At 70.5% G+C, this 56,185-nt stretch carries 57 protein-coding genes and 1 tRNA gene (2 of these 58 only partly in view); 37 read left to right on the top strand and 21 right to left on the bottom strand.

Annotation, left to right across the window (positions count from 1 at the left end):
- Window positions 1-77: the beginning of a VOC family protein gene (locus E1161_RS01060; protein ID WP_132618533.1), read on the bottom strand. The gene continues 301 nt to the left of window position 1, outside the view; 77 of the gene's 378 nt are visible here — the first part of the coding sequence; the start codon lies at window positions 75-77; its stop codon lies off the left edge, out of view.
- A 64-nt stretch (window positions 78-141) separates the two neighbouring features.
- Between E1161_RS01060 and E1161_RS01055 the strand changes: the two genes are divergently transcribed.
- The gene (locus E1161_RS01055; protein WP_132618531.1) at window positions 142-906 is read left to right on the top strand and encodes a TetR/AcrR family transcriptional regulator; all 765 of its coding nucleotides are present in this window, start codon (window positions 142-144) and stop codon (window positions 904-906) included.
- A 510-nt stretch (window positions 907-1,416) separates the two neighbouring features.
- Here the strand turns inward: E1161_RS01055 and E1161_RS01045 are convergent.
- A complete protein-coding gene (locus E1161_RS01045) occupies window positions 1,417-2,238 on the bottom strand; it encodes a PhzF family phenazine biosynthesis protein (RefSeq protein WP_132618529.1) in 822 nt (273 codons plus the stop codon).
- Window positions 2,239-2,310: 72 nt separating this feature from the next.
- On the opposite strand from E1161_RS01045, the gene E1161_RS01040 reads away from it, so the two are divergent.
- A complete protein-coding gene (locus E1161_RS01040) occupies window positions 2,311-3,249 on the top strand; it encodes an NADP-dependent oxidoreductase (protein ID WP_132618527.1) in 939 nt (312 codons plus the stop codon).
- Window positions 3,250-3,270: 21 nt separating this feature from the next.
- Here the strand turns inward: E1161_RS01040 and E1161_RS01035 are convergent, their stop codons facing one another.
- A complete protein-coding gene (locus tag E1161_RS01035) occupies window positions 3,271-4,227 on the bottom strand; it encodes an aldo/keto reductase (RefSeq protein WP_132618525.1) in 957 nt (318 codons plus the stop codon).
- Entirely contained in the window at window positions 4,224-4,976 is a 753-nt protein-coding gene (locus E1161_RS01030) for an SDR family NAD(P)-dependent oxidoreductase (RefSeq protein ID WP_132618523.1), read from the bottom strand. Before E1161_RS01030 ends, E1161_RS01035 begins: the two co-directional genes overlap by 4 nt.
- 430 nt (window positions 4,977-5,406) lie before the next feature.
- On the opposite strand from E1161_RS01030, the gene E1161_RS01025 reads away from it, so the two are divergent.
- The 9 genes from E1161_RS01025 to E1161_RS28265 all read left to right on the top strand — a co-directional run bounded on the left by E1161_RS01025 (window position 5,407) and on the right by E1161_RS28265 (window position 13,804).
- Window positions 5,407-6,243 carry a metallophosphoesterase family protein gene (locus E1161_RS01025; RefSeq protein WP_132618521.1) on the top strand — a complete coding sequence of 279 codons (837 nt, stop codon included), beginning with the start codon at window positions 5,407-5,409 and terminating at the stop codon, window positions 6,241-6,243.
- Window positions 6,243-6,884 carry a 4'-phosphopantetheinyl transferase family protein gene (locus E1161_RS01020; protein WP_132618519.1) on the top strand — a complete coding sequence of 214 codons (642 nt, stop codon included), beginning with the start codon at window positions 6,243-6,245 and terminating at the stop codon, window positions 6,882-6,884. The genes E1161_RS01025 and E1161_RS01020 overlap by 1 nt, the downstream gene beginning before the upstream one ends.
- A 163-nt stretch (window positions 6,885-7,047) precedes the next feature.
- Window positions 7,048-7,221, top strand: a complete 174-nt coding sequence (locus tag E1161_RS01015; protein ID WP_132618517.1) for an ROK family protein — start codon at window positions 7,048-7,050, stop codon at window positions 7,219-7,221.
- The gene (locus E1161_RS01010; protein WP_132618515.1) at window positions 7,218-8,240 is read left to right on the top strand and encodes a LacI family DNA-binding transcriptional regulator; all 1,023 of its coding nucleotides are present in this window, start codon (window positions 7,218-7,220) and stop codon (window positions 8,238-8,240) included. The genes E1161_RS01015 and E1161_RS01010 overlap by 4 nt, the downstream gene beginning before the upstream one ends.
- A 133-nt stretch (window positions 8,241-8,373) precedes the next feature.
- On the top strand, window positions 8,374-9,681 hold the full coding sequence (locus E1161_RS01005; RefSeq protein ID WP_132618513.1) for an ABC transporter substrate-binding protein: 1,308 nt from the start codon (window positions 8,374-8,376) through the stop codon (window positions 9,679-9,681).
- On the top strand, window positions 9,678-10,649 hold the full coding sequence (locus tag E1161_RS01000; protein WP_235874691.1) for a carbohydrate ABC transporter permease: 972 nt from the start codon (window positions 9,678-9,680) through the stop codon (window positions 10,647-10,649). Before E1161_RS01005 ends, E1161_RS01000 begins: the two co-directional genes overlap by 4 nt.
- Window positions 10,642-11,481, top strand: coding sequence for a carbohydrate ABC transporter permease (locus E1161_RS00995; protein WP_132618511.1), 840 nt, complete (start codon window positions 10,642-10,644; stop codon window positions 11,479-11,481). Before E1161_RS01000 ends, E1161_RS00995 begins: the two co-directional genes overlap by 8 nt.
- A gap of 234 nt (window positions 11,482-11,715) precedes the next feature.
- Window positions 11,716-13,623: a cellulase family glycosylhydrolase gene (locus tag E1161_RS00990; RefSeq protein WP_235874690.1), complete on the top strand. Its 1,908-nt coding sequence runs from the start codon at window positions 11,716-11,718 to the stop codon at window positions 13,621-13,623.
- A 58-nt stretch (window positions 13,624-13,681) separates the two neighbouring features.
- Window positions 13,682-13,804 carry a hypothetical protein gene (locus E1161_RS28265; RefSeq protein WP_268951357.1) on the top strand — a complete coding sequence of 41 codons (123 nt, stop codon included), beginning with the start codon at window positions 13,682-13,684 and terminating at the stop codon, window positions 13,802-13,804.
- Window positions 13,805-14,258: 454 nt separating this feature from the next.
- On the opposite strand, the gene E1161_RS00985 is transcribed toward E1161_RS28265, so the two are convergent.
- The 3 genes from E1161_RS00985 to E1161_RS00975 are packed head-to-tail and all read right to left on the bottom strand — an operon-like array spanning window position 14,259 to window position 17,304.
- Window positions 14,259-15,077, bottom strand: a complete 819-nt coding sequence (locus tag E1161_RS00985; protein ID WP_132618507.1) for a carbohydrate ABC transporter permease — start codon at window positions 15,075-15,077, stop codon at window positions 14,259-14,261.
- The gene (locus tag E1161_RS00980; protein WP_132618505.1) at window positions 15,077-16,009 is read right to left on the bottom strand and encodes a carbohydrate ABC transporter permease; all 933 of its coding nucleotides are present in this window, start codon (window positions 16,007-16,009) and stop codon (window positions 15,077-15,079) included. Before E1161_RS00980 ends, E1161_RS00985 begins: the two co-directional genes overlap by 1 nt.
- The gene (locus E1161_RS00975; RefSeq protein WP_132618503.1) at window positions 16,006-17,304 is read right to left on the bottom strand and encodes an ABC transporter substrate-binding protein; all 1,299 of its coding nucleotides are present in this window, start codon (window positions 17,302-17,304) and stop codon (window positions 16,006-16,008) included. The genes E1161_RS00980 and E1161_RS00975 overlap by 4 nt, the downstream gene beginning before the upstream one ends.
- 298 nt (window positions 17,305-17,602) lie before the next feature.
- Between E1161_RS00975 and E1161_RS00970 the strand changes: the two genes are divergently transcribed.
- The 3 genes from E1161_RS00970 (at window position 17,603) to E1161_RS00960 (ending at window position 22,142) form a co-directional block, all read left to right on the top strand.
- Window positions 17,603-19,915: a beta-xylosidase/alpha-l-arabinosidase gene (locus tag E1161_RS00970; protein ID WP_132618501.1), complete on the top strand. Its 2,313-nt coding sequence runs from the start codon at window positions 17,603-17,605 to the stop codon at window positions 19,913-19,915.
- Between the two features lie 69 nt (window positions 19,916-19,984).
- Entirely contained in the window at window positions 19,985-21,007 is a 1,023-nt protein-coding gene (locus E1161_RS00965; RefSeq protein ID WP_132618499.1) for a LacI family DNA-binding transcriptional regulator, read from the top strand.
- A gap of 148 nt (window positions 21,008-21,155) precedes the next feature.
- A complete protein-coding gene (locus E1161_RS00960) occupies window positions 21,156-22,142 on the top strand; it encodes an LLM class flavin-dependent oxidoreductase (RefSeq protein WP_132618497.1) in 987 nt (328 codons plus the stop codon).
- Between the two features lie 129 nt (window positions 22,143-22,271).
- Here E1161_RS00960 and E1161_RS27825 read toward each other — a convergent pair whose 3' ends face one another.
- Window positions 22,272-22,592 carry an ABC transporter substrate-binding protein gene (locus E1161_RS27825; RefSeq protein WP_235874689.1) on the bottom strand — a complete coding sequence of 107 codons (321 nt, stop codon included), beginning with the start codon at window positions 22,590-22,592 and terminating at the stop codon, window positions 22,272-22,274.
- A gap of 456 nt (window positions 22,593-23,048) precedes the next feature.
- On the opposite strand from E1161_RS27825, the gene E1161_RS00950 reads away from it, so the two are divergent.
- From E1161_RS00950 to selD, 4 genes are all read left to right on the top strand, one after another.
- The gene (locus E1161_RS00950; protein WP_132618495.1) at window positions 23,049-23,984 is read left to right on the top strand and encodes a siderophore-interacting protein; all 936 of its coding nucleotides are present in this window, start codon (window positions 23,049-23,051) and stop codon (window positions 23,982-23,984) included.
- A gap of 71 nt (window positions 23,985-24,055) precedes the next feature.
- Window positions 24,056-25,039: a sigma-70 family RNA polymerase sigma factor gene (locus E1161_RS00945; RefSeq protein ID WP_132618493.1), complete on the top strand. Its 984-nt coding sequence runs from the start codon at window positions 24,056-24,058 to the stop codon at window positions 25,037-25,039.
- Between the two features lie 37 nt (window positions 25,040-25,076).
- Window positions 25,077-25,171 (top strand) — tRNA-Sec (locus E1161_RS00940).
- Window positions 25,172-25,199: 28 nt separating this feature from the next.
- A complete protein-coding gene (gene selD / locus E1161_RS00935; protein WP_207920030.1) occupies window positions 25,200-26,198 on the top strand; it encodes a selenide, water dikinase SelD in 999 nt (332 codons plus the stop codon).
- Between the two features lie 172 nt (window positions 26,199-26,370).
- Here selD and E1161_RS00930 read toward each other — a convergent pair whose 3' ends face one another.
- Both E1161_RS00930 and E1161_RS28260 read right to left on the bottom strand, forming a co-directional pair.
- Window positions 26,371-27,114, bottom strand: coding sequence for an SDR family oxidoreductase (locus E1161_RS00930; RefSeq protein ID WP_132618489.1), 744 nt, complete (start codon window positions 27,112-27,114; stop codon window positions 26,371-26,373).
- A 145-nt stretch (window positions 27,115-27,259) separates the two neighbouring features.
- Window positions 27,260-27,388 carry a hypothetical protein gene (locus tag E1161_RS28260; protein ID WP_268951356.1) on the bottom strand — a complete coding sequence of 43 codons (129 nt, stop codon included), beginning with the start codon at window positions 27,386-27,388 and terminating at the stop codon, window positions 27,260-27,262.
- A gap of 88 nt (window positions 27,389-27,476) precedes the next feature.
- On the opposite strand from E1161_RS28260, the gene E1161_RS00925 reads away from it, so the two are divergent.
- Window positions 27,477-28,436: a DUF3048 domain-containing protein gene (locus E1161_RS00925; protein ID WP_132618487.1), complete on the top strand. Its 960-nt coding sequence runs from the start codon at window positions 27,477-27,479 to the stop codon at window positions 28,434-28,436.
- On the opposite strand, the gene E1161_RS00920 is transcribed toward E1161_RS00925, so the two are convergent.
- Window positions 28,433-29,878, bottom strand: a complete 1,446-nt coding sequence (locus E1161_RS00920) for an Nramp family divalent metal transporter (protein WP_235874688.1) — start codon at window positions 29,876-29,878, stop codon at window positions 28,433-28,435. The genes E1161_RS00925 and E1161_RS00920 overlap by 4 nt on opposite strands.
- Before the next feature lie 206 nt (window positions 29,879-30,084).
- On the opposite strand from E1161_RS00920, the gene E1161_RS00915 reads away from it, so the two are divergent.
- From E1161_RS00915 to E1161_RS00875, 9 genes are all read left to right on the top strand, one after another.
- On the top strand, window positions 30,085-30,570 hold the full coding sequence (locus E1161_RS00915; RefSeq protein WP_132618485.1) for an NUDIX domain-containing protein: 486 nt from the start codon (window positions 30,085-30,087) through the stop codon (window positions 30,568-30,570).
- 116 nt (window positions 30,571-30,686) lie between these two features.
- Window positions 30,687-31,508, top strand: coding sequence for a CoA transferase subunit A (locus E1161_RS00910; RefSeq protein WP_132618483.1), 822 nt, complete (start codon window positions 30,687-30,689; stop codon window positions 31,506-31,508).
- Window positions 31,505-32,260 (top strand): CoA-transferase subunit beta, encoded by a 756-nt coding sequence (locus E1161_RS00905; protein WP_132618481.1) that lies wholly within the window; start codon window positions 31,505-31,507, stop codon window positions 32,258-32,260. Before E1161_RS00910 ends, E1161_RS00905 begins: the two co-directional genes overlap by 4 nt.
- A gap of 214 nt (window positions 32,261-32,474) precedes the next feature.
- A complete protein-coding gene (gene pcaH / locus E1161_RS00900) occupies window positions 32,475-33,227 on the top strand; it encodes a protocatechuate 3,4-dioxygenase subunit beta (RefSeq protein ID WP_132618479.1) in 753 nt (250 codons plus the stop codon).
- A complete protein-coding gene (gene pcaG / locus E1161_RS00895) occupies window positions 33,227-33,787 on the top strand; it encodes a protocatechuate 3,4-dioxygenase subunit alpha (RefSeq protein WP_132618477.1) in 561 nt (186 codons plus the stop codon). The genes pcaH and pcaG overlap by 1 nt, the downstream gene beginning before the upstream one ends.
- A gap of 38 nt (window positions 33,788-33,825) precedes the next feature.
- Window positions 33,826-35,142, top strand: a complete 1,317-nt coding sequence (gene pcaB / locus E1161_RS00890; RefSeq protein WP_132618475.1) for a 3-carboxy-cis,cis-muconate cycloisomerase — start codon at window positions 33,826-33,828, stop codon at window positions 35,140-35,142.
- A complete protein-coding gene (gene pcaD, locus E1161_RS00885) occupies window positions 35,139-35,897 on the top strand; it encodes a 3-oxoadipate enol-lactonase (protein ID WP_132618473.1) in 759 nt (252 codons plus the stop codon). The genes pcaB and pcaD overlap by 4 nt, the downstream gene beginning before the upstream one ends.
- Entirely contained in the window at window positions 35,894-36,277 is a 384-nt protein-coding gene (gene pcaC, locus E1161_RS00880; RefSeq protein WP_132618471.1) for a 4-carboxymuconolactone decarboxylase, read from the top strand. Before pcaD ends, pcaC begins: the two co-directional genes overlap by 4 nt.
- 35 nt (window positions 36,278-36,312) lie before the next feature.
- Window positions 36,313-37,113 (top strand): IclR family transcriptional regulator, encoded by an 801-nt coding sequence (locus E1161_RS00875; RefSeq protein WP_132618469.1) that lies wholly within the window; start codon window positions 36,313-36,315, stop codon window positions 37,111-37,113.
- A gap of 204 nt (window positions 37,114-37,317) precedes the next feature.
- Here the strand turns inward: E1161_RS00875 and E1161_RS26965 are convergent, their stop codons facing one another.
- Entirely contained in the window at window positions 37,318-37,491 is a 174-nt protein-coding gene (locus E1161_RS26965; protein ID WP_165939644.1) for a hypothetical protein, read from the bottom strand.
- A gap of 71 nt (window positions 37,492-37,562) precedes the next feature.
- On the opposite strand from E1161_RS26965, the gene E1161_RS00870 reads away from it, so the two are divergent.
- From E1161_RS00870 to E1161_RS00860, 3 genes are read left to right on the top strand one after another with little or no spacing between them, the layout of a single operon-like run.
- Window positions 37,563-38,297: a (Fe-S)-binding protein gene (locus E1161_RS00870; RefSeq protein ID WP_132618467.1), complete on the top strand. Its 735-nt coding sequence runs from the start codon at window positions 37,563-37,565 to the stop codon at window positions 38,295-38,297.
- A 17-nt stretch (window positions 38,298-38,314) separates the two neighbouring features.
- Window positions 38,315-39,742 (top strand): LutB/LldF family L-lactate oxidation iron-sulfur protein, encoded by a 1,428-nt coding sequence (locus E1161_RS00865; protein WP_132618708.1) that lies wholly within the window; start codon window positions 38,315-38,317, stop codon window positions 39,740-39,742.
- Window positions 39,739-40,374, top strand: coding sequence for a LutC/YkgG family protein (locus E1161_RS00860; RefSeq protein ID WP_132618465.1), 636 nt, complete (start codon window positions 39,739-39,741; stop codon window positions 40,372-40,374). The genes E1161_RS00865 and E1161_RS00860 overlap by 4 nt, the downstream gene beginning before the upstream one ends.
- Before the next feature lie 4 nt (window positions 40,375-40,378).
- Here E1161_RS00860 and E1161_RS00855 read toward each other — a convergent pair whose 3' ends face one another.
- Window positions 40,379-41,410 (bottom strand): DUF3616 domain-containing protein, encoded by a 1,032-nt coding sequence (locus tag E1161_RS00855; protein WP_132618463.1) that lies wholly within the window; start codon window positions 41,408-41,410, stop codon window positions 40,379-40,381.
- Window positions 41,411-41,565: 155 nt separating this feature from the next.
- Between E1161_RS00855 and E1161_RS00850 the strand changes: the two genes are divergently transcribed.
- Complete coding sequence (locus tag E1161_RS00850) at window positions 41,566-41,778, top strand: hypothetical protein (RefSeq protein WP_132618461.1); 213 nt, start codon at window positions 41,566-41,568, stop codon at window positions 41,776-41,778.
- A gap of 399 nt (window positions 41,779-42,177) precedes the next feature.
- Window positions 42,178-42,333, top strand: coding sequence for a hypothetical protein (locus E1161_RS26960; RefSeq protein WP_165939643.1), 156 nt, complete (start codon window positions 42,178-42,180; stop codon window positions 42,331-42,333).
- A gap of 206 nt (window positions 42,334-42,539) precedes the next feature.
- On the opposite strand, the gene E1161_RS00845 is transcribed toward E1161_RS26960, so the two are convergent.
- Complete coding sequence (locus E1161_RS00845) at window positions 42,540-43,283, bottom strand: GPP34 family phosphoprotein (protein ID WP_235874687.1); 744 nt, start codon at window positions 43,281-43,283, stop codon at window positions 42,540-42,542.
- A 286-nt stretch (window positions 43,284-43,569) separates the two neighbouring features.
- Between E1161_RS00845 and E1161_RS00840 the strand changes: the two genes are divergently transcribed.
- Window positions 43,570-45,426: an ABC transporter ATP-binding protein gene (locus tag E1161_RS00840; RefSeq protein WP_132618706.1), complete on the top strand. Its 1,857-nt coding sequence runs from the start codon at window positions 43,570-43,572 to the stop codon at window positions 45,424-45,426.
- Between the two features lie 7 nt (window positions 45,427-45,433).
- Here E1161_RS00840 and E1161_RS00835 read toward each other — a convergent pair whose 3' ends face one another.
- The 3 genes from E1161_RS00835 to E1161_RS00825 all read right to left on the bottom strand — a co-directional run bounded on the left by E1161_RS00835 (window position 45,434) and on the right by E1161_RS00825 (window position 48,090).
- A complete protein-coding gene (locus tag E1161_RS00835) occupies window positions 45,434-45,919 on the bottom strand; it encodes a MarR family winged helix-turn-helix transcriptional regulator (RefSeq protein ID WP_207920029.1) in 486 nt (161 codons plus the stop codon).
- A gap of 28 nt (window positions 45,920-45,947) precedes the next feature.
- The gene (locus tag E1161_RS00830) at window positions 45,948-46,943 is read right to left on the bottom strand and encodes a hypothetical protein (RefSeq protein ID WP_132618457.1); all 996 of its coding nucleotides are present in this window, start codon (window positions 46,941-46,943) and stop codon (window positions 45,948-45,950) included.
- A gap of 118 nt (window positions 46,944-47,061) precedes the next feature.
- A complete protein-coding gene (locus E1161_RS00825; protein WP_408011920.1) occupies window positions 47,062-48,090 on the bottom strand; it encodes a PHP domain-containing protein in 1,029 nt (342 codons plus the stop codon).
- A gap of 88 nt (window positions 48,091-48,178) precedes the next feature.
- On the opposite strand from E1161_RS00825, the gene E1161_RS00820 reads away from it, so the two are divergent.
- Entirely contained in the window at window positions 48,179-49,246 is a 1,068-nt protein-coding gene (locus E1161_RS00820) for a tartrate dehydrogenase (RefSeq protein ID WP_132618453.1), read from the top strand.
- Here the strand turns inward: E1161_RS00820 and E1161_RS00815 are convergent.
- A complete protein-coding gene (locus E1161_RS00815; RefSeq protein WP_235874686.1) occupies window positions 49,236-50,579 on the bottom strand; it encodes an amidase in 1,344 nt (447 codons plus the stop codon). The two genes, E1161_RS00820 and E1161_RS00815, sit on opposite strands and share 11 nt — an antisense overlap.
- 60 nt (window positions 50,580-50,639) lie before the next feature.
- Window positions 50,640-51,422, bottom strand: a complete 783-nt coding sequence (locus E1161_RS00810; protein ID WP_132618449.1) for a hypothetical protein — start codon at window positions 51,420-51,422, stop codon at window positions 50,640-50,642.
- Between the two features lie 257 nt (window positions 51,423-51,679).
- Between E1161_RS00810 and E1161_RS00805 the strand changes: the two genes are divergently transcribed.
- On the top strand, window positions 51,680-52,366 hold the full coding sequence (locus tag E1161_RS00805; protein ID WP_132618447.1) for a GntR family transcriptional regulator: 687 nt from the start codon (window positions 51,680-51,682) through the stop codon (window positions 52,364-52,366).
- A 249-nt stretch (window positions 52,367-52,615) separates the two neighbouring features.
- Here E1161_RS00805 and E1161_RS00800 read toward each other — a convergent pair whose 3' ends face one another.
- Both E1161_RS00800 and E1161_RS00795 read right to left on the bottom strand, forming a co-directional pair.
- The gene (locus tag E1161_RS00800; protein ID WP_132618445.1) at window positions 52,616-53,737 is read right to left on the bottom strand and encodes an acyl-CoA dehydrogenase family protein; all 1,122 of its coding nucleotides are present in this window, start codon (window positions 53,735-53,737) and stop codon (window positions 52,616-52,618) included.
- A gap of 70 nt (window positions 53,738-53,807) precedes the next feature.
- Complete coding sequence (locus E1161_RS00795) at window positions 53,808-54,815, bottom strand: 2-dehydropantoate 2-reductase (protein ID WP_132618443.1); 1,008 nt, start codon at window positions 54,813-54,815, stop codon at window positions 53,808-53,810.
- Between the two features lie 299 nt (window positions 54,816-55,114).
- Here E1161_RS00795 and E1161_RS00790 point away from each other — a divergent pair, with 299 nt between their 5' ends.
- Window positions 55,115-56,185 carry the 5' portion of a thiamine pyrophosphate-binding protein gene (locus tag E1161_RS00790; RefSeq protein WP_132618441.1) on the top strand. The gene runs 630 nt beyond the window's last position, so only the first 1,071 of its 1,701 coding nucleotides appear in the window; it begins with the start codon at window positions 55,115-55,117; the stop codon falls past the right edge of the window.

Here is a 56,185-nt window from a genome sequence, read left to right as displayed (position 1 = left end):
AAGTGCTCCACCAAGAACCGGCTCGACGCCACCACGTCTTCCACGTTGAGCGATACCGCAGTTGCCGTGATCCGCATCAGCGACCCCCTCCTGCTCCGGTTTCCCGTACGACGTACACTGTACCTTGTACGGAGGTGGTGCGTGGTGGTTGAGCGGAGCAGCGCCGGAGATCCCGGGCGGACGCTGGAACTGCTGTGGCGGCACGAGCTTGGCGAGCGCTCACCGCAGCGCGGCCCGCGCAAGGGCCTGAGCATCGACCAGGTCGTCGACGCCGCCATCGAGCTCGCCGACGCCGACGGGCTGGCGGCGGTGACGATGCGCCGGGTCGCCGAACGACTGGGTGTGTCGACCATGTCGATGTACACCTACGTCCCGGGCAAGGCCGAGCTGCTGGACCTCATGCTCGACGGCATCTACCAGCGGATGCCGCGCGAACCGCTGGTGGACTTGCCGTGGCGGGAGCGGGTCGTCGAGGTCGCCGCGCGCAACCGCGAGCTCTACCGGCTCCACCCGTGGGCGTTGAGGGTTCCGACGAGCCGCCCACCGCTGGGTCCGGGACTGATCACCAAGTACGAGCACGAGCTCGGCGCGTTCCTCGACCTCGGACTGGACGACGTGGCCATCGACTCGGCGCTGACGCTGGTGCTCGACTTCGTCCGCTCCACCGCTCTCGCGGCGGCGGAATCCGAAGCGGCGCAACGCGACAGCGCCACCACCGACGAGCAGTGGTGGCACACCAACGCACCACTGCTGGCGGAGGTCTTCGATCCCGCGAAGTACCCCAACGCCGCCCGCATCGGCGCAGCCGCCGGTGCCGAGCACCGGGCCGCCCACAGCCCCCACCACGCCTACGAGTTCGGCCTGGGCCGAATCATCGACGGCCTCGCCGCGCTGATCGACGACTAGTCGAATTGCCCGGGGAGGTTGTGACGGACCCATCGGGCCAACGTGGACTTGCCCGAGCCGGTCCCTCCCACCACGCCGATGTTTCGCCGGGCTGGAGGTCGAAGGACACGGAGACGGCGTGCACGGTGCCGCCCTTGACTCCCCCGGCGCCCCGGGAGGCGAACTGGTGCACGACGTTGCGGACCCGCACCTCGTTCGCCTTCGGTTCGTCGAGCTCGACGTCGGTGATCTCCCAGGGCCGACCGGGCTCCCGGCAGATGGCGGCACGCGTGGTCATGCTCATGTGGGCCTCGTTCCTGGACGATCGGCACGGCACATCCGCGGGGCCTCGCGGTCCTGGACCGGCGAACACGCTCACCCGCAACGCGTTTCAGCATGCCCCCGTCCGCCCCGGCCCGGCGACACCGCTTCTGCGACGCGCAAGCCGCAGCCGCGGAACGGAACGGCCGAACCGGGCCCGCACCACGTGCGATCCCGGTTCGGTTGTCTGCGCTGTCCTGGAGCGAGGCCTCAGATCTCGACCGTGCCGTCGATGCAGGTGACCGTGCTCCCGCCCACCCAGATGCCGTTGCGCTCGTCGGTGTCCACGCGGACCTGACCGGCGCGACCGAGGGCCGTTCCCTGCCGGGTGGTGTACGGGGCCGTCGTGCGGCCGGTGGTCAGCAGCCACTGCGCGAGGGAGGCGTTGAGGCTGCCGGTGACCGGGTCCTCCATGCAACCGCCGCCGCCCGGGGCGAACGCGCGGACCTCGTACCTGGCGGGTCCGTCCGCAGGGTGCGGTCCGGCGACACCGATCTTCAAGTCGTCGCGGTAGGTGGGCTCCAGCGCCAGCACCGCATCGGCGTCGGACAGCAGCAGCGCGACCCATCCCGGGCCGTTGTCGGCCCACCGCGCGTCCACGACCTCGCTGCTGTCGATGCCCAGAGCCGCGGCGATGCGTTCCAGCAGTTCCGGTTCCACCGGGCCGGAGCGCAGCAGCGGGGGCGCTTCGAAGGCCAGTCCGCCAGCTGTCCGGCGCACTGTCACCAGACCGGCACCGCACTCCTGGACCACCACGTCGCGCTGGCCGTGCACCGACTGCCAGGCGTGGCAGGTGCCCAGCGTCGGATGACCGGCGAAGGGCAGCTCGGCGGAGGCCGTGAAGATCCGCACCCTGTAGTCGGCCTCATCGCTGGTCGGCGGCAGCACGAAGGTCGTCTCCGACAGGTTCGTCCACGCCGCGAAGCGCTGCATCTGGGCGTCCGACAAGCCTTCCGCGTCGCCCACGACCGCGACCGGGTTGCCGTAGTACGGGACGTCGGTGAACACGTCCACCTGCTGGAACCTCCGCATGAACGCAGACTAGTTCACGTGATCCGCCCGACGCCGCGGAATACCGGACGTCCGCCCCGGGTTGTGATCGACATGCGTGTCGTTGGTCTCACCGAGTTCGGCGGTCCGGAGGTCCTGGGAGTGCACGAGGTGCCGGAACGGCATCCCGGCCCCGGCGAAGTGCGGGTCCGGGTGCGCGCGGCGGCGGTCAACCCGACCGACACCGCCGGTCGCGCGGGTTGGTTCCCCGATCGGTACCGCGACGTCGAACCGCCCTACGTGCCGGGCATGGACGCCGCCGGCGTCATCGACGAGATCGGCGAGGGCACCGACACCGACCTGCGGGTCGGCGATGCCGTGATGGCCATCGTCATCCCGTCCGGTGCGCACGGCGCCTACTCGGAGAGCATCGTGCTGCCCGCCGCGTCCGTCACCCACGCCCCTGCCGGGACCGGTCACGACGCCGCGTCGACGCTGCCGATGAACGGACTCACCGCTCGCCTCGCCCTCGACCGGCTCGCGCTGCCGCCCGGCGCCCTGCTCGCCGTCACCGGCGCCGCCGGAACCCTCGGCGGCTACGTCGTGCAGCTGGCCGAGGCCGACGGCCTGCGGGTGATCGCCGACGCCAAGGACTCCGACCGCGACCTGGTGGCCTCGCTGGGCGCCGACGAGATCGTCGAGCGCGGCGACGACGTCGCCACCCGCATCCGCGAGGTCGCGCCCGGCGGTGTGGACGGCGTCGTGGACGCCGCAGTGCTCAACGACGCGGTCGAGGCAGCGGTCCGCGACGGCGGCGGCATCGCCACGGTGCGCGGGTTCACCGCCGAGGCCGAACGCGGCATCCGCTACCACGCGGTGCTCGTCCGCGACTACTGGTTGGAGAAGGGCAAGCTCGATCGGCTGCGGCAGCAGGTCGAGGAGGGTGCGCTGACGCTGCGCGTCGCGGACACCTACCCGATCGAGGAGGGTGCCGAGGCGCACCGACGGCTCGAAGCCGGTGGCACCCGGGGTCGGTTGGTCATCCGCTTCTGACCGCTGGCGGCGGCCGGACGGTCAGGGCCCGGCCCCCGCCAGCTCCTCCCACAGCTCCTCGGGCACGGGCGCGTGGAACAGCTCGGCGTTGCGCCGGACCTCTTCCGGCGACCGCGCTCCCAGCACCACCGACGCCACCGCCGGGTGCCGCGCGGCGTGCGCGATGGCCGCCTGCGGGAGCGCCACCCCGTGGCGGCGGCAGATCTCGGCCATGCGTTGCGCCCTGCCCACCACCTGCGGTGATGCCGGGAGGTAGTCGTAGACGGCGTGGGCGGCGGGGTCGTCGGTGGCCAGCAGCCCGCCGTTGAACACCCCCGCCGCGAGCACCGACACGCCGCGGCGAGCGCACTCGTCGAGCAGCGGCTCACCGGAGGAGTCCAGCAGCGTGTAGCGGCCCGCGAGCATGACCGCGTCGACGTCGGTGTCGGTGGCGAAGCGCCGCAACATCTGCCACTGGTTCATCCCCGCCCCGATCGCCCCCACCACTCCTTGCGAGCGGAGCTCGTGCAGGGCCGGGTAGGCCTCCGCGACCGCCTGCGCCCAGTGCTCGTCCGGGTCGTGCAGCAGCACCAGGTCGACGTGATCCAGACCCAGTCTGTCCACACTGGATTCCAGGGAACGGCGGACGCCGTCGGCGCTGAAGTCCCACCGCCGCGCGAGGTCCGCGGGCACTGCGAACCCGCCCGCCAGGTCGTGGGCCCGCCCGGGGTTCGGGACGGGTTCGAGGATCCTGCCGACCTTGGTGGACACCGAGAACTCGTGCCGGGCCCGTCCCGCCAGCGCCGCGCCGAGCCGGCGCTCGGCCAGCCCCAGGCCGTAGTGCGGTGCGGTGTCGAAGTAGCGGACCCCGGCATCCCACGCCGCCGCCACGGTCTGCGCCGCCGTCGACTCCGACACCTCGCGGTAGAGGTTGCCGATCACCGCACCGCCGAAGCCCAGGGCGCTCACCCGCACCCCGGATCCGCCCAGGACGGTCACTTCCGCAACCGCAGGCCCTGCATGCCGCCGTCCACCGCCAGCGACGTCCCCGTCGTGGCCCCGGCCGCGGGTCCCGCCAGGTAGGCGACCGCGGCCGCCACCTCGTCGGCGGAGACCAGGCGGCCCGAGGGCTGCCGAGCGTTCAGCGCGGCCAGCTCCGCGTCCGGATCGTCCGCCGACGACAGCAGCCGACGCACCCACGGCGTGTCGGCCGTGCCCGGGTTCACGCAGTTGACGCGAATCCCCTCAACGAGGTGATCAGCGGCCATCGCCTGGGTCAGCGACAGCACGGCGCCCTTGCTGGCGCTGTAGACCGCGCGGTCCGGAAGGCCCGCCGTCGCCGCGATCGAGCACGTGTTGACGATCGACGCGGCGGCCGACCTGCGCAGGTGCGGCAGAGCCGCGCGGCTCGTGCGCACGATGCCCAGCACGTTGACGTCGAAGACGCGGCGCCACTCGTCGTAGGAGTTCGTCTCGACCGTGCCCTGCGCGCCGATGCCGGCGTTGTTGACCAGCACGTCCAGGCCGCCGTGGTGCTCGACGGCCTGCTGCACCGCTCCGCGCACCGAGTCCTCATCGGTGACGTCGCACCGGAGACCGAGCACCCCGGCCGGAACCGAACCCGGGTCCAGGTCCAGCGCCGCGACCCCCGCCCCGCGATCGGCCAGCGTTCGCGCCACCGCCAGTCCGATACCCGACCCGCCGCCGGTGACCACCGCCGCCAGCCCCTCGAACTCCCCTGCGCCCACCGGTCAGCCCTTCGCTCGCCGAGATCTCCCAGCAGAACTAGCAGCTCGAACGAGCAGGCGACAAGGAATCCCCCTCCGCCCCCTCGACCTCAACCCGGGAGTCCTCCACCTCACCCTCGACGACCACCACACGCCCACGCTCGAACCACGAGAAACCCCCAGAACTCCCAGGAAGCGGAAACGCGCTGCTCGAGGCGCACCAGCACGAGCGCTCCGCCGTCCCGCCCAGGTCGCGCAGGTCGACGATGTCGGTGGTCGGATCGGGGCGGAGAACCGCCTCGCACCGGACCGCGAGCCCGGCGGTGAACCGGCCCTGCCGGCGGAAGTCGCCGAGCGACTCCCTGCGCTCATGACCACCCATGCATGTCACCTTAGCCCCTTATCACACCAATCCTGGTGGGACGCTGGTCTTAGGCGGTTAGCATCGGCCATGGCCTCTGGTGAACTGCTCGCCATCAGCGACCTGCACGTTGCTGCTGATGAGAACAAGGACATAGCCCGGAAGTTGCGCCCCGGCTCCGATCACGACTGGTTGCTGGTCGCCGGGGACGTCGGGGAGATGTCCGACGACATCACCTGGGCGCTGGAGATGCTGTCCGGGCGCTTCGAGAAGGTCGTGTGGGTTCCCGGCAACCACGAGTTGTGGACGCCGAAGCAGGATCCTCTGCAGCTGCGCGGCGAGGCGCGCTACCTCGAACTGGTGCGGCGCTGCCGTGAGCTCGGCGTCGTCACACCCGAGGACGACTTCCCGGTGTGGACCGGCCGGGGCGGACCGGTCACGATCGCGCCGCTGTTCGTGGGCTACGACTACACCTTCCGACCCGCCGGCACCTCCACCAAGGAGGAGGCGCTGGCCGTGGCGCACGAGTCCGGGGTGGTGTGCACCGACGAGTTCCTGCTGCACCCGGACCCCTACCCCAGCCGCGACGCGTGGTGCCGAGCCCGCGTGGATCACAGCGAGAAGCGGCTCGCCGCCTGCGATCCGGACCTGCCGACGGTGCTGGTCAACCACTACCCGTTGGTCCGCCAACCCACCGACGTGCTCTGGTACCCGGAGTTCGCGCAGTGGTGCGGCACCGTGCACACCGCCGACTGGCACGTGCGGCACCGCGCGGCGGCCGCCATCTACGGCCACCTGCACATCCCGCGCACGACCTCCTACGACGGGGTCCGCTTCCAGGAGGTCTCGATCGGCTACCCGCGCGAGTGGAAGCGCCGGGGCCTGCCCGACGAGCCGCTGCGCCGCGTGTTCCCGGAGGAGCCGTGATGCTCGAACGAGTCCTGCCCGACGATCTCGCGCGGCACGAGCTGTTCACCGACCCATCGGAGGCGCGGTTGTTCGCCGAGGAGACCGCGGTGATCGCGCGAGCGGTTGACAAGCGACGTCGCGAGTTCGCCACCGTGCGCCACTGCGCCCGCACCGCCCTGGCCGAGATCGGCGCACCCGTCGGCCCTCTCCTGCCTGGTGAGCGCGGCGCTCCGGGCTGGCCACCGGGAGTGGTGGGCAGCATGACGCACTGCGCGGGTTACCGAGCGGCCGTGGTCGCCTGGGACAAGGCGGTGCGCACGATCGGCATCGACGCCGAACCGAACGAGCCGCTGCCCGACGGCGTGCTCGACGCGGTGTCGCTTCCGGCCGAGAAGGCCATGATCTCGGCGCTGCCGGGCACGGTGCACTGGGATCGAATCCTGTTCAGCGCCAAGGAGTCGGTCTACAAGTCCTGGTTCCCGCTGACCCGCGAGTGGCTCGACTTCGAGCAAGCCGAACTCACCCTCTCCCTCGACGGCACCTTCCACGCCCACCTGCTCAAGCAGGGCCACGACCCCCACGGCGCACCCGTGACCTCCTTCACCGGCCGCTGGCTGGCCGAGAACGGCCTGATCATCACCGCCATCGTCGACCGCTGAGCGCTCTCGCCGGCGTCCGACGTGCCATACTCCGCTGCTCGAACAGCAGTCGCCCGAGGGGAAGAGCGGTGGCGGGACTTCCGGACTGGTCGCTGGTCGACGTGCTCGACTGCTCGACGTCCTCCGCGCCCACGTGGGCGTGCGCTTCGCGGTGCGGCGGACGATGGTGACCCTCGCCGACACGCCGGGGAACCCGCTGGCCCGCGGCATCTCGTACCTCCTCAACTCGCTGGGTCCAGATCTGGTGGTGATCGGGGGGCGCGGGACCGGGAAGCTGCTGCTGATGCCGTTGCGCGAGGAACTGCCGCGGCGGCTCGACGAGGCCGTGGCGCCGTGAAGCGGCCGACGATCATCGACATCGCCCGCGCGGTGGGCGTGTCCAAGGCTGCGGTGTCCTACGCGCTCAACGGCCGCGGCGGGGTCTCCCAGGAGACGCGGGACCGGATCCTCGACGTGGCCGCGGACATGGGGTGGCGCGCCAGCAGTGCGGCGCGGGCCCTGTCGAGCGACCGGGCCGCCACCGTCGGCGTCGTGCTCGCGCGGTCTCCAGAGGTGCTGCGGACCGAACCCTTCTTCATGCAGGTGGTCGCTGGTCTGGAGCAGACGCTCTCGGCGCACGGCTTCTCGCTCCAGCTGGCGCTGGCGTCGGATCCGGGCACCGAGCTGGAGACCTACCGCCAGTGGTGGGCGGAGCGCCGCGTCGACGGGGTGCTGCTGACCGATCTGCGGGTCGACGATCCGCGCCCGGCGTTGCTGCGGGAGCTGCGGATACCCGCGGTGTTCTTCGGCACCGAGCGGCCGATGGCCGGCATTCCCGTGCTGTGGGTCGACGAGCACGACATCGCCGACAGCGCGATCGGGCATCTCACCGACCTGGGTCACAACAGGATCGGCCACGTCCAGGGACCGGGGCAGCTGAGGCACACCGCTCGCCGCGAACGGGAACTGCGGCGTGCGGCCGCGGAACGAACTGGCGTGACGCTGCTGCGCGATCACGGCGACTACACCGAGGGCGGCGGCGTGGCCGCCACGGCGCGGCTGCTGGACACGGCGCGGCCACCGACGGCGATCATCTACGACAACGACGTGATGGCGGTGGCGTCGGTGGCTCGGGCCGCGGAACTCGGGGTGCGGGTGCCCGCGGACGTCTCGGTGCTGGCGTGGGACGACTCGATGCTGTGCCGGGTGGTGCACCCGGCGATCACTGCCTTCTCGCACGACGTGGGCGCGGCCGCGGCGCGGGCGGCGTTGATGCTGCTGGAGCTGATCGAAACAGGCGTCGCCGACGACTCCCGCTTGCAGCCCAGGGAGCTGATCACGCGCGAGAGCACAGCTGTGGCACCGGTGTTCGGCTGACCGGAGCAGCACTCGAGCACCGGAAGTAACGAATCGGTCACGCAGATCGGACCGGCCTTCTTGTTAACCGGTTAAGTCCCTAGTTTGAGCGGCGGACCCAACGACGGGTCCGACGAGGCCGAGGAGTCGTTTCGTGATCAAACGCTCACTCGCGGCGGTGTCGCTGATCGCGGCGCTGCTCGCCGGGACGCTGACGGGATGCGCGGGCTCGGCCGAAGACCCCAACACGATCACCTACTGGGCCAGCAACCAGGGCAAGAGCGCCGAGCAGGACATGGAGGTCTTGCACGACGAGCTCGCCCAGTTCACCGCCCAGACGGGCATCGAGGTGAACGTCGAGGTCATAGGCTGGTCCGATCTGCTCAACCGGATTTTGGGCGCGGCCACCTCCGGGGTCGGACCCGACGTGGTTAACCTGGGCAACACCTGGGCCGCGTCGCTGCAGGCCACCGGCGCGTTCGTGCCGTTCGACGACCGGTTGATGCAGCGCTTCGGCGGCCGGGAGCGGTTCCTGGACAGCAGCATGAGCTCGACCGGCATGGCGGGCCAGGTCCCGACATCGCTCCCGCTGTACGGGCTGAGCTACGGCGTGTTCTACAACAAGGAGCTCTTCGCCGAGGCCGGATTGGCTCCCCCGCGCAACTGGGACGAGTTCCTCGCCGCCTCCAAGCGGCTGACCGATCCCGCCCGCAACCGCTGGGGACTTACCATCGCGGGCGCCAGCTACACCGAGAACGCGCACTTCGCCTTCATGTTCGCCCGCTGGGAGGGCGTCGACCTCATCACCGCCAACGGGCCCGAGTTCGACTCACCCGGCGCGGTGTCCGCCGTCCAGCGCTACTTGCACCTGATGTCGACGCAGAAGGTCGTCAGCCCCGGCGACGCCGAGGAGGGCAACACCTCCAGCGCCGCCGAGGACTTCACCGACGGCAACGCGGCGATGCTCATCGCCCAGAACAGCGTCATCCCGACGCTGCAGGACAACGGGATGTCCGAGGACGCCTACGGCGTGGTTCGGCTGCCCGCGCCCGATCCGCTTCCGCCGGGCGGCACACCCGCGCTGAGCCACGTGGCCGGGTCGAACGTCGCGGTGTTCGCCGACAGCCCGAAGCGCGAGCAGGCGCTGGAACTGGTGGAATTCCTGACCAGCAAGGACGTCCAGGCGTCGTTGAACAAGGAGTACGGGACGCTGCCGGTGGTCAACGACGCCTACGACGATCCCGCCTTCCACACCGAGGAGGACGAGGTCTTCTCGGACGTGCTGGCCAACTACTCGGAACCGGCACCGATGATCCCGACCGAGGCGCACTTCGAGACGACCGTGGGTTCGGCGATGCGGGACCTGTTCGCCGAGATCGCCACGGGCCGTCAGGTCACCACCGATGACGTGCGGGCCGCGCTGGCCGACGCCGAGCAGAAGATGCGAGGTACCGGAAGTTGACCAGCACCGCTGCCCACTCCCCCGCCCGGCCGGTGACGACGCCGGAACCCCCACCGCGACGCAAGTGGTCGCCGAGCCGTCGACTGCTGCCGTACCTGCTGGTGGCGCCCGCGTTGTGCTTCGAGCTGCTGGTGCACCTGCTGCCGATGCTCGGCGGGCTGTACATGAGCGTGCTGGAGCTGACCCAGTTCTACTTGCGGGACTGGCTCAACGCGCCGTTCGCGGGCGTGTCGAACTTCAGCTTCGCGCTGGACTTCAACAGCGCCGTCGGCGTCACCCTGCTGCGCTCGTTCGCGGTGACCGCGGGGTTCTCGATCCTGACCGTGGGACTGTCCTGGCTGCTCGGGGTGTTCGCGGCGACGCTGCTGCAGCGCTCCTTCCGGGGACGTGCGGTGCTGCGCACCTTGTTCCTGGTCCCCTACGCGCTGCCGGTCTACACCGCCGCGATGATCTGGAAGTTCCTGCTGGACCAGGACGACGGCATGGTCAACGCGACCCTGGGCGGGCTGGGCCTCACCGGCGGCCAGACGTTCTGGCTGCTGGGCGACAACGCGTTCCTGGCGACGGTGGCCACGGCGACGTGGCGGCTGTGGCCGTTCGCGTTCCTGGTGCTGATGGCGGGCATGCAGTCCATCCCGCACGACGTCTACGAGTCGGCCACTGTGGACGGCGCCGGGTTGTGGCAGCAGTTCCGCTCGATCACGTTGCCGATGCTGCGGCCGGTGAACCAGGTCCTGGTGCTGGTGCTGTTCCTGTGGACGTTCAACGACTTCAACGTCCCCTACATCCTGTTCGACAAGTCGGTGCCCAACGCGGCGAACCTGCTGTCGATCCACATCTACAACAACTCGTTCATCACCTGGAACTTCGGTCTCGGGTCAGCGATGTCGACGTTGCTGCTGCTGTTCCTGCTGGTCGTCACGGCCGGGTACCTGGCCTTCACATCGCGGAGGATGAAGGATGCCTGAGCCGAGGTGGTTCCGCGTCCTGCGGGTCGTGGGCCTGACGCTGCTGACGCTGTTCACGCTGGTGCCGCTGTACGTGATGGTGACCTCGGCGTTGAAGCCGCTGGGTGACGTGCGGGACCGGTTCCAGTGGTTCCCGGACCACCTCACCTTCGAGCCGTTCGTCGACATGTGGTCGACGATCGATCTCGCCGACTACTTCCTCAACAGCGCCATCGTGGCGCTGGGCGCGGCGCTGGTGTCGCTGACGCTGGCGATCCTGGCGGCCTACGCGGTCAGCCGGTACAGGTTCCGCGGGCGGAACGGTTTCCGGATCGTGGTGCTGTCGACCCAGATGTTCCCGGGGATCTTGTTCCTGCTGCCGCTGTACCTGATCTACGCGACGATCGGCCGCTACACCGGCATCGAGCTCTACGGCAGCCAGCTCGGGTTGATCGTCACCTACCTGACGTTCTCGCTGCCGTTCGCGATCTGGATGATGGTCGGCTACTTCGACACGATCCCGCGCGACCTCGACGAGGCCGCGCTGATCGACGGCGCCAGCCCGATCGGCGCGCTGTGGCGGGTGGTGCTGCCCGCCGCGCGGCCGGGAATCGCCGCGGTGGGGATCTACGCGTTCATGACGGCGTGGGGAGAGACGCTGTTCGCATCGATCATGACGGACTCGGATTCGCGGACGCTGGCGGTCGGGCTGCGCGAGTACTCCACGGAGACCTCGGTGTACTGGAACGAGGTGATGGCCGCCTCCCTGGTGGTCAGCATCCCGGTCGTCATCGGTTTCCTCGCGCTCCAGCGCTACCTCGCCCAAGGCCTGACCGCCGGCGCCGTGAAGTGACCGAGCTTCCGGCACCAGCCGTTTCAAGTGTGGGACTCAGCCCGCTCCGCCGCGGGTTCTGAGCGGCTTCGTGGCGAGTACGCCGGGACGCCGTGTATTGGACATACATCAGGAGCGGCGCACGGAGTCCACGAAGCCGCTCAGGTTCCGCCACCCGCACCGCCAAGCCGGGCAACCACAGAACAGAAGGACAGCGGAAGGGTTCTCATGCGACGTAATAGCGCCAAGGTGACTGTGGCCGGGCAACCCCAGGTGTGGCTGGGTGCCAACTTCTGGTCGCGCACCGGTGGTCCTCTGATGTGGCGGAACTACTCCCCCGAAGTCGTGCGCGCCGAGCTCCGGGTGCTCCACGACCACGGCCTGCGGCAGACCAGGTCGTTCTTCTACTGGCCCGACTTCATGCCCACCCCGGACACCGTGGACGAGCAGAAGGTGGCGCACTACCAGGACTTCCTGGACGCTCACACCGAGATCGGGATGACCTCGATCCCCACGTTCCTCGTCGGTCACATGTCCGGGGACAACTGGGACCCGGAGTGGCGCGGCGGCCGGGACCTCTACGCCGACGTGTGGCTGGTGTCCCGGCAGGCGTGGTTCGTCCAGCGGATGACCGAGCGCTTCGCCGGGCACTCGGCGGTGGCGGGCTGGTTGCTCAGCAACGAGATGCCCATCTACGGCCGGTTGCGCCACGAACCGAAGGCGCCGACCGAGCAGGTCAGCGCGTGGGCGCAGCTGATGGTGCAGGCGGTGCGCGCCGGTGGCGGCACCCAACCGGTGTCGCTGGGCGACGGCGCGTGGGGCATCGAGGTCACCGGCGTCGACAACGGGTTCTCGGTGCGGGAGACGGGCGCGGTGGTGGACTTCGTGGGTCCGCACGTGTACCGGATCGACAGCGATCCGGTCCGCCAGCACCTGATCGCGGCGTTCATCTGCGAATTGTCGGCGGTGGCCGGCAAGCCGGTGGTGCTGGAGGAGTTCGGCCTGTCGAGCGACCAGGTGTCGCCGGAGAACGCCGGCCACTACTACCGCCAGACGCTGCACAACTCGCTGCTGGGCGGTTCGACGGGCTGGGTGGCGTGGAACAACACCGACTACGACGACCTGATCGGCCAGGGCCCGTACTCGCACCACCCGTTCGAGATGCACTTCGGCATCACCGACCACACGGGTGCGCCGAAACCGCCGCTGCGCGAGCTGGCCGCGTTCGCCGAGGTGCTGGAGCAGGTGGACTTCACACGCTGCGAGCGCAGCGACGCGCGAGCGGGCCTGCTGGTGACCGAGTACCTGGAGCGCGGGTACCCGTTCTCCCAGGACGACGACCGGCCGCTGATCTTCGACACTCTGCGCCAGGCGTACGTGGCGGCTCGCGAAGCGGACCTGCCGGTGGGGTTCACGAGGGAGCGCGACGGCATCGACGCCGACTGCGACCTCTACCTGCTGCCGTGCGTGAAGCAGGTACAGGGCCCGACGTGGCAGCGGCTGCGCGAGCGGGTCGCCGAGGGCGCGGTGCTGTACCTGTCCTACACCGCCGGCGAGGTGGGACATCACCGGCAGCCGTGGATCCCCTACTTCGACGAGACCTTCGGCGTGCGCAAGGAGATCACCTACGGCGTGGTCGACGAGGTCGCCGACGAGGAGGTGGTGTTCACCTTCGTCGAGGACTTCGGCTGCATCGAGGGGGGTGCGACGCTGCGGTTCCGGGTAGCGGGCAACGAGCACAGCCGCTCGTTCCTGCCCGTCGTCCCGGACGGCGCCGAGGTGGTGGCCACCGATGCGCACGGCAACCCGGCGCTGCTGCGCTGCCCGACCGGCCGGGGCCAAGCCGTGCTGTGCACGTACCCGGTCGAGCTGTTCGCGGCCCGCAGCACGCGGGTGAACCCGGACGACAGCCACCGGCTCTACGCGGCGCTGGCCGACGTCGCCGGAGTGGCCCGCGAGGTCGTGGTGAACGATCCGGAGGTGTTCGCCGATGTCGTGGTGCACGAGGACGGACGCCGGTTCGCGTGGCTGGTCAGCCAGCACGCCGAGGACGTGACGGTGGTCCCGCGCACCGCGGCTTCGCTGCGGAGCCTGTCCGGTGAGCCGATGTCGGAGGTGACGCTGGCGCCGTTCGGCGTCGAGGTGGTCGAGCTGAAGCCCTGACCGGCCGCTGGCGGACCTCGGTCTCTCGAGGAGCGAGGACCGCCCGCTCCTCAGCACGGTGGCCGACGGTTCCTCCTCCCCGGAGTGCCCGCTGACATCGGGCGAGCACGAGCGCCGACCGGTCCGCGAGGCCGAGCTGCGCGTGGTCCAGGTCGATGTGCCCCGCGCCGGGCCGCCGTGAGGGCGGGGCCGGCCGCCTGCGCCGACGGCCGGCCCCATCGGACTGCGCCGACACCGCATCCTGGTCCTGAGGGGCGGATCGCGGTGGGGCGTGACCGACCTTCCCGCGGGTGGCGACGATGGTCACCACGGCCGCGACGGTCGAGGCGATGAGGGATGTGCGGGTGACCGTGGCGTGGTCGCCACCGGAGGAGATCTTCGCCACGTCGTGGAGGAGCAGTTGTTCACCCCGAGGTGCATCAGCGCCGCATCGATCGTTCTACCCGTCCTCGCGGACCTGCCACGTGTGCGGAACCGGGCGGCGCAGGCTCTTCGGGGACTCGATGGCTCTGCCGTCCGACAACGCAGCGAGCGAGCTGAGCCCCACACCTGGAACAGCGGCTGCGCCGGGTCATCGAGCAAGGCCTGGCGGTGCCGGTCGGCGGTCTGCCCCTGGCCGCCGACCGGCACGGTCCTCACTTGCCCGCGCCCGCGGTGAGTCCGGCGATCATGAACCGTCGGCCGAGGACGTAGAGCACCAGCACCGGTATCGCCGAAAGCACCACACCGGCCATGATGGCGGGAACGTTGACGGTGTACTGGCCCTGGAACTGCCACAGCATCACGGGCAGCATCGCGGTCTCCTCGCGCTGGGTGAGGATCAGCGGGAACAGCAGCCCGTTCCACACCTGCAGCGCCTGGTAGATGCCCACCGCCAGCAACGCCGGCCGCGACAGCGGAAGCACCAGGTTCACCAGCACCCGCACCTGCCCCGCTCCGTCCAGGCACATCGACTCGTAGAGCTCCTCGGGGATGTCGCGCAGGAAGTTGCTGAGGATCAGCACCGACAGCGGCATCGCGAAGGCGATGGCGGGCAGGATGATCGCCAGCAGGCTGTCGTAGAGCCCGGCCTCCACGATCATCACGTACACCGGGATGATCGTGGCCTGCAACGGGATCGCCAGTCCTGCCAGGAACATCCGGAACAGCCATTGGTGCCTGCGTCGTTTGCCGCGCACCACGACGTAGGCGGCCGGCAGCGCGACCATCAGCACCACCACGACGGTCAGCCCGGTGGTGAGCAGGCTGTTGAACAAGAACTTGGAGAAGCCGTCGGAGAACACCATCCCGTAGTTCTCCAACGTCGGAGAACCGGGGAACGACAACGGGTTCGAGCCGGTGGTGTCCTCCTGCGCCCGCAGGCTGGTGACCACCACGTAGTACAGCGGCACGGCCACCACCAGCGCCCACAGCAGGGCCGCGGCGTTGGGCAGCAAACCTCTGATTCGCAGCATCACGCGCCCTCCTGGTCGCTGCGCATCCGGGCGAAGCCGGAGTACTTGGTCAGTCCCAGCGAGAGCGCGGTGCCGAGCGCCACCAGCAGCAGCGCGATCGCGCTGGCGTATCCGAGCTGGTACTGCTGGAAACCGGTGACGTACATGGTCACCGGCAAGATCCGGGTGGCGTCGCCCGGTCCGCCTTCGCTGAGCACGTAGAACAGGTCGAAGTAGGTCAGCGAGCCCACCAGCATCAGGGTGCTGGACGTGACGATGGTGTTGCGCAGCTGCGGCAGCGTGATCAGGAAGAACCGCTGCACCGGCCCGGCGCCGTCGAGTTCGGCGGCTTCGTAGAGCTGCGCGGGGATCTGCCGCACGCCGGCCTGGTAGATCAGCGTGTGGAACGGGATGAATTGCCAGGACACCACGAAGATGAGCGTGAACAGCGCCAGATTCGCATCACCGAGCAGGTTCAGGCCGGGAAGGCCGAGCGCGGGCAGCACGCCGAACTCCGGGTCGACGAGGTTTCGCCACAGGATGCCGATGCCGGTGGAGGAGAGCACCAGCGGCAGGAAGAACAGCGCGGCGAGCACCGCCCGGTGCCGCTGCTGGCCGGCGACGTAGACGCCGAGGAGGATGCTGATGGGGGTTTGCACGACCCAGCACAGGATCATCACCTGCAGCGACACCCACACCGAGTGCCACATCCCGGAGTCGGAGGCGAGTTCGCCCCAGTTCTCCGCGGCGTTGAGCTCGGGGGCGGAGATGCCGTTCCAGGCCATCATGGACAGCACGATCACCACGACGATGGGCGCGACGACGAACGCCGCGAAGAACACGAGAGCGGGTGCGGCGAACCAGGTGGAGGGCTCGGTCCAGTGCCGCGCGGAGCGGCCCCGTCGTTCGGTGGTGGCCGGTGCCGTGGGGCGCAGCGCCTCGGTGGCGGTCATCGCGAGGACTCCTCCATCAGCTGGGAGAACTCTTCCGGGCTGATCTGGTCGAGGAACAGCTTCTGCAGGTTGATCAGCACGTTCTGGGCGGGTCCGGGCGGCAGCGCCTGGTCCCAGGACTGCTGGAAGTGCGGTGCGTTCTTGGTCAGGTCGTAGACGAAGGTCATGAAGTCGGCGTCCTCGGTGGCCCGCAGCTGGTCCTCGATGCCGGTCACCGGCGGGACGTCGCCGCGCTCCAGGCGGCCCTCGGTGAAGGCGTCGCTGGAGAGCTCCTGGCGCAGGAACTCCACCGCTTCCCGCTGGTCGGGGCCCGCGGTCGCGGACATGAAGGTGGTCGGGTTGCCGACGAGGTTGGCGGGATCTCCCTTGCCGCCTTCGACGGCGGGGAACGGTGCCCAGCCGAGATGCCCTCCGCGGACCCACTTCTCGTCGTCGCCGAGCAGGTCGGAGTAGCCCGAACCGAGGTGGACCATCATCGCCGCGCGCTCGCTCGCCAGCAGCGTGCGCTGCTGGCCGAGTTCAGCGCTGGTGGAGGCGAAGGCGTTGCCGAACGCCCCTCTGCGCACGAGGTCCTGCAGCATGGCGTTGGCCTTGATGATGTCCGGGTTGAGCCACGCCCCGGGTTTGCCCTCGACCACGTCCCGGAAGGCCTCCGGTCCCGCGACCCGGTCGACGATGGCCTCTTCCCACATCAGGTAGGTCCAGGAGTCGGCGCCGCCCAGCGCGATCGGCAGGACGCCTGCCTGCTGGAACTCGGGGATCTGGTCGAGCAGCTCGTCCCAGGTGCGCGGTGGCTGCAGGCCGACCCGGGCGAAGACGTCCTTGTTGTAGTACAGCAGCACGGGCTGGATGCCGCCGACGGGGATGCCGTAGGTGCCGCCGTTGATGTCGACCGGGCTCATCACGCTGGGCAAGAAGTTCTGCCGCCACTCGGGGTGTTCGCGCATCGCCGGGCCGAGGTCTGCGACCTTTCCCGCGTCGATGAACGCCTGCAGCGCTCCCCCGCCCCAGCCGAAGAAGGCGTCCGGCGGCGTGCCAGAACCCATCGAGACCCAGAGCTTGTTCTTGTAGGGGTCGTTCTGGAAGAACTGGGTTTGCATGCGGCGACCGGTTCGCTGCTGGAACCTCTCGCTCTCGGCGGGCATCAGCTCTTCCTCGCCACCGCCGCTGATCGCCCAGGTGGTGACCACGTCGGCGCTGCCCTCGCTCGGCGGCAGCAGCACGGCGCAGCCGGTGGAGGTCAGCGCGCACGCCAGCGCCGCACCCATCGCGCACAGACGTCGCAGTCCACGCATCGTCAACTCCCGTCGCACCGTTGCGGACCTTCCGGAGCCCCGGCGGCCGGTGTGCACGTGGTCACACCCGGCTGCCGGTCGGCGAGACCGTACCGCAGCGTCGAAGCGAACTTCAAGGAGATGTTTCCAAAACTTTCACACCGTGCTTCACCCGTGATCAACGGTACGAGTGCAGGACTTTCGATGAAACATGTGGCAATCTGTCGAGCATTGCACCCCTGGTTGCCGGATCATCGACAGAAACTGTTTCGAAAGCGTCGTCCGGACGACCGCCCCACCACGACGGGAGTCGCCGCACATGCCGCAGTCGCGCCCGACCGAGGACCGCCAGCCCTACCGCGATCCCGCACTACCGGTCGAGGAGCGGGTCGCCGACCTGGTGTCCCGCATGACGCTGGAGGAGAAGCTCAACCAGCTCGTCGGGATGTGGATCTACGTCTCCGGAGCCGAGGAGCGCGTCGCGCCGCACCAGGAGGACTTCGCCGACGACACCCCACCATGGGACGAGATGATCGAGAACGGGCTGGGCCAGCTCACCCGCGTGTTCGGCAGCGCGCCCATCGAACCGGCCAAGGGCGCCGCTGCCCTGTCCCGCCTGCAGCGGGAGATCACCGGATCCAGCCGGTTCGGCATCCCGGCCGTCGCGCACGAGGAGTGCCTGGCCGGTTTCACCGCCTGGGGCGCCACCGCCTACCCGGTTCCGCTGTCCTGGGGCGCCTCCTTCGACCCCGACCTGGTCCGCGAGATGGCCGCGAGCATCGGCGCCGACATGCGTTCGGTGGGCGTGCACCAGGGGCTGGCCCCCGTTCTCGACGTCGTGCGGGACCTGCGGTGGGGACGGGTCGAGGAGACCATCGGCGAGGACCCGTACCTGGTCGGCGCGGTCGGCTCCGCCTACGTCACCGGACTTGAGTCGAGCGGGATCGTGGCCACCCTGAAGCACTTCGCGGGCTACTCCGCCTCCCGCGCCGGCCGCAACCTGGCGCCGGTGAGCATGGGACCGCGCGAGTTCGCCGACGTCGTCCTGCCGCCTTTCGAGATGGCGCTGCGACTCGGCGGCGCCCGCTCGGTCATGCACTCCTACACCGACGTCGACGGCATGCCCTCGGCCGCCGACGAGGCGCTGCTGACCGATCTGCTGCGCGGCGAACTGGGTTTCACCGGAACCGTCGTCGCCGACTACTTCGGCGTGTCCTTCCTGCACAAGCTGCACGGCGTCGCCGACGGACCCGGGGCGGCGGGCGCGGCCGCGCTCCGCGCCGGTGTGGACGTGGAACTGCCCAACGCCCGCTGCTACGTCGAGCCGCTGGCGCACCTGGTGCGCTCCGGGGAGGTCGGCGAAGCGCTGGTGGACCGCGCGCTGCACCGGGTGCTGAACCAGAAGGTCGAACTGGGCCTGCTGGATCCGGACTGGTCACCGGAGGCCGCGCAGCCGCGCGAGCTCGACCCCGCGCGGAACCGGGACCTGGCCCGGCGACTGGCCGAGGAATCGGTGGTGCTGGTCGCCAACGACGGCACGTTGCCGGTGCGCGAACCGGGGAGGGTGGCGCTGGTGGGCCCCCTGGCCGACGACCCGTTCGCGCTGCTGGGCTGCTACTCGTTCCCGGCGCACATCGGCGTGTCCTACCCGGACTGGCCCAACGGCATCGAGCTGCCGACCTTCCGCGACGAGATCGCCCGCATCGCCACGCACGTCGACCACGTCAAGGGCTGCGACCTCCCCGAGGGCGGCGCCGATTTCGACGCCGCGCGCGCCGCCGCGGCTGACGCGGACCTGTGCGTGGCGGTGGTGGGCGACCGGGCGGGCCTGTTCGGGCGCGGTACCTCCGGCGAGGGCTGCGACGCGGCCGACCTGCGACTGCCCGGCGACCAGGAAGAGCTGGTCGAGCAGCTGCTGGAGACCGGAACACCCGTGGTGCTGGTGGTTTCCAGCGGTCGCCCGTACGCGCTGGCCAGGTTCGCCGACCGGGTCGCGGCGGTGGTGCAGGTGTTCTTCCCGGGCGAGGCAGGTGCCGCCGCGCTCGCCGACGTGCTGACCGGCGAGGTCAACCCGTCGGGCCGGCTGCCGGTGTCGATCCCGGCCACCCCGGGCGGCAACCCGGGCACGTACCTGACCGCTCCCCTGGGTGCCGCCAGCGAGGTCAGCTCGCTGGATCCGACGGCGCTGTTCCCGTTCGGCCACGGCCTCTCCTACACCACCTTCGCCTACTCGGACCTGGTGATCAACGCCGGGGAGGTCGCCACCGACGGCTCGGTGGACATCTCGTGCTCGGTCATCAACACCGGCGACCGCGACGGCGACGAGGTCGTGCAGCTCTACCTGCGCGACCCCGTCGCGCAGGTAGCCCGCCCGGTCCGCCAGCTGACCGGTTTCACACGCGTTTCGGTTCCGGCGGGCGAGTCTCGAACGGTGTCGTTCCACCTGCACGCCGACCGGACCGCCTACACCGGCGCGCGCGGCAAGCGCGTCGTCGACCCCGGGGTGATCGAGGTCCACGTGGGCGGCGACAGCGCGCACGCGCGGTTGTCCGGCGAGTTCCGGCTGGTCGGCGAGGTGCGGGAGGTCGGACCCGACCGCGTCCTCGACACCCCGGCGACGGTGACTCCGTGAGGTGATCGGGTGTGGGCGGTTGCTCCGAAACTTTCAGGTACGGTGACGTCGGTCGAGCGAGGAGGCAGGGTGGCTGAGGCGAAGAAGGACCGCGTGACGATCAGCGACATCGCGCGGGAGGCCGGTGTCTCGGTCCCGACGGTCTCGAAGGTCCTCAACGGACGTCCGGAGGTCGCCGCCCACACCCGCGAGCGGGTCGAGAAGCTCATCAACCGCCACAACTACTCGCGTCGGGCCAACCACGGCAGCGGGCGCGCGGGGCTGATCGACCTCGTCTTCCACACCCTCGACAACGAGTGGGTGCTGGAGATAGTGCGCGGCGTCGAGAGCGTCACCCACGACGCCGGGGTGGGCATGGTGGTCTCGGCGGTGCACGACGGGCGCAAGACCGAACGCGCGTGGCTGGACAACCTCACCTCGCGGCGCTCGGACGGCATCATCCTGGCCGTCACCGAGCTCGGCCCGCGACACGCCGAGCAGCTGCACGGCCTCGGTGTCCCGGTGATCATCATCGACTCCCTCGGCCAGCCCGATCCTCGGGTGGCGTCGGTGGGCGCGACGAACTGGAGCGGCGCCCGCGCCGCCGTCGAGCACCTCATCGAGCAGGGGCACGAGCGCATCGGTTTCATCGGCGGTCCACCTCAGTTGCAGTGCTCGGTCGCGCGCCTCGACGGCTACCGCTCCGCGCTGATGGCGGCGGGTATCCCGGTCGCCGACGAGCTGATCGCGGACGGCGACTTCACCCACGACCGAGGCCAGGACGCCGCGGGCGAGCTGCTGGCCCTGCCGGAGCCGCCGTCGGCGATCTTCGCGGCCAACGACCAGCAGGCACTGGGCGCCTACCGAGCCGTCGAGCAGGGCGGGCTGCGCATCCCCGACGACATCAGCGTCATCGGCTTCGACAACCTGCCGATGGCGCAGTGGATCTCGCCCGCACTGACCACGGTCAACCAACCGGTCGCGACGATGGCGGCCGAGGCCGCGCGAATGGTGCTGCGGCACGCCGAAACCGGCCGCTTCGAGACCAACCGCGTCGAACTGGCCACGGACCTCGTCCTGCGCGCCAGCACCGGGCCCGGCCCCCAGTCCTGACACACCGCGCCCGCCCGGACACGCCGCGCATCTGAGACCAGATCACACGGCGTCCGGGAAATATCGGAACTCGGCGATGCGTTGCCACCCAGGGTGGCCGGGACGTCGGGTCCCGGCCCGTGGCTCGTGTGGAAAGGCTGATCCTGTCGTGACTGTGGTCCTCTCCGTTCTCGATCTGGCGCACATCGGCGAGGGGGAGACCGCCGCGGACAGCTTCACCGCCAGCGTCGACATGGCCCAACGCGCCGAGCGGTGGGGCTACCACCGCATCTGGTACGCCGAGCACCACAACATGCCGACCATCGCCTCCTCCGCCACGAGCGTGCTGATCGGCCACGTCGCTTCCCAGACCAGCACGATCCGGCTGGGCGCGGGCGGCATCATGCTGCCCAACCACTCGCCGCTGACCATCGCCGAGCAGTTCGGCACGCTCGAAACCCTGTTCCCGGGCCGGATCGACCTCGGTCTGGGTCGTGCGCCGGGAAGCGACCAGCGCACGATGCGGGCGCTGCGCCGCGATCCCACCTCGGCCGACGCGTTCCCGCAGGACGTGCTGGAGCTGCAGGGCTACCTGGCCGGCGAGACCCGCGTCGCCGGGGTCAACGCCACGCCCGGCCACGGCACGAAGGTGCCGCTGTACGTGCTGGGTTCGTCGATGTTCGGCGCGCAGCTGGCCGCCCTGCTGGGTCTGCCGTACGCCTTCGCCTCGCACTTCGCCCCGGACGCGCTGGAGGCGGCGACCTCCCACTACCGCCGGGAGTTCCAGCCCTCGGCGCAGCTATCCGAACCGCACGTGATCGCCGGGGTCAACGTGATCGCCGCGGACACCACCGAGCACGCCCAGCAGCAGTTCCTGGAGGCCAAGCGCTACCGCGCGGGGCGGATGCTGGCGCAGGGCCGCAACCTCAGCACCGAGGAGATCGACGCCCTGCTGGCCTCCCCCGCCGGCCGCCAGATCGAGGGGATGACCCGCTACAGCGCAGTAGGCACCCCGGCCGAGGTGGACGACTACCTCGACGGGTTCGCCAAGCAGGCCCAGGCCGACGAGCTCATGGTCGTCTCCTCGGCCGTCGACCGCGCCACCTGGCTGCGCTCCCTGGAACTCCTCGCCGACGTCCGCGGCCTGGGCGACTGACACCAGCCCACGGCCCCGAAAGTGCTCCGCGCGAAGCGGCTTCGGGTCCGGACCGTCCGGCGATCGTGGACGGTCCGGACCAGAACCGCGCGGTGCCCACCCCCGGTCACGGGCACCCCGAGGACGGGCTCAGGCGGCCAGCCGGGATTCGAGCTGGTCGCCGAGCTCGTTCATGATCTTGGCGTAGCTGGCGTGGCTCATCGGTGCGACCGCGTCCCACTCGACGAACCGGTCCGCGCTCGCCGCGGGCGTGGCGGCGAAGACGGGGTCCTGCTCCACCTGCTCGGGCGTCATCGAATTCGACCGCGCGTCCCAGAGCATGATGTCGCCGGGGTAGGCGTTGGCCTCCTCCCAGGACAACCGCTCGAAGTAGCCGCCGCCGGCCTGGTCGGGACGCACCGGGGTGGTGATCGGCAGGCCGAGCTCTCCCGCTCCTCGACCAGGTGCCACAGGCCCTGGTACTCGGCGTACTCGCCGCTGACCAGCAGGTCCGGATGCGGCGAAGCGAGCCGTTCCAGGTTGACCTCCCCGTACCCGGCGCCGGTGACGTCGGTGACCGTCCTGGGATCGAGGCTGCCGGCCTGGGTTCGACCGAGCGTCCTCGCGCCCCAGCGGCCCGAAGGTTTCCGGCGATCTTCACACCGAAGTCCTGCAGCGCGGCAGCGGCCGAGACCTGGGCGACGGTCCGCTGCGGGCGCTCGGGGGCAGTCACCGAGATGCCGCGGTCATCGGTGTAGCACCAGCCGTTGCCCGTCTGTTCGGGCTGCGTGATCCGCACGCGGACAGCGGGCCGATGGCGGCGAGCGAGACCGCGGTCAGCGCGGCGGCCCGGATCGTGTGAAGCAAGGTCGACCTCCCATGAACCTAAGGCTAGGCTAACCTAGCGCCACCATCGGGAGGTTTCAGATGACAGCCGCACGAACCGGACGAATCGCCAGCGCGAAGCCGGAGTACCGCCTGTTCCCGGTCGTGGTGAACCGAGTGCTGCGCCTCGGGCCCAGCTTCGTGCGGATCACCTTCGGCAGCGCTTGCCTGTCCGGGTTCGGGTTCGGGTTCGGCGGTCTCGACCAGCGCATCAAGATCGTGCTGCCCAAACCGGGCCGTCCGCTCGGCGACTTCCCCGAGGGCGACAACTGGTATCCCCGCTGGCTGGACCTGCCCGACGACGTCCGACCCGACCTGCGGACCTACACCGTGCGCGCCTACCGGCCCCACGCCCGGGAGGTCGACGTCGACTTCGTGCTGCACGGGCTGGACGACGGCCACGCCGGCCCCGCCTCCACCTTCGCCGCCACCGCGCGACCCGGCCAGGTCATCGGCCTGTTCGCGCCGGACCGCCCCGGCTCGGGCCGGATGTGGGGCTGCGAGTGGTCTCCCCCGGCCTCCGCCGACCGCCTGGTGCTGGCCGGAGACGAGACGGCCGTGCCCGCGCTCGCGGCCATCGTCGAGTCGCTGCCCTCCGACTCGCACGGCGTGGTCTGCGTCGAGGTCCCCGACATCGGCGACGAGCAGGAGTGGGAACGCCCCGCCGGGGTGGACGTCCGCTGGTACGCGCGCGCTGGAGCACCGCACGGCAAGCTCCTCACCGAGGGCGTGGCCGAGGCGCTGCGCGAACTGCGCCCGGTCCGCGACGCCTCCCCCCGGCAGTCCGAGCTCGTCGACGTCGACGTCGACACCCGGGCGCTCTGGGAGGTGCCGGAGGCAGCGACCGGCTCGATCTACGGGTTCCTGGCAGGCGAGGCGGCCATGATCAAGCGGTTGCGCCGATTGCTGATCGACGAGCACGGCGTCCCCGAGCAGGCGGTGGCGTTCATGGGCTATTGGCGCGAAGGTCGTTGTTGACCCTCTTGTCGGGCTCGCGCGCTAGCGTCTTCGGCATCGGGTCGGGCCACCTCACACCGAAGGACAGCGCCATGCCAGTCACCTCGACCGCGCCAACCGACGACTTCGTCGCGCAGGCGGACTCCTACCGCCGGGAACTGATCGCGCACTGCTACCGGATGCTGGGTTCTCTGCAGGACGCGGAGGATCTCGTGCAGGAGACCTACCTCAAGGCGTGGCGGTCCTACGACCGCTTCGAAGGGCGCAGTTCCGTGCGCACCTGGCTGTACAAGATCGCCACGACGACCTGCCTGACGGCGCTGGAGAACCGCAAGCGGCGTCCGCTGCCCAGCGGTCTGGGCGCTCCGGCCGACGACGTGCCACACGAGAAGGTCGTCGAGTCCGGTGAGGTGCCGTGGTTGCAGCCGATCCCGGACGGCATGATCGCCGACACCGCCACCGACCCGGCCTCGGTCGTGGGACTTCGGGAGAGCACCCGGTTGGCGTTCATCGCCGCGCTGCAGCACCTGCCCGCGCGGCAGCGGGCGGTGCTGGTCCTGCGCGACGTCCTCAAGTGGCGGGCGTCGGAGGTCGCCAACGCCCTGGGGATCTCCACCGCTGCGGTCAACAGCGTGTTGCAGCGCGCCCGCGCCCAGATAGCCGAGGTCTCGCCGTCCGAGGACGACCGGCCGCAACCGCTGACCGCCGAGCAGGAGCGGCTGCTGGAGCGCTACGTGGCCGCGTTCGAGGCCAAGGACGTGTCGACGATCGTGGACCTGTTCACCGCCGAGGCCGTCTGGGAAATGCCCCCCTTCCGGCTGTGGGTGCGCGGCGGCGAGCGGATCGCGCAGCTCAACACCCGGCAGTGCCCGGCCGGGCCGGACGGGCTGCGGCTGCGCCACACCCGCGCCAACGGGCAGCTGGCCTTCGGCGTCTACATCCGCGGCGACGACGACGTGTTCCGCCCCTTCCAACTGCACGTGCTCGAACTCGGCGAGAAGCAGGTCGAGCACGTGGTGTGCTTCTTCGGCGTGGACTTCGCCAAGTTCGGCCTCCCGGAGTCGGTGACGGACTGATCTGTGCTGATCGGAGTTACCTCCTACAGTGGGCGCCGGAGACGTTCGGGGTCTGGTGGCCCCCACGGCCTTCAAAGCCGATGGCGCCGAGCACCTCGGCGCGGCGGGTTCGATTCCCGTCCGTCTCCGCCAACTTGTTCCCCGACCGCGAAGGATGTCGATGGGCGGGTATCGGCTCACGCAGTACGCGCACGGCGGCGGATGCGCTTGCAAGATCCCGCCGGGCGAGCTCGAGGAGGTCGTCGGCGGGCTGATGCCGGAGGTCGCCGAGCCGAACGCGAAGCTGCTGGTCGGGTTGGACACCGGTGATGACGCCGCGGTGGTGTGCACCGACGAGGGCGCGGGGGTCGTGGTGACCACGGACTTCTTCACCCCCGTGGTGGACGATGCGTTCGACTGGGGGCGGATCGCGGCGGCCAACGCGCTGTCCGATGTGTACGCGATGGGCGCGACACCGCTGCTCGGGGTGAACCTGCTCGGCTGGCCCCGGGACGTGCTGCCGTTCGAGCTGGCCGGGGAGGTGCTCCGCGGCGGCTCGGAGATCGCGGCTTCGGCCGGATGTCACCTGGGCGGCGGGCACAGCGTCGACGATCCCGAACCCAAGTACGGGCTGGCGGTGACGGGTCTGGTCGATCCCGACCGGATGCTGCGCAACGACGCGGCACGGCCGGGTCTGCCGCTGACGCTGACCAAACCGCTGGGCATCGGAGTCCTCAACACCCGGCACAAGCGGACCGGCGAGCGCTTCGCCCACGCCGTCGCGGCTATGACCGAGCTCAACGGGGACGCCTCGAAGGCGGCGCTGCGCTCCGGAGCGGTCTGCGCAACGGACGTCACCGGTTTCGGTCTCCTCGGGCACCTGTTCAAGACGATGCGCGCCTCCGGCACGACCGCTGAGCTCGACGTCTCGGCCGTGCCCTACCTGGAAGGCGCCCGGGAAGCCGTGCGCGACGGCTACGTCAGCGGAGGCACCCGCCGCAACCTCGACTGGGTGAGACCCCACCTGGACCCGGGCAGCACCGGCGTCGAAGACCTGTTCCTGCTCGCCGACGCCCAGACCTCCGGTGGCCTCCTGGTGGTCGGCGAAGTCCCCGGTTCCCCGGTGATCGGCCACGTCCTGCCCGGCCGATCCGACGACATCCGAATCACCCTCCGCTGAAGCAAGCTCGTCCACCGCTTCCCGCACGCCCCGGCTCGCCTCCGTGGTGAGTCGCCCGCTGGGTCCGCAGCCCGCCCCTCCCGACGGGCCCGGCGAGCGCCCCATGACCAGGTCTGCTCCCGACGAACGGCATGGAACGGGGCGTGGTCGCCGGTTGAGCGACCGGCGACCACTAGCCGCGGCCGATGAAGGGCATCGTGGTGGCGGTGATGGTCATGAACTGGACGTTGGCGTTCAGCGGCAGCCCTGCCATGTAGAGCACGGCGTCGGCGACGTGCTGCGGGTCGAAGGTGGGTTCCGGGCGCACCGATCCGTCGGCTTGGGCGGCACCGGTGGCGATGCCGGAGGTCATGTCGGTGGCGGCGTTGCCGATGTCGATCTGGCCGCAGGCGATGTCGTGCGCGCGGCCGTCCAGCGATATCGACTTGGTCAGCCCGGTGATGGCGTGCTTGGTCGTCGTGTAGGCGACGCTGCGCGGCCGCGGCGCGTGCGCGGAGATCGAGCCGTTGTTGATGATGCGCCCGCCGCGCGGGTCCTGGTCCTTCATGATCTGGAACGCGTGGTGAGCGCACAGGTACGAGCCGGTCAGGTTCGCCTGCACCACGGCATCGAAGTCAGCGGCCGAGAGCTCGCCGACGTCACCGGCGGGTCCGAACGTGCCTGCGTTGTTGACCAGCAGGTCCAGCCGCCCCCACCGCTCGCGGACGCCGTCGAACAACGCCGCCACCGAGTCGGGATCGGTGACGTCGGTCGGCATGACCGAGGCGCCCGCGGCATCCCCGGCCGCCTCGGTCAACGGCTCGGCGCGACGCCCGGCAAGCGCCACCCCGTACCCGCCGGTCAGCAGCGCGCGGGCGATCACCCGCCCCAGTCCCGAACCGGCACCCGTCACGACCGCGACCCGCGTGTTGCTCATGGCCTCATTGTCACCTCTCGTCCCCCGAGCGCGGATCAGCCCCGCGGCCGGTCGGAGGTCCCGGCTACTTCCCCGTCGCCACGGCGTGCTCGGGCTGCAGCTCGAAGTACTGGTCCTCGACGCGTCTGGAGCCGATACCCACCTCTCACGGCGGGCCGCCTGCCAGGGCCGGGACCACGACCGTCACGAGATCCTCCGGCAGGTCGTGGACTCGTACTCGCCTGCGGCCGAGGCGGGCCAGCTGCGGGCCGGACGGGTCGGTGTTGGGACCCACGCCTTCGCCAAGCTCAGACCTCGATCGAAGTGCGAGTTGTTCCAGGACCCGTAGCCTCGGACAGCGGGGGGAAGGAGTCGGCTGCACCATGCGCACCCGATCATGCACGTTCTTCGCCGCGCTGATCATGCTCGCGACCCTGGCTCTGACGGGCTGCCAGCCGACTCCGGTCCCACCTCCACCGCAGGGCGGCGGGACGACCTCCGGCCAACAGCAGGGCGGTGGCGCAGCGGCACCTGACGGACCGCCGGTGGTGGCGGTCAAGATCGACAACTCGGCCGATGGGCGCCCACCGGTGGGCATCGACGCGGCGGACGTGGTCTACGTCGAACCGGTCGAAGGCGGACTGAGCCGGTTGCTGGGCATCTTCGCGACCCACAAGCCCAAGACGGTCGGCCCGGTGCGCAGCGCCCGCGAGACCGACGCCGAACTCCTCCCGCAGTACGGGAGGCCGACGCTGGCCTACTCAGGCGCGGCTCCCGAGGTGCTGCCGATCATCGCGGCCGCCCCGCTGACCGACGCCTCCGATGCCAACGCGCCCGACGCCTACTCCCGCGACGACGCCCGCCCCGTGCCGCACAACCTGTTCGTCGACTCGACCAGGCTGCCGCCGGCGCAGCCGTGGCCCGGCGCGAGCAGGCCGCTGATCGGCGACGTTCCCGGCGGCGGCGTGCCCACCGAGCGCTACGAGGTCCGCTACCCCGCTGCCACCATCGGGTTCTTCTACGACCACCCGTCGCGGCGCTGGATGATCTCGATGGATGGCGAACCCTACGCGGCGGTGCACAGCGGCCGGCTCGGCGTCTCGACCGTGATCGTCCAGAAGGTCCGCACGCACGAATCTGCGGTGCGCGATGCCGCGGGCAGCCCGTCTCCGGTGGCCGAGAGCATCGGCAGCGGTTCGATGCTGATGCTGCGCGACGGCAAGAGCTTCGAGGGCACCTGGAACCGGCCCTCCCCCGAAGCTCCCACCACCTACGCGGACCCGACCGGCGCACCGCTCACCGTGGACGCCGGTCAGGTCTGGGTCGTGCTCAGCCCCGTCTAGAACTGGTCGACGAGCAGGGCGATCGAGAAGTAGCCGTAGAACACCACGGCCACGCACATCATGACCATCCGCCAGCCGCCCAGCCGGATGTAGCGCGGGAGGAACCGGCGGTTGGTGAAGATCAGCAGCATCGAGTACAGGAACATCACCACGCCGCCCGCCGACGAGGAGATCAGGATCAGCGCCAGCGGCTCCTCCGTTCCCGACAGCAGGATCGCCGAACCGGCGATGATCATCACCCAGATCACCGTGAAGTAGATGCGGCTCTCCGTGACCTTCGTGCTGCCGCGGAAGAAGGTGACCTTGACGGTGTCGGCGGTCAACCTGCTGACCCAGTCCATGATGCCCAGCTGGGTGGAGAACAGCGCGATCGCACCGGCCATCCAGAAGCTGGTCTGGAACCACCCCCCGAAGCGCTGGCCGAAGATCTCGCCCTGAGCGCGGATGAAGTCGAAGTCGTCCTCCGGCAGCGGCACGCCGAACACCGTGGCGTAGGCCAGCACCGACATGATCACCAGCGTTCCGCAGCCGAGCAGGAAGAAGGTGCCGAACTGCTCGGCGTTGGCGACCTTCCACCAGCCCTTCCAGCGGCGCCGGTTCTCTTCGCTGTCGAGGAACATGTGCCCGGTCCCCGCGGCGGCGGCCTCCTGACCGGTGAACGGCGAGGTCACGCGCGGCATGTACTGCCCCATGCCCATCTGCTTGTCGCGCGCCCAGTTGCTCTGAACCAGGTTGTTGCCGCCACCGGCCCCGGCGAAGGCGATCGCGCCCAGCAGCGCGGCGATACCGCCGACCTCCTCCATCGGCGGCAGTTGACCGACGTGGGCGAAGCTGGCGCCGAAAGCGGCCCAGTCGGACAGCCCGGTTCCGACGAACAGGGCCACCACGAGGAACACCGCGATTCCGCCGACCAGCACCATCTCGACGCGTTCCACGGTCTTGTAGACCACTTTGGACAGGGTCAGGGCGGCGCCGATGGCGACCATGGCCACGATCGCGATGGGCACGGGAGATCCCGCCCCGGCCACGTAGGTGACGATGGTGGCCGCGCCGGTCGCCCAGCCCGGCCACAGGTTCGGGGTGATCGCGATGAGGGTGATCAGCACGCCCAGCGGCGGCCAGATCCGGGAGAAGCCGGTGACCGCGGTTTCGCCGGTGGCCAGCGTGTAGCGCTCGATCTCCATGTTGAGGATGTACTGCATGAAGAAGCCGAGCACGGCAGTCCACATCAGAACGAGCCCGACCTGGCTGGTGATGTAGGGCCACAGCACGAACTCGCCGGAACCGATCGCGGTGGCGGTGAGGATGATGCTGGCCCCGAAGATCTGGCGGAACGTGCGGGGTTCGGGCAGGTCTCGGTACTTGGCCGCGGGAAGGAACCTGCTGGGCAGTTCGCGGGCTTCGGCCCCTGCCTCCGGTACCTCTCGATCCTGGATGGCCACGATGCCTCCTGGCTGGAGCGGATTCGGCCGATCAGGTGTAGCAACCCGAACCAGCCCTGTGAACCAGGTCACAGAACTTGATCCATCCCGAAAGTCCGATTTGAGATCTGTGCGCAGCGGAAACACCCTTTCGAACGCAGGTGCTCACACCGCCTCCTCGGGTAAAGTGATCTTTTCTCCGCACCTTGCCGAAGGGACCCGCACCAATGCCCAAGTTCTCCTGGCACACCGACCCCGTTCCGGCGGGTCTGGCGGTGCGGCAGGTGTACGGGTTCCTCTTCGTGCCCGACGGCAGGCTGCTGATCCGCCTCGACGGAACCAAGCACACGCTGCCCGGCGGGCGCCCGGAGCCCGGCGAGGTCGCCTACGTCGACATCCTGCGCCGCGAAGCCATGGAAGAGGTCACCGTCGACATCGACGAGCCGCACTACCTCGGCTACCAGTGCGTCAACGACGGCATCTCCCCCTACGCGCAGGTCCGGATGGCCGCGCTGATCTCCTGCGCCTACCCGCCCGCGCCGGACCCCGACAGCGGGCGCACCTACCGGCGACTGCTGGTGCACCCGAGCAAGGCCGGCGACCTGCTGGCCTGGGGCGAGACGGGGTACCTGCAGGCCACGGCGGCCGCTGAAGCCGCCGTCGAGATCCTCGGCCTGCCCGCGGACGGGCTCCCGGCCGCCAGCGAGCTCTAACCCGCTCCCACACCGCTCCAACCAGGCGAAACCGCCCTTGACCTCGCCGCAGTAGGTCCTCTATTGTTCGCATGCAGCACATCTGTTCACAATGCGCACAACGAGAGGTGGTCGGGGTGGCACGCATCCTGAGCCTTCGCGAGGCCGTCGCGGAGCTGGTCCACGACGGTGACACGGTGGCGCTGGAGGGCTTCACGCATCTCATCCCGGTCGCCGCCGGTCACGAGATCATCCGGCAACACCGCGAGGACCTGACGCTGATCCGGATGACGCCGGACATCGTCTACGACCAGATGATCGGCGCGGGCTGCGCGCGCAAGCTGATCTTCTCCTGGGGCGGCAACCCCGGGGTCGGGTCGCTGCACCGCTTCCGCGACGCCATCCAGAACTCCTGGCCGGTGCCGCTGGAGATCGAGGAGCACAGCCACGCCGGCATGGCCAACCGCTACGCCGCCGGTGCCTCCGGGCTGCCCTTCGCCGTGCTGCGCGGCTACACCGGGACCGACCTGCCCGGCCAGACCGACACCATCAAGCCCATCGAGTGCCCGTTCACCGGCGAGCGGCTCACGGCCGTGCCCGCGGTGAACCCGGACGTGGGCATCATCCACGCGCAACGCGCCGACAAGGCGGGCAACGTGCAGATGTGGGGCATCACCGGTGTGCAGAAGGAGGCCGTCCTGGCCTCGAAGCGGTCGCTGGTGACCGTCGAGGAGGTCGTCGAGGAGCTCACCCCGGTGCCCGGCGCCGTCGTGCTGCCGCAGTGGGTGGTCACCGCCGTCGCCGAGGTGCCGCGCGGCGCGCACCCGTCCTACGCCCAGGGCTACTACGAGCGCGACAACGAGTACTACCAGGAATGGGACCCGATCGGCCGGGACCGCGAGCGCTTCGAGCAGTGGCTGACGACCGAGGTCCGCGGTGCGGAGAGGAGCGCGCGATGAGCCTGGAGTACACCTCCGACGAGATGATGACCGTCGGTGCCGCCCGGTCGCTGGACGACGGAGCGAAGTGCTTCGTGGGCATCGGCCTGCCCAGCACGGCGGCGAACCTGGCGCGCCGCACGCACGCGCCGAACCTCGTGCTGATCTACGAGTCGGGAACCCTGGGCACCAAGCCGGACCGGTTGCCGCTGTCCATCGGCGACGGGGTGCTGGCCGACACCGCGGATTCGGTGATCAGCGTCCCGGAGATCTTCAACTACTGGTTGCAGCCGGGCCGCATCGACATCGGCTTCCTCGGCGGGGCGCAGGTCGACCGCTTCGGCAACATCAACACCACCGTCATCGGCGGTGACTACCGCAACCCCGAAGTGCGCCTGCCCGGCGCGGGCGGCGCCCCGGAGATCGCGGCGTCGTGCCGGGAGGTGCTGATCGTGATGCGGATGAGCCCGCGCAGCTTCGTCGACCAAGTGGACTTCGTGACCTCGCTGGGCTACGGGACCGGCAAGGGCGACCGCGAGGCGCTGGGACTGCGCGGACGCGGCCCGGTCAAGGTGATCACCGACCTCGGCGTCCTGCGCCCCGACCCGGAGACCTGCGAGCTCACCCTCACCGAGCTCAGCCCCGGCTCCACCGTCGAGCAGGCCACGGCGGCCGCTGGCTGGGACCTCAAGGTCGCCGACGACCTCGGGACCCAGGATCCGCCCAGTGAGAACGAGCTGGAAGTCCTGCGCGCCCTGAAGGCTACGGTCTAACCGTCGAGCAAGCACCGATGCTTCCTCTTCCGCCTCCTGAGCAACTCGCACCGCCGCGGGTTCTCAGACGTCTTCTGGGGAGGACAACCGCAGCGAAGCGCATTGGCACAGATGAGACGCGGATCCCGGGGGCCAGGAGGCGTCTGAGGTTCCGCTACCCGCACCGCCACGCAAAAGGACCACAGAGCTCGAAGACGAGTTCAAGGAGTTTTCCATGACTGTTCATGAGACTCGGTCGGAATCCGGTCTCATCCTGCCGGAGTACGCGTCCGACGATGCCTCGCACGCGCCGCTGGATTCGGCCGAATACCGGTCCTCGACGCTTCGGCACCCGAAGCAGCCCCTGCAGTACCTGCCGCAGTACCTGACCGAGATCACCGGCCCGCTGCTCGGCCAGGACCGATGCGCGGACAACGACGACGATCTGACCGCCCAGCACGACGGGGAACCGCTGGGCGAGCGGATCATCGTCTCCGGGAAGGTGCTGGACTCCTCCGGCAAGCCGGTGCCCAACACGCTGGTCGAGATCTGGCAGGCGAACTCGGCGGGGCGCTACCTGCACCAGGGAGACCGGCACCCGGCGCCGCTGGACCCGAACTTCTCCGGCACCGGCCGCTGCATGACCGACGCGGAGGGCAACTACCGGTTCGTCACCATCAAGCCGGGCGCCTACCCGTGGCGCAACCACGACAACGCCTGGCGGCCCGCGCACATCCACTTCTCGCTGTTCGGGCAGGCGTTCACGCAGCGGTTGATCACCCAGATGTACTTCCCGGGCGACCCGCTGTTCTACCAGGACCCGATCTTCAACTCGGTGCGCGACGAGAAGGCGCGGGAGCGGATGATCTCCCGGTTCGACCTGGACTCGACCGCGCCCGAGTGGGCGTTGAGCTACAAGTGGGACATCGTGCTGCGCGGTCCCCAGGCCACGGTGTTCGAGGACGAGGAAGAGGAGGACGACGACTGATGGGCGCTCCCGCCACCACCCCGTCGCAGACGGTCGGCCCGTTCTTCGCGCTGCCGCGGGGAATGCTCTGGGACGACGGCCCCGAACTCGTCCCCGCCGACCGCGAGGGCGCGTTCGTGCTGCGCGGTGTTCTCCGCGACGGCAACGGCGATCCCGTCCCGGACGGCGTGATCGAGATCTGGCAGGCCGACGAGCAGGGCCGCTTCGACCACCCCGACGACCCGCGCCCGGAGTCCTCCGGCTGGCAGGGGTTCGGCCGGTGCGGCACCGACGCGGAGGGCCGGTTCTGGTTCCGCACGGTCGAACCGGGCCCGCTGCCCACCCCCGCTGGGCAGACCGAGGCGCCGCACATCAACGTCACGGTGCTGGCTCGCGGCATGCTCAACCGGGTGGTGACCCGCGTGTACTTCCCGGGCGAGGCGGCCAACGACACCGACCCGGTGCTCTCCGCGGTGCCCGTTGAACGCCGGGACACGCTCATCGGGGTCGCCGAGGCCGACGGCGTGCGGTTCGACATCCGCCTGCAGGGCGATGGCGAAACGGTGTTCTTCGCGGTCTGATGGTGCCGCGAGTCCACACGGGATCGAGGGAGGCCGGCTTGTTCGGTTCGATGTTCAGCACCCCGGAGGCCACGGCGCGCACCGGCGACGACGCGTGGTTGCAGGCGATGCTGGACTTCGAGTCGGCGCTTGCCGCCGCCCAGTTCGAAGTCGGGATCGTGCCCGCCGGGGCCGCGGCGGACATCGCCGCGCACTGCCGTGCCGCGGAGTTCGACACCGCCGCCATCGGCGAGCGCGCGGCGTCCTCGGCGACCCCGGTGATCGCCCTGGTCAAGGACCTCACCGCCCTGGTCGGCCCGGATTCGCGGCCGCACGTGCACAAGGGCGCGACCAGCCAGGACGTCATCGACACGGCGACGATGCTGGTGACCCGCGACGTGCTGGAACTGGTGCTCGGCGACCTCCGGGAAGCGGCTCGGGAATGCGCGCGGCTGGTCGACGAGCACAGGGACACGGTGCTCGTCGCCCGGTCGCTGTTGCAGCAGGCGCTCCCGACGACGTTCGGGCTGCGCTGCGCGGGCTGGCTGACCGCCCTGGACGAGGTGATCGCCGGGCTGGAGCGGGTGCCGCTTGCCGTCCAGTTCGGCGGCGCGGCGGGCACTCTCGCGTCGCTGGGAGGTGACGGTCCCGCGGTGCTGGCCCGGCTCGCCGAGCGGCTCGGCCTGGCCGAACCGGTGCTGCCCTGGCACACCGACCGAACCCGCATCGCCGAGCTCGCCGGTGCCCTGGGCGCGGTGTCCGGGGTGCTGGGCAAGATCGCCTTGGACGTCGAGCTGCACGCCCAGACCGAGGTCGGTGAGCTCACCGAGGGCAAGCCGGGTGGGTCCTCGGCGATGCCGCACAAGCAGAACCCGGCCATGTCGGTGCTGATCACCGCCGCGACCCACCGGGTCCCGGGGCTGGTGGCGACGCTGCTGTCGGCGATGCCGCAGGCCTACGAACGCGCGGCCGGGGCGTGGCAGTCCGAGTGGGAACCGCTGACCGAACTGCTGAGGCTGACCGCCGGCGCGGCCAGCCGAGCGCGAGAACTCCTGTCCGGCCTGCGCGTCCACCCCGAGCGCATGGCCGCCAACCTCAGCCTGACCCGCGGCCTGGTGCTCGCCGAGAACGCCGCAACCCGGCTGGCCGGCGCGCTCGGCCGCACCGAGGCCCAGGAACTCGTCGCCGAACTGTGCCGCCGCACCGTCGACCGCGGCAGCACGCTGCGAGCCGAACTGCTCGCGGAGCCGAGGGTCCGCGCCGTGCTGTCCGAACAGGACGTCATCGCGGCCACCTCGGCGAGCGATCACCTGGGCGCCGCATCGGACTTCATCGACCGGGCACTGGCCGCACACACCGAATTGGAGGAGCGGTGAACGTCAACCACGAACTGACCGGGCCCGAGGGGGCGCCGGTCGTGGTGCTGTCCAACTCGCTGGGCACCGACATGCGCTTGTGGGACGAGCAGGTCCCAGCGCTGACCGGCAGTTTCCGCGTGCTGCGCTACGACCAGCGCGGGCACGGCGGCACCGAGGGCAAGCCCGGGCCCTACACGCTGGCGCAGTTGGGCGGCGACGTGCTGGAACTGCTGGACTGGCTGGACATCTCCGAGGCGCACTTCGCCGGGGTGTCGCTGGGCGGCATGACCGGGATGTGGCTGGCCGAGCACGCTCCCGAGCGCATCGGTCGGCTGGCGCTGATCTGCACCTCGGCGGACCTGGGCGGCACCGCGTGGCTCGACCGCGCCGCGACCGTGCGCGCCAACGGCATGGCCGCGATGGTCGAGCCGTCCCTGCCGCGCTGGTTCACCCCGGCCGCGGCCGAGCGCCCCGACATCCGGGCGAAGTTCAGCGACATGATCGCCAAGGCCGACGCCGAGGGATACGCGGCGTGCTGCGAGGCGATCGCCGACATGGACATCCTCGACGAACTGCCCGGTATCACCGCCCCCACCCTGGTGATCGCCGGCGCGGAGGACCCCGCCACTCCCCCGTCGCACGCTGAGCGCATCGCCGCCGGCATCGCGGGCGCGCGCGTGGAAGTCCTGTCGCCGGCCGCGCACCTGGCCAACGCCGAGCAGCCCGGGGAAGTCAACCGGTTGCTGCTGGAGCACTTCGGAGGTACCGCATGAGCGACGAAGCCCGCCACGCCGCGGGGATGCAGGTGCGTCGCGCGGTCCTCGGCGATGCGCACGTCGACCGCGCCAACGCGCGCAAGACCGAGTTCACCGAGGACTTCCAGGACTTCATCACCCGCTACGCCTGGGGCGAGGTGTGGACCGGTGACGGCGTCGACCGGCCGACGCGCAGCATGCTGACGCTGGCGATCCTGGCAGCGACCGGCTGCGAGGACGAGTTCGCGATGCACGTGCGCGCGGCCCGCCGCAACGGTCTGGAACCGGAGCGGATCAAGGAGGTGCTGATGCACGTGGCGATCTACGCGGGCGTCCCCCGCGCGAACACCGCATTCGGCATCGCCAATACGATCCTGGCCGAGGAGCGAACGGAGTAACTTCACCCGGAGCTGCGCCGACGAGGGGATCACCGATGGAGTCCGAGTCCGACACCGGCACCGGTTACGTGCAGTCGCTGGCGCGCGGGCTGCTGGTGATCCGCGCGTTCAACGAGGCCAATCCGGAGATGACGCTGTCGGAGGTCGCCCGCGCGACCGATCTCTCGCGCGCGGCGGCCCGCCGGTTCCTGCACACCCTGGTGCACCTGGGCTACGTGTGGACGGACGGGCGGGTGTTCGCGCTGACCCCGCGCGTTCTGGAGCTCGGGTTCTCCTACCTGTCGAGCGTGTCGCTGCCGGAGATCGCCCAGCCCCACCTGGAGCAGCTGGTCTCCGAGGTGCACGAGTCGGCCTCGGTGTCGGTGCTCGACGGCACCGATGTCGTCTACGTCGCCCGCGTTCCCACCTCGCGGATCATGGCGGTCTCGATCAACATCGGCACCCGGTTCCCCGCCTACGCGACCTCGATGGGCAGGGTGGTGCTGGCGGATCTGCCGGAGGAGAAGCTGCACGCGCACCTCGATCAGGTCGACCTCGCACCGCTGGGCCCGCACACCATCACCACCCGCGCCGACCTGGTCGAGGAGTTGGCGCGCATCCGGGAGCAGGGCTGGGCGCTGGTCGACCAGGAGCTGGAGGCGGGACTGCGCTCGATCGCGGCTCCGATCCGCGACCGCTACGGCCGGGTCGTCGCCGCGGCCAACATCTCCTCGCACGCCAGCCGGACCACTCTCGAAGCGGCACGCGACGACCTGCTCCCGCCCCTGCTGGAAACCACTCGTCGCATCGCCGCTGACCTCGCGGTCTCCCCGCAGTCCCGTGCCGTGGTGCGCTGACTGCGTACCGACAGGGGAGTACCTCTCGCGCGAGTCGCGGTGATCCGCCGTGCCTCGACGAAGCACCGCCTGCTCGATCTTCTCCACCGACGCCGCAGTTCCCCGGCGTAGGCATCCGCAAAGCTGGTCGGACGCCGCGCGCAGCACTGCGAGCGTCTGGCTGACGCCGAGCACCTTGCGAGGTCGCGTTCGGCGGGCAGCCGGTCACCGATCTTGAGCGCACGGGAGGCGCTGCTCCTCGCCCCGCTCGACGACCAGCTCGTAGGTGCGGGTGCGCGCGACTCGTCGCCATTCGGCGTCGCCCACTCCCCGCGTCGTCGCCCGCACCGGTACCTGGGGTAAATCTCCGCTGTGGTCGGACCATACAATGGTCAGCATGTCCGGTGTTGTGGCGCGCGGTGCGCGAGGATGCTCTGAGCTCCGAACGGAGAGGAACCGGTGATGCGCGCATGAGGGTGGCTCTGTTCGCGACCTGTCTCGGCGACACGCTGTTCCCGTCAGCCCCGAAGGCGACGCTGCAGGTCCTGGAGCGGCTCGGCTGCGAGGTGGACTTCCCCGCGGCCCAGACCTGCTGCGGTCAAATGCACACCAACACCGGGTACCGGAAGCAGGCGAAGTCCTCGGTGCGGACCTTCGTCGAGGCCTTCGCCAGCTACGACGCGATCGTGGCGCCGTCGGGTTCGTGCGTGGCCTCGGTTCGCCACCAGCACGCGATGGTCGCCGACGGCGACCGCGCGCTGACCCGCGCCGTCGAGCACACCGCGCCGAAGGTTCACGAGCTCTCGGAGTTCCTGGTCGACGTGCTGGGCGTGACCGACGTCGGCGCCTACTTCCCGCACCGGGTCACCTACCACCCCACCTGCCACTCGACGCGGCTGCTGCGGGTCGGGGAACGCCCGCTGCGGCTGCTGCGCGCGGTGCGGTCGCTGGACTTGGTGGAGCTCCCCGCGTCAGAGCAGTGCTGCGGCTTCGGGGGCACGTTCGCGCTGAAGAACCCCGACGTGTCGGTGGCGATGGGATCGGACAAGGCGCGCCACGTGCGCGAGACCGGCGCGCAGGTGCTGTGCGCCGGGGACTCATCGTGCCTGATGCACATCGGCGGATTGCTGTCCCGCGAGCGCTCCGGGGTCCGGGTGATGCACCTGGCCGAGGTCCTGGCATCAACGGAAGGAGACCAGCTGTGAGCGCGACTCACCTGGGAATGCCCGCGTTCCCGGACGCGGCCAAGCGCGAACTCGCGGATTCGCAGCTGCGGCACAACCTCGCCAACGCCACCACCACGATCCGCCGCAAGCGCGCCGATGTCGTCGAGGAGCTGGACGACTGGGCGCAGCTGCGGGAGTCCGGCGCGGAGATCAAGGCCCACACGCTGTCCAACTTGGACATCTACCTCGAACGGTTCGAGACCGCGGTGACCGAGGCGGGCGGCACTGTGCACTGGGCCCGCGACGCCGACGAGGCCAACCGGATCGTGACCGAGCTGGTGCAGGCCACTGGCGAACGCGAGGTCGTCAAGGTCAAGTCGATGGCCACCCAGGAGATCGAGCTCAACGAAGCGCTGGCCGAGGCCGGGATCGACGCGTGGGAGACGGACCTGGCGGAGTTGATCGTCCAGTTGGGACACGACACCCCCAGCCACATCCTGGTGCCCGCGATCCACCGCAACCGCGCGGAGATCCGGGAGATCTTCCGCAGCGAGATGGGCAAGGTCGGCACCCCGGCTCCGGATGACCTGACCGACGAGCCCGCGCGACTGGCCGACGCGGCGCGAAGGCACCTCCGGGAGAAGTTCCTGCGCGCCAAGGTCGCGATCTCGGGGGCCAACTTCGCGGTCGCCGACACCGGCACGCTGGTGGTGGTGGAGTCCGAGGGCAACGGGCGGATGTGCCTGACGCTGCCGCAGACGCTGATCAGCGTGGTGGGCATCGAGAAGCTCGTGCCGAGCTGGCGGGACCTGGAGGTGTTCCTGCAGCTGCTTCCGCGGTCGAGCACCGGCGAGCGGATGAATCCCTACACCTCCACCTGGACCGGTGTGACCGCAGGCGATGGGCCGCAGGAGTTCCACGTGGTGCTGCTGGACAACGGGCGCACCAACGCGCTGGCCGACGAGGTCGGTCGGCAGGCCCTGCGCTGCATCCGGTGCTCGGCCTGCCTGAACGTGTGCCCGGTCTACGAGCGCACCGGCGGCCACGCCTACGGTTCGGTGTACCCGGGGCCGATCGGCGCCGTTCTGACGCCGCAGCTGCGCGGTACCGCGTCCGAGGTGGACAAGTCCCTGCCGTACGCGTCCTCGCTGTGCGGGGCGTGCTACGACGTGTGCCCGGTGGCCATCGACATCCCGGACCTGCTGGTGCACCTGCGGACTCGGGTCGTCGAGGAGCGCTCGGGCGTCCGCGACAAGCCGATGGACGCGCTGATGGGCGTGGCCTCGTGGGTGCTGGGCGATGCGAAGCGGTTGGCGGTGGCGCAGAAGGTGGCGTCGTGGAGCCGGAAGGTGATCGGCCGCCGCGGCACGATCGGGCGGTTGCCCGCCCCGCTGTCGCGGTGGACCGACGCGCGGGATGCGCCCGCACCCGCGCAGGAGTCGTTCCGGTCCTGGTGGGAGCGGACCCGAGGAGGCAAGCCATGAGTTCGGATATGGCCCGCGAGGAAGTGCTGGGGCGGGTTCGTCGGGCGCTGCGCGATGCCGAGCGCACTCCCCTGTCGGCCGTTCACCGCGACTACCGCATGACGCGTCCGCTGGCGGATCTGGTGGGGTCGTTCTGCGACGCGGTGGCCGACTACCGGGCCACTGTGGACCGGGTGGCCGCCGACGCCGTCGCACCGGCGATCGCCGCGACCGCTCGCGCGGCGGGAGCGCGGCGGCTGCTCATACCGGACGGGGCACCACAGGCGTGGTCCGACGAGCTGGGCGAGGCGTTCGAGCTCATCGACCCGGCGGCCGACACGGCGGCGTTGGAGCAGGTCGACGCGGTGATCACCACAGCTGCGGTGGGCATCGCCTCGACCGGCACCATCGTGCTGGACCACGGTCCCGGCCAGGGTCGCCGGACGACCACCCTGGTCCCGGACCTGCACATCTGCGTGATCGGCGAGTCTCAGGTCTGCGACGACGTGCCCGCCGCGCTGTCCCGCCTGGACCCGGTCCGCCCGACGACGTTCATCAGCGGCCCCTCGGCCACCAGCGACATCGAGCTCAACCGCGTCGAGGGCGTCCACGGCCCCAGGACGCTCCACGTCCTGGTCCACCCGGACACCTGACCGGTCAGAGCGGGACGACGTCGGCCAGCACCGCGCCCGACTCCTCCAGCCGGTGCGGTGCCGGGCTGTCGTAGACGACGAGCAGCTCACCGGAGGGCAGCAGGGCGATCCCTTCGGCGTGGTCGTCGCCTTCACCGTGCGGCAGTTCGAGCACGCGGTGCAGTTCGGCGCGGTGGACGACATCCGCCGCGTCGAGGGTGGCCGCGCCCGGCCAGCGGTAGACGCGGACCGGGCCGTCGAGGTCCATCGAGGGCCCGGCGAGCACCAGCAGGTCGTCGCCGTGCACGCACATGTCGCGGATGCCCAGACCGTCGAGGTCGAGGAAGACCTTGGCGTAGCGGTGGCCGTTGAGCTTGCGCAATTCCAGCTCCCCGTCGTCCTCGCGGGGTTCCAGCAGCAGCACCACCGCCCAGCCGCGCAGCACCGGACCACGCAGGCCGAGGTAGGCGCGTTCCTCACCGGGTTCGCCGTGAACGACGATGCCTTCGACGTCGAGTCCGTTGTCCTTGCCGGGGATGCGCAAGAAGGGCGCCAAGTGCTCGTCGTCGGCCAGCAGCTCGAACAAACCTCCCCTGCCGAGGCCGGCGCTGCGCGCGCCCTCCGGGGTGCGTTCGGCGGGCACGTCGTCGAACAGGGCGATGCGGGCGAGCACCCGGCGGCTCGGTTCGGCGCTGACGGAGGCGAGCCGCTTGGCGGCCTTGGCGTCGGAGTGGTGCGACTTGATCTTGCGCCGCTTGGCGCTGTGCGACCCCACCACCCACAGGAACGGCCCGTTGCGGGAGATCCCCTCGACATCGACCTCCTCGTCGGCTTCGCCGGGCAGATCGATGACGTCGGCGAGCGGGAAGCTCACGTGCTCCCGGTATTCGGTGGGGTTCCCTGGGTCGTCACAGGTGAGCCGTTCGACCGTGGCCGTCTCGTCGCCGGCGATCCACAGGTGCTCACCGTCGGTGCGCACCGCCGAGAGGTTGACGTGCGTGTCGGATTCGACCGCACCGGCGGTGAAGGTCAATCGCACTGCTCGTGCTACGTTCATCCGTCGTTCCTACCAGGATGTGCCGGTACGAGCTCCTGGATCTGGGTACGGGATGAGCTCTTCGCCCACACGATCAAGTGACTGCGGGAACCGGGCCAGGGGTGCGCGGGTCCTAGCCGATGTCGTTGTCCTCTGGGAGAAGGAAAGGGGTCGCCGTGCCAGACATCCGGGTCCGGCTCCGCGGTGGGCCGCAGGACGGCCAGGAGCTGACCGTCTCGGCCGACTCATCGGGCAACCCGATCCCGCGCATCACCCTTCCCGCCCGCGCTCGCAATCCGGAGGCCGTGCCACCGCGGCTGATCTACGAGCGCGCCGGCGAGAACGGTGATGGAACCTGGGAGTTCCGCTACACGGGTGCCGAAACCTGACACCTCGTCGCCACGGCAGGGCACGGAGCCGAGTGCCCTGCCGCGACCGAGGTCAACGACCGACCAGCTCTTCCGGACCGATCCGCACCACGGTGGCCCGCGCGCGGAGTCCGATGCGCGGTTAGACCTCCGGTCCGGCGCGCTTCAGCACCACGCCCCAGACCAGGCCGAACGTGGAATACCGCTGGGCCCGACAGAACCACCCGGCCCAGCGCGTGCCCCGAGCCAACGCCGAGCGTGGTGCCGTGCGAGCAGGCCGCCAGCACCAGCACGAATGCCAGCAGCACCGCCGCCGCGGTGGGCGCGATCGTGGTGAGCACGCGCCGTAGCCGTGCCCGCCGACGCGGCGGGAGTACCCGACGACGGCGATCGAGGTCAGCAGCACGCCCAGCACCGGTCGTGGCAGCCCGGAAGAACAGGTGCACGGCCGGGTCCAGCCCCAGCGTCTCGGTGGCCAGCACCGCGACGCTCGCCGCACCGGTCGCGATCAGCGATCCGGCGACCGGCGCGGGCGAACGCCGCGTCGAAGACCAGCAGCACCGTCACCTCGGCTAGCAGCAGGGCGAGCACCCTGCCGTTGACGTCGATGCGCTGCACCCCCAGGGCTGCGACCAGCAGGATCGCGGCCGTCGAGAACCACCACCGCGACGCCGGTGAGCCGCTCGGCGAGATCCGCTGCTCCGACGCCGAGCCCGCCGACCAGCCCGGCGAGGATCATCAGGTAGGACACCACGGCGACCGCCCCGGCTCCTCGGAGCATCTCAGTGGCGCGGGGTGATGGCGGATCTCCCGCGTGCCACGGCGATCTCGTGCACCAGGCCGCGCAACGTGCCGGGCAGCAGTGATTCCCAGGATCCCATGCGGAATTCTCCCTGACGCTGCGCCTGCTTGGACAGCCGCAGGTGCCGCAACGCACCGGTCTCGCGCACCAGGAGCGCGAAGGTGATCTCGGCGAGCCGTTCGGGCACGGTGATCACGCCGTTGCCGGTGGCGGTCTCGGTTCCGGTGAACAGCTCTTCGAGGTCCGCGGTGGTGTTCCCGCGATGCTCGTCGGCGATGCGCCACGCCGCCGCCGAACCGCCGCGCAGCCCGCCGGACACCGGGACCTCGCGCAGGACGTCGATCAGGACGAGCCTGCACCGCACCTTCTCCACCGCGGTCTGCGCCAGGTACTCCAGCCAGGTGCGCAGGTCGTGCCCGGACTCGCGACGGACCTCGCGCAGCACCGTCCAGGACAGGAAGTCCGGGCAGCGCCCGTTGCCGCTGGGCCGGACGTCGGGGGTCAGGGCGATCTCCTCCTCGACGATCAGCTCGGCCAGCAGACCGCCCGCGCATCCCAACGCCAGCAGCTCCCCGTCGATCCGCGGCGAGATGCGGCTCTCCCCACTGTGCGCGGCGAGGAAGAACCGGTCCGCGACACGCAGCGGAAGTCGCGTGCCGTCGAGCTCCGCGACGATTCGACCGTCCCTGGCCGCGCCCTTCACCACGTGGTCGTTCTCCTTCACCAGCCAGATTGGGTTCGCCGAGCTCGCCGCACTCCCGAAGGTGCCCAGGGCGGCACTCCGGTGGTGCACGCCCATCGTTCAAGATCAACCTCTGCGGGCGCATCGAACGGAGGTGGGATGTGGCCGAATCGTTGTGCCGACCAACCGTCCCCTCCTGCCGGCCGAGGGGAACATCCCGGAGGCGCATTGACTTCCACCTAGCACGAAGTCCGAGGATGTAGTCACCCGAACCGCTCCACACCACCACGTCTCGAAGGACCACCAAGTGAACGCCAACTGGTCGACGATGCGCTCGTTCGCGAGCGACAAGTCCGTCACCCGGCAACGCCTGTCCGCCGGCCTGCTGCGCCGCATCGCCGGCTACGCCCGGCCCTACGTGCGCGACATCGTGCCGTTCCTCGTGCTGGTCGCGCTGGCCGCCGTGCTCGGTGTGGTCAACCCGCTGCTGTTCAAGGCCATCATCGACGACGGCATCGTGCCTCGGAACTTCTCGCTGGTGGTGTGGCTGGCGATGGCGGTGGCCGGGGTCGCCGTGCTGGAGGCGGCGATGAGCCTCGCCCAGCGCTGGTACTCCGCCCGCCTCGGGGAGGGCCTGATCTACGACTTGCGCCGGGAGGTCTTCGACCACGTGCAGCGGATGCCGGTGGCGTTCTTCGTGCGCGCCCAGACCGGAGCGCTGGTCAGCCGGCTCAACAACGACGTCATCGGCGCGCAGCGGGCGCTGACCTCGACGTTGTCGTCGGTGGTGTCCAACGTCCTGAGCCTGGTCCTCGTGCTGGCCACCATGTTCACGCTGTCCTGGCAGATCACGGCGGTCTCGCTGGCCATGCTGCCGCTGTTCCTGCTGCCGGTGCGCTGGGTGGGTCGCAAGCTCCAGCGCATCACCCGCGAGCAGATGCAGCTCGACGCGGAGATGAGCTCGCTGATGACCGAGCGCTTCGGGGTGGCCGGAGCGATGCTGGCCAAGCTCTACGGCCGCGCGGACGAGGAGTCCGACCGCTTCGCCCACCGCGCCGAGAAGGTCCGCGACATGGGCATCATCTCGGCGATGTACAGCCGGGTGTTCATGGTGGCGCTAACGCTGCTGGCGGCGCTGGCCACCGCCGTGGTCTACGGCCTGGGTGGCGGTCTGGTGCTGGCCGGGGCGTTCCAGCTGGGCACGCTGGTGGCGTTGGCGACGTTGCTCAACCGGCTCTACGGGCCGCTGACGGCCCTGTCGAACGTGCACGTCGACGTGATGACGGCGCTGGTGAGCTTCGACCGGGTCTTCGAGGTCCTCGACCTCGAGCCGATGATCACCGAGAAGCCCGACGCCCGTGAACTGCCAGCCGGAGCCTCCGACGTCGAGTTCGACCAGGTCTCGTTCCGCTACCCCGCCTCCAGCGAGGTGTCGCTGGCGTCGCTGGAGTCGGTGGCGCGGGCCGACCACGCCCCCGCCCACCCGGTGCTGCACGACGTCAGCTTCCGAGCCGAACCGGGTCAGACGATCGCGCTGGTCGGTCACTCGGGCGCGGGCAAGACGACCATCACGAACCTGGCCGGTCGGCTCTACGACGTCGATGCGGGCGCGGTGCGCATCGGCGGGATCGACGTGCGGGAGGCGTCGCTGGCGTCGCTGTACGATCACGTCGGAGTGGTCACCCAGGACGCGCACCTGTTCCACGACTCGATCCGGGAGAACCTCGCCTTCGCCCGCCCGGGAGCCACCGAGGACGAGCTCGTCGCGGCGCTGCGGACCGCGCAGCTGGGCGAGCTGATCGAGACCATGCCCGACGGGCTGGACACGGTGGTCGGCGATCGCGGGCACCGGCTCTCCGGCGGTGAGAAGCAGCGGCTGGCGATCGCCCGGCTGCTGCTCAAGGCGCCGCCGATCGTGGTGCTCGACGAAGCCACCGCCCACCTGGACTCGGAGTCGGAGGCGGCGGTGCAGCGGGCGCTGGCCACAGCGCTGTCGGGCCGCACGGCGTTGGTCATCGCCCACCGCCTGGCGACCATCCGGGAGGCGGACCGGATCCTGGTGATCGACGGGGGCACGATCGCCGAGGAGGGCACCCACGAGGAGCTGCTCGCCAGGGGCGGTCACTACGCGGAGCTGTACCGCACGCAGTTCGCCTCGGAATCGGACTCCGACGAAGCGGCCTGAGACCGGGTCAGCCGGGCGGGGTCACCGAGAGGGTTCCGCCCGGGTCGACCTGGGCGAGCATGGCCGTGCAGAGCTCGTCGAGGAGTTGGACGTGGTCCTCGTCGAGGCCGTCCATGATCAGCGATCGGACCTGCTCGACGTGGCCGGGGGCGGACGCGACGACCTTGTCCATCCCGACGTCGGTGAGCTCGGCGATGCTGCCGCGCGCGTCGTCCTCGGCCTTGCGGCGGGAGACGTAGCCCTGCTTCTCCAGCCGCGACACCACGTGCGAGACGCGCGAGGCCGAGGCGTTCGACTGCTGCGCGAGGTGGCTCATCCGCAGCTGGTGCCCGGGCGCCTCCGACAGCATCGCCAGCACCCAGTAGCCGAACATCGTCAGCCCGGCGTCGCGCTGCAGCTGCGCGTCCAGAGAGGCCGGCACCACCGCCATCAGGGCGGCCAGCTTCCGCCAAGCGCGCTGCTCGCGGTCGCTCAACCAGCGCGTTGCACTCACGCTCCAGAGCCTAACAGCATTTCAAGCTTCAACGAGGTTGCCCGATCGGTGGCGACACCCCGCGGGCCGCGCAGAACGAGCCGATCTTCTCGCGCAGTTCCACCGCCGCAGGGGCCGCCTGCAGCGGGGTGCGCTCCAGGGCCTTGCCGAGCCGGCGCAGCCGCCGCAGCAGGGCCTCGGTCCGCCGCGTGGCAGCCGCCGCCAGCACCAGGTCGACCTGCTCAGCGGCGCCGTCGAGCTCCCCGCCCCGCAACCGAGCGGCGGCCAGGTCCAGCCGCGCCAGGCACAGCTCGCCGATGCGCTGCCGCGCGGCGGGTTCCTGCGCGTAACCGGCGATGGCGGTGATCGCGTCCCGCTCGGCGCGCGCGAGCCCCACCTGGCCACCGAGCCACAGGGCGGTCGAGGAGGCGTAGCCGTACTGCTTGGCGACCGGGAACTCCATCAACCCGGCCGGGTCGTCGGCCTCGGCGACCTGATCGCGGGCTTCCTCGGCGCGGGTCAGGGCGCGTTCGGCGGCGTGGGCATCGCCCAGCCGCGCCTGCGCGCGGGCCTCCACGGCCGCCAGCCGCACCATGGCGGTACCGGCTTCGGGCTGGTGGCGCAGCCCGTCCTGGGCGAGTTCGACCGAGTCGCGGCACCGGTCGTCCCAGTAGGCGACCAGGCTCTGCGTGCCCCGGAGCCAGCAGCGCAGCGCATTGCTGCCGGCCTGCTCGGCGCACTGGAAGGCGGTGCGCGCCTGAGCTTCGGCCGCCGCGGAGTGCCCGAGGTCGAAGGAGGCGTTGGCCATCGCCGCGCACACCAGTCCGGTGGTGTGGAACCAGTCGCGGGCGTGCTCGGCGGGCACCCGCCGTTCCAGCACCTTCATCGCCCGGTCGCGCAGGTCGCGCAGCGCCACGTACAGCGGGAACACCGGCTGGTGCGGGTAGTCGTCGATGATGCGCGCGACGTCCGCGCGGAAGCGTTCGAGGTTCTGCGGCCCGCTGGGGTCTGGCCGGGTGGGGTTCGCTGGTTCGGTGGCCGGCATGAGCGCCTCGCTCTCGACGTGCCGTCGCCCCGAAAACCGGGCATGGGCCTGCTGCTTCGTCGCAACGGCGGCTCACGCGTACGGTGACAGCCCGCCCGAGGAGCCCGCAAGAGGGCTTTCAGGCGGCGATATCCGCTGCCGAGCGGGTGTTGATGACGCGGTCGGGACCGATGCCGCACTCCTCGGCCCGGGCGCAGCCGTGGAACAGCCAGTCGAGTTGGCCTGGGGCGTGGGCGTCGGAGTCGACGCTGAACTGGCAGCCGAGGTCGCGGGCGAGGTTCAGCAGCTCGCGGGGCGGGTCGAGCCGGTCGGGCCGGGAGTTGATCTCCACGGCGACCTCGTGGTCGCGGCAGGCGGTGAACACCTCTCGCGCGTCGAAGGTCGACTGCGCTCGCTTGCGGACGCCGATGAGCCGACCCGTGCAGTGCCCGAGCACGTCGACGTGCGGGTTGCGCGCGGCGGCGACCATGCGGCGGGTCATCGGCCCCGAGGCCATCCGCAGGTCCGAGTGCACGCTGGCCACCACGACGTCGAGCTCGGCGAGCAGGTCCTCGTCCTGGTCGAGGCTGCCGTCACCGAGGATGTCGACCTCGATGCCGGTGAGTATCCGGAACGGCGCCATCCTCCGGTTGAGCTCGCCGACCACGCCGAGCTGCTCGCGCAGCCGGTCAGCCGACAGACCCCGCGCGACCGTGAGCCGAGGCGAGTGGTCGGTCAGCGCCATCCATTCGTGCCCCAGTTCTCGCGCGGTGGCGGCCATCTCGACGATCGGGCTCCCGCCGTCGGACCAGTCGGAGTGGGTGTGGCAGTCGCCGCGCAGCGCGGCCCGCAGGGTCTCGCCGTGCTCGGGAACCTCGGCCTCGTCGCGCAGCTTCGCCAGGTAGTCGGGTGTTTCACCGCTGTGGGCCTGGGTGATGACCGCGGCCGTGGTGCGACCGATGCCCTCCAGGTCGGTGAGCGCGCCGGTTCCGACCCGCCGGTCCAGGTCGGAGAGCTCGGACACGATCGCGGCGGCCCGGCGGAACGCCCGGACCCGATAGGTGGGTGCGTTCTGCCGTTCCAGCCAGAAGGCGATCTCGCGCAGGGCCGAGACCGCGCCGTCGTCGGTCACCCGTCCTTGGTAGCCGGTGACGCCGTCGTCCGCCACCGTTGCCGCACGACCCTTCCCCGCGGAGGCCCCCCACGCGTTAGATGAACACGAACGTGTCCACTCGACCTTGCGACGGGATGTGCCCATGCAGCAGTACGAGATCGCGGTGTTGGCCGGCGACGGCATCGGCAACGAGGTCATGCCCGAAGCGCTGCGCGTGCTGGAGGTGATCGGCGCGAAGTACGGCGTGCGGTTCGACCACCGCCACTTCGACTGGAGCTGCGAGACCTACCGCAAGACCGGCCGGATGATGCCCGAGGACGGCCTCGACCGGCTGCGCGACCACCACTCGATCCTGCTGGGCGCGGTCGGCTACCCCGGCGTTCCGGACCACATCTCGCTCTGGGGGCTGCTGATCCCGATCCGCCGGGTGTTCGACCAGTACGTCAACCTGCGTCCGGTGCGCCTGCTGCCCGGGGTGACGCCTCCGGTGCGCGACAAGCAGCCGGGCGACATCGACTTCTGGGTGGTGCGGGAGAACACCGAGGGCGAGTACTCGAAGCTCGGCGGCCGCCAGAACGAGGGAACCGACCGCGAGACGGTGCTGCAGACCGCGTCGTTCACCCGCTTCGGCACCGATCGGATCATGCGCTACGCGTTCGACCTGGCCCGCGAGCTCGGCAAACCGCACGTGACCTCGGCGACGAAGTCCAACGGGATCTACTACTCGATGCCGTTCTGGGACGAGCGGTTCGCCGAGATCTCCCAGGAATACCCGGAGGTCCGCGTGGACCAGGACCACATCGACATCCTGTGCGCGCGGTTCGTGATGACCCCGGAGCGCTTCGACGTGGTGGTGGCGAGCAACCTCTTCGGTGACATCCTCTCCGACCTCGGTCCGGGCGTGACCGGCACGATCGGCGTCGCTCCCTCGGGCAACATCAACCCGGAGGGCCGCTACCCGTCGACGTTCGAGCCGGTGCACGGCTCGGCGCCGGACATCGCGGGCAAGGGCATCGCCAACCCGATCGGCCAGATCTGGTCGGTCGGCATGATGCTCGACCACCTGGGCCTCACCGAGGCGGGCGCGGACGTGGTGGCCGGGATCGAGCAAGTGCTCGGCGACCCCACCGCCCCGCGCACCCCGGACCTGGGCGGCACCGCCACGACCGAGGACCTCGGCAAGGCGATCGCCGAGGCGATCAACGGCTGACGCGGGCGGCCACGGCGAACAGCCGGTCCTCCTGTCCCGGTCGGCCGACCAGCTGCAGGCCGACCGGGAGCCCGTCCACCGTTCCGGCGGGCACCGAGATCGCCGGGGCTCCGGCGAGGTTCCAGGGCCGGGTGAGGCCGATCAGCGAGCCGCGCACCGAGGTCGGGGTGCCGTTGACCTCGATCTCGCGCTGGTCGATCTCGGGTGCGGTGACGCAGGTGGTGGGCATGGCCAGCAGCTCGACCTCGCCGAGCAGCTCGGCGACCTCGGCGCGCCAGTCGGCGCGTTCGCCGAGCGCCCGCACGTACTGCCAGCCCGCGGTCTCACCGGCCAGCCGCAGGATCGTCAGGACGTCGTCGGTGAACAGCTGCGGCGCGTCGGCGATGCGCTCGGCGTGCACCGCGTGGGCCTCGCTGAACTGGATCGCGCCGAAGGCCCGCAGCATCCCCTCCCGCCCGCTCGGCCGGACCTCGCGCACGTCGATCCCGCCGACGTCCAGCGCCGCCCGCGCGACGCCGGTGATCCGGGGGTCGGTGGGGTGCAGCAGGTCCGGCGGGATCCAGCCGAGCGACACCTCGGAGCCGTGCTCGCGGCTGGGCATCGGCCGCAGTCCCGCCAACACCCGGTAGGCCAGTCGGCAGTCGGCGGTGCTTCCGGCGAGCACGCCGACGTGGTCGAGCGAACGCGACAGCGGGAACACGCCGTCGGTGGGAACCGCGCCGTGGGCGGGTTTGAAACCAGCGACCCCGCACAGCGATGCCGGGATGCGCACCGAGCCGCCGGTGTCGGTGCCCAGCGCCAGCGGCACCATCCCGGCCGCGACCGCCGCGCCGCTGCCGCCGCTCGAACCGCCGGTCATCCGCCCGGGGTCGTGCGGGTTGCGCGAAGGTCCGTTGTAGGCGCGGTCCCCGGTGGGGCCGAAGGCGAACTCGTGCGTGGTGGTCTTGCCGATGATCACCGCACCGGCTACCCGCAACCGGCGCACGCACTCGGCGTCCGATGTGGACACGTGGTCGGCGAAGTGGGCCGAACCCATGGTGGTGCGCAACCCCGCCACGTCGATGATGTCCTTGACCGCCACCGGGATGCCGTGCAGCGGGCCCCGGTCGAGACCGCCGGACAGCTCGGCGTCGGCCTCCTCCGCCGCGCGCAGCGCGCCTTCGCGGTCGAGCGTGACCACGGCGTTGAGCTCGCCGTCGAGCGCGTCGACCGCGCCGAGCGCGGCCGTGGCGAGGTCGACGGCGCGCAGCTCCTCGCGGCGCAGCTGCTCGCCGAGCTCATCGATGGTGCGGCCGTGGAAGAAACCCGTCGTGTGCTGCGTTCCGGTGCTCAAGGCGCCTCCCGCCCGGCTGATCAGCGAAGGGCTCATCTTCGGCTCGCGAACGACGGTCCGTCAACGCTCGGCGCGCACCGCGGTGATCACCATCAGCACCGCCACCAGCAGTGCCATTCCCAGCGACAGCACCGTCACCCCGGCGTCGTGCGCGGGTCCGTGCCCGGACAGCCCGGAGAGCAGCGATTTGACGCCGAGGAACACCAGCAGCGCCGAGAACCCGACGGACGCGTCGGGCGCCCGCGCGCACAGCCGGGCGGTCAGCCGCACCAGTCTGACCGCACCGAGCAGCGCGAGCAGGTTCGCGCACAGCACCACCACCGATCCGCCGCCGGTCGTCGAGACCGCGAAGACGCCGAGCGCCACCGCCGCCGGAACCGCGCCGAGGCTCAGCGCCCCGGCCTGCGGCAAGCCGGACTCGCCACCCCGGAACAACCACCACGCGGCGAGCAGCACCAGCAGTCCGAACAGCGCCGAAATCCACGCGACCCCGACGACCCCGGTGGCGGCCAGCACGATCCGCGTCAGAGCCGAGGCGCCGACGGCGAGCACCACCAGCCTCTTCGCCGCGGAAACCTGGTGGGTCAGCACCACGAGGACGACGACCAGGTCCACGGTGACCGCGAGAGCCGAACCCCAAGCCGCCAGGAACTCCCCGGCCACCACCGGTGAACCGATGCCCAGACCGGCCGCGACGAGCAGCGCGGCGGCTGTTCCCGCTCCGATTACGGGGAGGTCGTGCCGCGTGGGGGCCCGGCCTCGGGCGCAGATGAGCAGGTCGGTGGCCAATGCTGCGAGCAGCACGGTGACCGATGCGAGCAGGAGCAACGCGGGCACGCTCATCGGCGCCTCCGGCAGTGGGGAGCGGATCGTTCCCCGCGGACCTCGGCTCTGGGGCCTGGCACCGGTGGTTGTAGTCCGGCCGGAGGGTGGTGTCCAGGACCACTCCGGTTATCCATCCGTTCGGCCCAGCGGCCGCTCCACACTGGACGAACCAGTTCACCGCTCGCGGCTCCGCGCCCACAGACCGGGATACTGTATGCTAAAACCACGGGCTGAGCCCGTGGCCACCGTCGGTACGAGCAACCGGAGCTGACCGCATGTCGCTGACCTCGAAGCTGTCCGAAGGCATCGCCGCCCGCCAGGTGGCGCGCCCGGTCCCGTTGCGCGAGACGGTCTACGAGGCCATCCTCGAACTGATCATCACCGGCGAGCTCGAACCCGGTCAGCACCTGGTCGAGAAGGAACTGGCCGAAGCGCTCGGCGTCTCCCGCCAACCCGTTCGCGAAGCCCTCCAGTGGCTCCAGAAGGACGAGTGGGTCGATCTGCGCCCGGGGTACGGCGCCTTCGTCCACAGCCCCACCCCCGAAGAGGCCGATCAGCTCCTCGGCGTGCGCACCCTGCTGGAGGCCGAATCCGCCCGACTGGCGGCGCTGAACTCCACCAAGGACGGCGTCGTCGAGCTCAAGCAGATCTACAAGTCCGGTCTCGCCGCGCTCAAGGCCGACGACGTCGAAGCGGTCGTGGCCGCCAACGCCGAGCTGCACGCCAAGATCACCGAGATGTCCGGCAACAAGGTCCTCAACGAACTCGCCGCGCAGATCAACCGCCGAGTCCGCTGGTACCACACGCCGGTCGCCAAGAGCCGCGGCAAGCAGGCCTGGGACGAGCACTCCGCGCTCATCGACGCCATCGCCAAGAAGGACGGCGACACCGCGTCCAGCCTCATGCGCGAGCACACCGAACACACCCGCAAGAGCTACCTCGATCACAGCACCGAGGACTAGATCAACTCCACACGCTCCGGTTTCTCCGTTGTGAAAGCACCAAGAAAGCTGAATCGTGCACCATTCGTGGTGCCTGCCTGGGGCACATGGGCGTCCGGTGTTGGATCGGCGGTCGCTCGGGTGGCCGGGCGCCGGTTCGGTGAGTGATGGGGGATTCATCGCGCCGGCACCGGCGTCACCGTTCAGGAGGGGGACCGGAGAGCGGCCGCTTGTGGGGAGCGGCCGTTCTTTCCTCTCCACAGCCGCCTCCTACGCCAAGAGCGCGTTCCCGCAGGCGATTCTGCCCAGGAGGTCCAAGGCTCGATCCGCCGCGAGCTGGCCGTGGGCCGCGGTGTGGGCGTCCCTGAAGCGGCGTTCCACGCCGTAGTCCTGGCGGAACGCGTGCTGGCCGCACACCTTGATGCCGAGTTCGGCGACCTGGACGGCGTTCTCGCCGCTGATCGCGCGGGCTTGCAGCAGTCGTTGCAGACCGTCGGGGCGCCAGTCGTGCTGGACGGCGTCGGCGAGCACCAGCTCGGCGGTGTCCACCCGCGTTCGCATGCGGGCCAGGTCGGCCCTGACCTCGGGTTGCTCGGCGGGCGGGTCCTGCCAGCGGGACCAGGACGGCTGCGGGCCGGTCACGCATTCGACGCCGCGAGCGAGCACCGCTTCCATCAGGCCCAGCGCGAGCGCGGCCTGCAGGGCGCACGACCAGGGCAGGATCACTTCCAGCAACTCCTGCACGGCGCCTCCCTCGCCACCGATCTCGGCGGAGGAGGGCACCAGGACCGGGTCCGCGGTGATGCTCGCGGTGGCGCTCCCGCGCAACCCCACCGCGTCGGCTGATGCGGGTACGCACAGGCCGGGAGCTTCAGCCGGGACCAGCCACAGCGACAGGCCGCCGCGCTGCCCGGCGCGCGGGCCGGTCCAGACGTAGCTGTCGGCTTCACCGGCCGAGACGACCCAGTTCTTGCGGGCCGACAGGGCGACCACTCCCCCGCGCGATTCGACGCGTCCTGCCGGGACCAGTCCCGGGTTCCCGGTCTCGGCCAGCGCCAGGCTGCTGAGGTGCCTGCCGGCGGCGATCGCGCGCAGGAGTGCCGGATCGGCGTGGCGGACCAGCACCGCCGTGGCCGCGTAGTGGGCGGCCAGCACCGCAGCGGTGGATCCGCAGACGCGGGCGACCAGGCCGGTGACCTCGACCGCCTCGCCGAGGCCGAGACCGTAGCCGCCGTGCCCGGTCGGCAGGGTCAGGCCGAGCAGACCGGCCTGACCGAGCGCGTCGATGTTCTCGCGCGGGAAGCGCCCTGCACCGTCGGTCTCGCGGGCGCGCCGCTCGATGGTCGTGCGCAGGACGCGGTCGAGGGCGTCGCGGTGGTTGCGGGCCATCATCGTTGGCCCCTGGCCGGGCCCGCCGCGATTTGCGCGCGGCAGGCCCGGGTGCTGCTGCGGTCGAACATGCTCACTCCCGTGGGATGTGCCGGGCCGTCGCGGGTTCGCCGGGCGCGAGCCGCTGGCCGAGCAGGTCGCCGAGTGCGTTGACGGTGCGCAACGTGGGGGCTTCGGCGCCCACCAGGTCGGCCAGTTCGACGACCGCGGTGAGCATCGCCTCCAGTTCCAGGGGTTTCCCCCTCTCCAGGTCTTGCAGGGTCGAGGTCTTGTGGTCACCGGTGCGCTCGGCGCCGGCCAGACGCCGGTCGATGGCGATGTCGGGAGAGCAGCCGAGCGCGGCGGCGATCTCCAACGATTCGCGCATCATCGCGGCCACGAGCTCCCGCACGCCCGGGTGACGGCACATCCCGGCGAGGGTGGCTCCGGTGAGCGCGCTGATCGGGTTGAAGGCGACGTTGCCCATCAGCTTGATCCAGATGTCGCGGCGGATGTCGTCCTCCACCGGGCACTTCAGCCCGCCGGCGATCATGGCGTCGCTGAACTCGCGGCAGCGCCCGGAATCGCTGCCGTCGGGTTCGCCGACGGAGAAGCGGGTTCCTTCCCGGTGCCGCACCACTCCGGGGGCGTCGAGTTCGGTGGCGGCGTAGACCACGCAGCCGATGGCGCGGCGTGGCGGCAGGACCCGGCTGACTGCGCCACCGGGATCGACGGTGTCGATGCGGTGGCCTTCGAAGGGGCCGCGCAGTCCGTGGAAGTACCACCACGGAATCCCGTTCTGCGCGGCGATGATCGTGGTGTCCTCCTTGAGCAGGGGGTGGACCAGTGGTCCGCAGGTGGCGTAGGAATACGCCTTCAGGCCGAGGACGACGTGGTCGACCGCGCCGATCTCGGCCGGATCGTCGGTGACGTGGGGCGAGACCTGGAAGTCCCCGCGAGGGCTGAGCACCCGCACGCCGTTGGCGCGCAGCGCGGCCAGGTTGTCCCCACGAGCCAGCAGGCTCACGTCCGCTCCCGCCCGATGCAGGCAGGCGCCCACGTACGCGCCGATGGCACCGGCGCCAACAACAGCGACTCTCACAATCGATCTCCGCTCTGGTCTTGCGGCCAGGCGCAGGTGTCGGTGCATTCAGTATACAGTATGTGAACCATCGAGCAAGATTCTTGCTCTCCGAGCCTTCGGAAGTGCGCCGGGATCGACCCGCTGACCAGCTGATCCGCACTCGATGTGTCTACTGTGGACGCATTTCGGCCGGCGACGATTTCCGCGGCGACCTATGGACACCCGCGCTTCGCTGCGGTATGCCTGATAAGGACCTCATACGGTATGCAGTATGGAGACGACCGCAGACGCGTGTTCACACAAGGGGATGAGCGCTGATGGCCCAGACGGCACCCGACAACGCAGGCGAACCCGATCAGATCTCCGGCGGTCACCTCGTCGCCAAGGCGCTCAAAGCCGAAGGCGTGGACACGATCTTCACCCTCTGCGGTGGCCACATCATCGACATCTACGACGGCTGCGTCGACGAAGGCATCGACGTCATCGACGTGCGCCACGAGCAGGTCGCCGCCCACGCCGCCGACGGCTACTCCCGCATCACCGGCAAGCCCGGGTGCGCGGTGGTCACCGCAGGCCCCGGCACCACCGACGCGGTCACCGGCGTGGCCAACGCCTTCCGAGCGGAGAGCCCGATGCTGCTCATCGGCGGCCAAGGCGCGCTGTCACAGCACAAGATGGGCTCGTTGCAGGACTTGCCGCACGTGGACATGATGAACCCGATCACCAAGTTCGCCGCCACCGTGCCGCACACCGAACGCGCCGCCGACATGGTCTCGATGGCCTTCCGCGAGTGCTTCCACGGCTCCCCCGGCCCGTCGTTCCTGGAGATCCCGCGCGACGTGCTCGACGCCAAGGTCCCGGTGGACAGAGCCCGCATCCCGCAGGCGGGCGGGTACCGGGCCACCACCCGCTCCGCCGGTGATCCCGACGCGGTGCAGAAGCTGGCCGATCTGCTGGTCAAGGCCGAGAAGCCCTGCATCCTGCTGGGAAGCCAGACCTGGACCTGCCGGGCCACCGAATCGGCGGTGAAGCTCGTCCGCGAGCTCAACCTCCCCGCGTTCTGCAACGGCGCCGGGCGCGGCACGCTCCCGCCCGGAGACCCGCTGCACTTCCAGCTCGCGCGGCGCCACGCGTTCCAGAACTCCGACCTGATCATCATCCTGGGCACGCCGTTCGACTTCCGGATGGGCTACGGCAAGCGCCTCTCCCCGGATGCCACGGTCGTGCAGATCGACCTGGACTACCGCACGGTCGGCCGCAACCGCGACGTCGACCTGGGCATCGTCGGCGACGCCGACGCGGTGCTCACCGCCCTGTCGCAGGCCGCGTCCGGACGCACCGACAACGGGGCAGGCGGCCGCAGGAGCTGGGTGCAGGAACTGCGCGAG

It is taken from the genome of Saccharopolyspora aridisoli (assembly GCF_004348445.1).
Lineage (GTDB): Bacteria > Actinomycetota > Actinomycetes > Mycobacteriales > Pseudonocardiaceae > Saccharopolyspora > Saccharopolyspora aridisoli.
The sequence above is the reverse complement of the archived record's forward strand: the minus strand, read 5'-3'. Positions and strand labels throughout refer to the sequence as shown.

Coding starts and splice junctions, on each gene's coding strand:
- E1161_RS00970 (WP_132618501.1), top strand. CDS start 17,603: ATGCCGCAGTCGCGCCCGACCGAGGACCGCCAGCCCTACCGCGATCCC.
- E1161_RS00865 (WP_132618708.1), top strand. CDS start 38,315: ATGCCCGCGTTCCCGGACGCGGCCAAGCGCGAACTCGCGGATTCGCAG.
- E1161_RS00980 (WP_132618505.1), bottom strand. CDS start 16,009: ATGACCGCCACCGAGGCGCTGCGCCCCACGGCACCGGCCACCACCGAA.
- E1161_RS00830 (WP_132618457.1), bottom strand. CDS start 46,943: ATGCCGGCCACCGAACCAGCGAACCCCACCCGGCCAGACCCCAGCGGG.
- E1161_RS01045 (WP_132618529.1), bottom strand. CDS start 2,238: ATGCGGAGGTTCCAGCAGGTGGACGTGTTCACCGACGTCCCGTACTAC.
- E1161_RS00870 (WP_132618467.1), top strand. CDS start 37,563: ATGAGGGTGGCTCTGTTCGCGACCTGTCTCGGCGACACGCTGTTCCCG.
- E1161_RS26965 (WP_165939644.1), bottom strand. CDS start 37,491: ATGCTGACCATTGTATGGTCCGACCACAGCGGAGATTTACCCCAGGTA.
- E1161_RS00925 (WP_132618487.1), top strand. CDS start 27,477: ATGCGCACCCGATCATGCACGTTCTTCGCCGCGCTGATCATGCTCGCG.
- E1161_RS00995 (WP_132618511.1), top strand. CDS start 10,642: ATGCCTGAGCCGAGGTGGTTCCGCGTCCTGCGGGTCGTGGGCCTGACG.
- pcaC (WP_132618471.1), top strand. CDS start 35,894: ATGAGCGACGAAGCCCGCCACGCCGCGGGGATGCAGGTGCGTCGCGCG.
- E1161_RS00805 (WP_132618447.1), top strand. CDS start 51,680: ATGTCGCTGACCTCGAAGCTGTCCGAAGGCATCGCCGCCCGCCAGGTG.
- E1161_RS01025 (WP_132618521.1), top strand. CDS start 5,407: ATGGCCTCTGGTGAACTGCTCGCCATCAGCGACCTGCACGTTGCTGCT.
- E1161_RS01040 (WP_132618527.1), top strand. CDS start 2,311: ATGCGTGTCGTTGGTCTCACCGAGTTCGGCGGTCCGGAGGTCCTGGGA.
- E1161_RS00905 (WP_132618481.1), top strand. CDS start 31,505: ATGAGCCTGGAGTACACCTCCGACGAGATGATGACCGTCGGTGCCGCC.
- E1161_RS00945 (WP_132618493.1), top strand. CDS start 24,056: ATGCCAGTCACCTCGACCGCGCCAACCGACGACTTCGTCGCGCAGGCG.
- E1161_RS00975 (WP_132618503.1), bottom strand. CDS start 17,304: ATGCGTGGACTGCGACGTCTGTGCGCGATGGGTGCGGCGCTGGCGTGC.
- pcaG (WP_132618477.1), top strand. CDS start 33,227: ATGGGCGCTCCCGCCACCACCCCGTCGCAGACGGTCGGCCCGTTCTTC.
- E1161_RS00985 (WP_132618507.1), bottom strand. CDS start 15,077: ATGCTGCGAATCAGAGGTTTGCTGCCCAACGCCGCGGCCCTGCTGTGG.
- pcaH (WP_132618479.1), top strand. CDS start 32,475: ATGACTGTTCATGAGACTCGGTCGGAATCCGGTCTCATCCTGCCGGAG.
- selD (WP_207920030.1), top strand. CDS start 25,200: ATGGGCGGGTATCGGCTCACGCAGTACGCGCACGGCGGCGGATGCGCT.
- E1161_RS00950 (WP_132618495.1), top strand. CDS start 23,049: ATGACAGCCGCACGAACCGGACGAATCGCCAGCGCGAAGCCGGAGTAC.
- E1161_RS00840 (WP_132618706.1), top strand. CDS start 43,570: ATGCGCTCGTTCGCGAGCGACAAGTCCGTCACCCGGCAACGCCTGTCC.
- E1161_RS00810 (WP_132618449.1), bottom strand. CDS start 51,422: ATGAGCGTGCCCGCGTTGCTCCTGCTCGCATCGGTCACCGTGCTGCTC.
- E1161_RS01020 (WP_132618519.1), top strand. CDS start 6,243: ATGCTCGAACGAGTCCTGCCCGACGATCTCGCGCGGCACGAGCTGTTC.
- E1161_RS00820 (WP_132618453.1), top strand. CDS start 48,179: ATGCAGCAGTACGAGATCGCGGTGTTGGCCGGCGACGGCATCGGCAAC.
- E1161_RS00930 (WP_132618489.1), bottom strand. CDS start 27,114: ATGAGCAACACGCGGGTCGCGGTCGTGACGGGTGCCGGTTCGGGACTG.
- E1161_RS00915 (WP_132618485.1), top strand. CDS start 30,085: ATGCCCAAGTTCTCCTGGCACACCGACCCCGTTCCGGCGGGTCTGGCG.
- E1161_RS00860 (WP_132618465.1), top strand. CDS start 39,739: ATGAGTTCGGATATGGCCCGCGAGGAAGTGCTGGGGCGGGTTCGTCGG.
- E1161_RS00875 (WP_132618469.1), top strand. CDS start 36,313: ATGGAGTCCGAGTCCGACACCGGCACCGGTTACGTGCAGTCGCTGGCG.
- E1161_RS00800 (WP_132618445.1), bottom strand. CDS start 53,737: ATGATGGCCCGCAACCACCGCGACGCCCTCGACCGCGTCCTGCGCACG.
- E1161_RS00855 (WP_132618463.1), bottom strand. CDS start 41,410: ATGAACGTAGCACGAGCAGTGCGATTGACCTTCACCGCCGGTGCGGTC.
- E1161_RS01015 (WP_132618517.1), top strand. CDS start 7,048: ATGGTGACCCTCGCCGACACGCCGGGGAACCCGCTGGCCCGCGGCATC.